This is a genomic window from Geodermatophilus sp. CPCC 205506 (assembly GCF_051383635.1).
Taxonomy (GTDB): domain Bacteria; phylum Actinomycetota; class Actinomycetes; order Mycobacteriales; family Geodermatophilaceae; genus Geodermatophilus.
The window spans coordinates 172,420-225,737 of sequence record NZ_JALPKP010000001.1; the positions used below are offsets into that span (position 1 = coordinate 172,420).

67 protein-coding genes, 1 tRNA gene and 1 pseudogene (2 of these 69 only partly in view) are annotated in these 53,318 nt (G+C 75.7%); 36 read left to right on the top strand and 33 right to left on the bottom strand.

The features are described 5' to 3' along the window. The 4 genes from MY520_RS00765 to MY520_RS00780 form a co-directional block, all read right to left on the bottom strand. Positions 1-22 carry the 5' portion of a hemolysin family protein gene (locus tag MY520_RS00765; protein WP_436689095.1) on the bottom strand. 1,058 nt of this gene lie to the left of the window's left edge, so the window shows 22 of its 1,080 coding nt (coding positions 1-22); it begins with the start codon at positions 20-22; its stop codon lies beyond the left edge, outside the window. After that, positions 19-1,326 (bottom strand): hemolysin family protein, encoded by a 1,308-nt coding sequence (locus tag MY520_RS00770; RefSeq protein WP_436689097.1) that lies wholly within the window; start codon positions 1,324-1,326, stop codon positions 19-21. The genes MY520_RS00765 and MY520_RS00770 overlap by 4 nt, the downstream gene beginning before the upstream one ends. A gap of 83 nt (positions 1,327-1,409) precedes the next feature. Then, positions 1,410-1,483, bottom strand: a tRNA-Pro gene (locus tag MY520_RS00775). Between the two features lie 31 nt (positions 1,484-1,514). Next, positions 1,515-2,426, bottom strand: coding sequence for a metallophosphoesterase (locus MY520_RS00780; protein ID WP_436689098.1), 912 nt, complete (start codon positions 2,424-2,426; stop codon positions 1,515-1,517). Between the two features lie 54 nt (positions 2,427-2,480). Between MY520_RS00780 and MY520_RS00785 the strand changes: the two genes are divergently transcribed. Further along, positions 2,481-2,933 carry a GatB/YqeY domain-containing protein gene (locus tag MY520_RS00785; RefSeq protein ID WP_436689100.1) on the top strand — a complete coding sequence of 151 codons (453 nt, stop codon included), beginning with the start codon at positions 2,481-2,483 and terminating at the stop codon, positions 2,931-2,933. A 12-nt stretch (positions 2,934-2,945) separates the two neighbouring features. Here the strand turns inward: MY520_RS00785 and MY520_RS00790 are convergent, their stop codons facing one another. Genes MY520_RS00790 through MY520_RS00800 form a run of 3 tightly spaced genes read right to left on the bottom strand, consistent with a single transcriptional unit; the run spans position 2,946 to position 7,578 of the window. Next, complete coding sequence (locus tag MY520_RS00790; RefSeq protein WP_436689102.1) at positions 2,946-5,282, bottom strand: penicillin-binding protein; 2,337 nt, start codon at positions 5,280-5,282, stop codon at positions 2,946-2,948. Positions 5,283-5,323: 41 nt separating this feature from the next. After that, positions 5,324-6,589 carry an ArsA family ATPase gene (locus MY520_RS00795; protein ID WP_436689104.1) on the bottom strand — a complete coding sequence of 422 codons (1,266 nt, stop codon included), beginning with the start codon at positions 6,587-6,589 and terminating at the stop codon, positions 5,324-5,326. Further along, entirely contained in the window at positions 6,586-7,578 is a 993-nt protein-coding gene (locus MY520_RS00800; RefSeq protein ID WP_436689106.1) for an ArsA-related P-loop ATPase, read from the bottom strand. Before MY520_RS00800 ends, MY520_RS00795 begins: the two co-directional genes overlap by 4 nt. A gap of 291 nt (positions 7,579-7,869) precedes the next feature. Between MY520_RS00800 and MY520_RS00805 the strand changes: the two genes are divergently transcribed. Genes MY520_RS00805 through MY520_RS00815 form a run of 3 tightly spaced genes read left to right on the top strand, consistent with a single transcriptional unit; the run spans position 7,870 to position 9,318 of the window. Then, positions 7,870-8,043: a hypothetical protein gene (locus MY520_RS00805; RefSeq protein ID WP_436689108.1), complete on the top strand. Its 174-nt coding sequence runs from the start codon at positions 7,870-7,872 to the stop codon at positions 8,041-8,043. A 7-nt stretch (positions 8,044-8,050) separates the two neighbouring features. Beyond that, positions 8,051-8,524, top strand: coding sequence for a RidA family protein (locus tag MY520_RS00810; RefSeq protein WP_436689110.1), 474 nt, complete (start codon positions 8,051-8,053; stop codon positions 8,522-8,524). Continuing rightward, positions 8,521-9,318 (top strand): NUDIX hydrolase, encoded by a 798-nt coding sequence (locus MY520_RS00815; RefSeq protein ID WP_436689112.1) that lies wholly within the window; start codon positions 8,521-8,523, stop codon positions 9,316-9,318. The genes MY520_RS00810 and MY520_RS00815 overlap by 4 nt, the downstream gene beginning before the upstream one ends. A gap of 159 nt (positions 9,319-9,477) precedes the next feature. Here the strand turns inward: MY520_RS00815 and MY520_RS00820 are convergent, their stop codons facing one another. Both MY520_RS00820 and MY520_RS00825 read right to left on the bottom strand, forming a co-directional pair. Next, a complete protein-coding gene (locus tag MY520_RS00820) occupies positions 9,478-10,152 on the bottom strand; it encodes a Crp/Fnr family transcriptional regulator (RefSeq protein WP_436689114.1) in 675 nt (224 codons plus the stop codon). A gap of 208 nt (positions 10,153-10,360) precedes the next feature. After that, positions 10,361-10,603 (bottom strand): hypothetical protein, encoded by a 243-nt coding sequence (locus MY520_RS00825; RefSeq protein ID WP_436689116.1) that lies wholly within the window; start codon positions 10,601-10,603, stop codon positions 10,361-10,363. Positions 10,604-10,776: 173 nt separating this feature from the next. Here MY520_RS00825 and nth point away from each other — a divergent pair, with 173 nt between their 5' ends. Genes nth through MY520_RS00850 form a run of 5 tightly spaced genes read left to right on the top strand, consistent with a single transcriptional unit; the run spans position 10,777 to position 14,523 of the window. Then, positions 10,777-11,562, top strand: coding sequence for an endonuclease III (gene nth / locus MY520_RS00830; RefSeq protein ID WP_436689117.1), 786 nt, complete (start codon positions 10,777-10,779; stop codon positions 11,560-11,562). Further along, positions 11,559-12,140, top strand: coding sequence for a TlpA family protein disulfide reductase (locus MY520_RS00835; RefSeq protein WP_436689119.1), 582 nt, complete (start codon positions 11,559-11,561; stop codon positions 12,138-12,140). The genes nth and MY520_RS00835 overlap by 4 nt, the downstream gene beginning before the upstream one ends. After that, complete coding sequence (locus MY520_RS00840; protein WP_436689121.1) at positions 12,137-12,895, top strand: NUDIX hydrolase; 759 nt, start codon at positions 12,137-12,139, stop codon at positions 12,893-12,895. The genes MY520_RS00835 and MY520_RS00840 overlap by 4 nt, the downstream gene beginning before the upstream one ends. Beyond that, positions 12,892-13,338, top strand: a complete 447-nt coding sequence (locus MY520_RS00845; protein ID WP_436689123.1) for a plastocyanin/azurin family copper-binding protein — start codon at positions 12,892-12,894, stop codon at positions 13,336-13,338. The genes MY520_RS00840 and MY520_RS00845 overlap by 4 nt, the downstream gene beginning before the upstream one ends. Positions 13,339-13,341: 3 nt before the next feature. Continuing rightward, positions 13,342-14,523, top strand: a complete 1,182-nt coding sequence (locus tag MY520_RS00850; protein ID WP_436689125.1) for a MarP family serine protease — start codon at positions 13,342-13,344, stop codon at positions 14,521-14,523. 132 nt (positions 14,524-14,655) lie between these two features. Here MY520_RS00850 and MY520_RS00855 read toward each other — a convergent pair whose 3' ends face one another. The 3 genes from MY520_RS00855 to acs form a co-directional block, all read right to left on the bottom strand. Beyond that, positions 14,656-15,585 (bottom strand): alpha/beta fold hydrolase, encoded by a 930-nt coding sequence (locus MY520_RS00855; RefSeq protein ID WP_436689127.1) that lies wholly within the window; start codon positions 15,583-15,585, stop codon positions 14,656-14,658. 28 nt (positions 15,586-15,613) lie between these two features. Next, the gene (locus MY520_RS00860) at positions 15,614-16,117 is read right to left on the bottom strand and encodes a phage holin family protein (protein WP_436689129.1); all 504 of its coding nucleotides are present in this window, start codon (positions 16,115-16,117) and stop codon (positions 15,614-15,616) included. A gap of 199 nt (positions 16,118-16,316) precedes the next feature. Then, the gene (acs, locus tag MY520_RS00865; RefSeq protein WP_436689131.1) at positions 16,317-18,266 is read right to left on the bottom strand and encodes an acetate--CoA ligase; all 1,950 of its coding nucleotides are present in this window, start codon (positions 18,264-18,266) and stop codon (positions 16,317-16,319) included. Positions 18,267-18,382: 116 nt separating this feature from the next. On the opposite strand from acs, the gene MY520_RS00870 reads away from it, so the two are divergent. Further along, positions 18,383-19,090 carry a (2Fe-2S)-binding protein gene (locus MY520_RS00870; protein WP_436689133.1) on the top strand — a complete coding sequence of 236 codons (708 nt, stop codon included), beginning with the start codon at positions 18,383-18,385 and terminating at the stop codon, positions 19,088-19,090. A 3-nt stretch (positions 19,091-19,093) separates the two neighbouring features. On the opposite strand, the gene MY520_RS00875 is transcribed toward MY520_RS00870, so the two are convergent. Both MY520_RS00875 and MY520_RS00880 read right to left on the bottom strand, forming a co-directional pair. Then, positions 19,094-20,113, bottom strand: a complete 1,020-nt coding sequence (locus MY520_RS00875; protein ID WP_436689135.1) for an S-adenosylmethionine:tRNA ribosyltransferase-isomerase — start codon at positions 20,111-20,113, stop codon at positions 19,094-19,096. After that, on the bottom strand, positions 20,110-20,802 hold the full coding sequence (locus MY520_RS00880; protein WP_436689136.1) for an SDR family NAD(P)-dependent oxidoreductase: 693 nt from the start codon (positions 20,800-20,802) through the stop codon (positions 20,110-20,112). Before MY520_RS00880 ends, MY520_RS00875 begins: the two co-directional genes overlap by 4 nt. 70 nt (positions 20,803-20,872) lie before the next feature. Here MY520_RS00880 and soxR point away from each other — a divergent pair, with 70 nt between their 5' ends. Next, a complete protein-coding gene (gene soxR / locus MY520_RS00885; RefSeq protein ID WP_436689138.1) occupies positions 20,873-21,343 on the top strand; it encodes a redox-sensitive transcriptional activator SoxR in 471 nt (156 codons plus the stop codon). A 94-nt stretch (positions 21,344-21,437) separates the two neighbouring features. Beyond that, complete coding sequence (gene ygiD / locus MY520_RS00890) at positions 21,438-22,289, top strand: 4,5-DOPA dioxygenase extradiol (protein WP_436689140.1); 852 nt, start codon at positions 21,438-21,440, stop codon at positions 22,287-22,289. A gap of 87 nt (positions 22,290-22,376) precedes the next feature. Here the strand turns inward: ygiD and MY520_RS00895 are convergent, their stop codons facing one another. From MY520_RS00895 to MY520_RS00905, 3 genes are read right to left on the bottom strand one after another with little or no spacing between them, the layout of a single operon-like run. Further along, positions 22,377-22,643 (bottom strand): helix-turn-helix transcriptional regulator, encoded by a 267-nt coding sequence (locus tag MY520_RS00895; RefSeq protein ID WP_436689142.1) that lies wholly within the window; start codon positions 22,641-22,643, stop codon positions 22,377-22,379. Next, on the bottom strand, positions 22,640-23,497 hold the full coding sequence (locus MY520_RS00900; protein ID WP_436689144.1) for an ABC transporter permease: 858 nt from the start codon (positions 23,495-23,497) through the stop codon (positions 22,640-22,642). The genes MY520_RS00895 and MY520_RS00900 overlap by 4 nt, the downstream gene beginning before the upstream one ends. Then, the gene (locus MY520_RS00905) at positions 23,494-24,417 is read right to left on the bottom strand and encodes an ABC transporter ATP-binding protein (protein ID WP_436689146.1); all 924 of its coding nucleotides are present in this window, start codon (positions 24,415-24,417) and stop codon (positions 23,494-23,496) included. The genes MY520_RS00900 and MY520_RS00905 overlap by 4 nt, the downstream gene beginning before the upstream one ends. A 93-nt stretch (positions 24,418-24,510) precedes the next feature. On the opposite strand from MY520_RS00905, the gene MY520_RS00910 reads away from it, so the two are divergent. Next, entirely contained in the window at positions 24,511-25,071 is a 561-nt protein-coding gene (locus MY520_RS00910) for a hypothetical protein (RefSeq protein ID WP_436689147.1), read from the top strand. On the opposite strand, the gene cobA is transcribed toward MY520_RS00910, so the two are convergent. After that, the gene (cobA, locus tag MY520_RS00915) at positions 25,061-26,314 is read right to left on the bottom strand and encodes a uroporphyrinogen-III C-methyltransferase (protein ID WP_436689149.1); all 1,254 of its coding nucleotides are present in this window, start codon (positions 26,312-26,314) and stop codon (positions 25,061-25,063) included. The genes MY520_RS00910 and cobA overlap by 11 nt on opposite strands. 194 nt (positions 26,315-26,508) lie before the next feature. Here cobA and MY520_RS00920 point away from each other — a divergent pair, with 194 nt between their 5' ends. The 5 genes from MY520_RS00920 to MY520_RS00940 all read left to right on the top strand — a co-directional run bounded on the left by MY520_RS00920 (position 26,509) and on the right by MY520_RS00940 (position 29,811). After that, complete coding sequence (locus tag MY520_RS00920) at positions 26,509-26,973, top strand: hypothetical protein (protein ID WP_436689151.1); 465 nt, start codon at positions 26,509-26,511, stop codon at positions 26,971-26,973. Then, positions 26,970-27,263, top strand: coding sequence for a transcriptional regulator (locus tag MY520_RS00925; protein ID WP_436689153.1), 294 nt, complete (start codon positions 26,970-26,972; stop codon positions 27,261-27,263). The genes MY520_RS00920 and MY520_RS00925 overlap by 4 nt, the downstream gene beginning before the upstream one ends. Positions 27,264-27,311: 48 nt before the next feature. Next, entirely contained in the window at positions 27,312-28,373 is a 1,062-nt protein-coding gene (locus MY520_RS00930) for an AbrB family transcriptional regulator (protein WP_436689155.1), read from the top strand. Positions 28,374-28,436: 63 nt separating this feature from the next. Then, positions 28,437-29,483 carry an LLM class flavin-dependent oxidoreductase gene (locus MY520_RS00935; RefSeq protein ID WP_436689157.1) on the top strand — a complete coding sequence of 349 codons (1,047 nt, stop codon included), beginning with the start codon at positions 28,437-28,439 and terminating at the stop codon, positions 29,481-29,483. Positions 29,484-29,547: 64 nt separating this feature from the next. Then, a complete protein-coding gene (locus MY520_RS00940; RefSeq protein WP_436689159.1) occupies positions 29,548-29,811 on the top strand; it encodes a hypothetical protein in 264 nt (87 codons plus the stop codon). A 4-nt stretch (positions 29,812-29,815) separates the two neighbouring features. Here the strand turns inward: MY520_RS00940 and MY520_RS00945 are convergent, their stop codons facing one another. Together MY520_RS00945 and MY520_RS00950 are read right to left on the bottom strand one after the other, a co-directional pair. Beyond that, a complete protein-coding gene (locus MY520_RS00945) occupies positions 29,816-30,547 on the bottom strand; it encodes a class I SAM-dependent methyltransferase (protein ID WP_436689161.1) in 732 nt (243 codons plus the stop codon). 79 nt (positions 30,548-30,626) lie between these two features. Next, positions 30,627-31,163 (bottom strand): type II toxin-antitoxin system PemK/MazF family toxin, encoded by a 537-nt coding sequence (locus MY520_RS00950; protein ID WP_436689163.1) that lies wholly within the window; start codon positions 31,161-31,163, stop codon positions 30,627-30,629. Positions 31,164-31,343: 180 nt separating this feature from the next. Between MY520_RS00950 and MY520_RS00955 the strand changes: the two genes are divergently transcribed. Next, positions 31,344-31,541, top strand: a complete 198-nt coding sequence (locus MY520_RS00955; RefSeq protein ID WP_436689165.1) for a hypothetical protein — start codon at positions 31,344-31,346, stop codon at positions 31,539-31,541. Positions 31,542-31,590: 49 nt separating this feature from the next. On the opposite strand, the gene MY520_RS00960 is transcribed toward MY520_RS00955, so the two are convergent. Further along, the gene (locus MY520_RS00960) at positions 31,591-32,016 is read right to left on the bottom strand and encodes a VOC family protein (protein WP_436689167.1); all 426 of its coding nucleotides are present in this window, start codon (positions 32,014-32,016) and stop codon (positions 31,591-31,593) included. Positions 32,017-32,047: 31 nt separating this feature from the next. Then, positions 32,048-32,638 carry an MSMEG_1061 family FMN-dependent PPOX-type flavoprotein gene (locus MY520_RS00965; RefSeq protein WP_436689169.1) on the bottom strand — a complete coding sequence of 197 codons (591 nt, stop codon included), beginning with the start codon at positions 32,636-32,638 and terminating at the stop codon, positions 32,048-32,050. A 34-nt stretch (positions 32,639-32,672) separates the two neighbouring features. Between MY520_RS00965 and MY520_RS00970 the strand changes: the two genes are divergently transcribed. After that, positions 32,673-33,059, top strand: a complete 387-nt coding sequence (locus MY520_RS00970) for an acyl-CoA thioesterase (RefSeq protein WP_436689171.1) — start codon at positions 32,673-32,675, stop codon at positions 33,057-33,059. Between the two features lie 7 nt (positions 33,060-33,066). On the opposite strand, the gene MY520_RS00975 is transcribed toward MY520_RS00970, so the two are convergent. The 3 genes from MY520_RS00975 to MY520_RS00985 form a co-directional block, all read right to left on the bottom strand. Further along, positions 33,067-33,732 (bottom strand): lysophospholipid acyltransferase family protein, encoded by a 666-nt coding sequence (locus MY520_RS00975; protein WP_436689173.1) that lies wholly within the window; start codon positions 33,730-33,732, stop codon positions 33,067-33,069. Positions 33,733-33,836: 104 nt separating this feature from the next. Continuing rightward, positions 33,837-34,574: an ANTAR domain-containing protein gene (locus MY520_RS00980; protein WP_436689175.1), complete on the bottom strand. Its 738-nt coding sequence runs from the start codon at positions 34,572-34,574 to the stop codon at positions 33,837-33,839. A 224-nt stretch (positions 34,575-34,798) separates the two neighbouring features. Beyond that, positions 34,799-36,250, bottom strand: a complete 1,452-nt coding sequence (locus MY520_RS00985; protein ID WP_436689177.1) for a PLP-dependent aminotransferase family protein — start codon at positions 36,248-36,250, stop codon at positions 34,799-34,801. 61 nt (positions 36,251-36,311) lie between these two features. Between MY520_RS00985 and MY520_RS00990 the strand changes: the two genes are divergently transcribed. Together MY520_RS00990 and def are read left to right on the top strand one after the other, a co-directional pair. Beyond that, positions 36,312-36,593, top strand: coding sequence for a hypothetical protein (locus MY520_RS00990; RefSeq protein ID WP_436689179.1), 282 nt, complete (start codon positions 36,312-36,314; stop codon positions 36,591-36,593). 78 nt (positions 36,594-36,671) lie between these two features. Further along, positions 36,672-37,229, top strand: coding sequence for a peptide deformylase (gene def / locus MY520_RS00995; RefSeq protein ID WP_436689180.1), 558 nt, complete (start codon positions 36,672-36,674; stop codon positions 37,227-37,229). Positions 37,230-37,243: 14 nt separating this feature from the next. Here def and MY520_RS01000 read toward each other — a convergent pair whose 3' ends face one another. Beyond that, the gene (locus tag MY520_RS01000; RefSeq protein ID WP_436689182.1) at positions 37,244-37,636 is read right to left on the bottom strand and encodes a hypothetical protein; all 393 of its coding nucleotides are present in this window, start codon (positions 37,634-37,636) and stop codon (positions 37,244-37,246) included. Positions 37,637-37,732: 96 nt separating this feature from the next. On the opposite strand from MY520_RS01000, the gene MY520_RS01005 reads away from it, so the two are divergent. After that, on the top strand, positions 37,733-38,377 hold the full coding sequence (locus MY520_RS01005; protein ID WP_436689184.1) for an HAD hydrolase-like protein: 645 nt from the start codon (positions 37,733-37,735) through the stop codon (positions 38,375-38,377). A 30-nt stretch (positions 38,378-38,407) separates the two neighbouring features. Next, positions 38,408-39,019, top strand: a complete 612-nt coding sequence (locus MY520_RS01010; RefSeq protein WP_436689186.1) for a flavodoxin family protein — start codon at positions 38,408-38,410, stop codon at positions 39,017-39,019. Between the two features lie 3 nt (positions 39,020-39,022). Here MY520_RS01010 and MY520_RS01015 read toward each other — a convergent pair whose 3' ends face one another. The 3 genes from MY520_RS01015 to MY520_RS01025 all read right to left on the bottom strand — a co-directional run bounded on the left by MY520_RS01015 (position 39,023) and on the right by MY520_RS01025 (position 42,343). Continuing rightward, complete coding sequence (locus MY520_RS01015) at positions 39,023-40,255, bottom strand: MFS transporter (protein ID WP_436689188.1); 1,233 nt, start codon at positions 40,253-40,255, stop codon at positions 39,023-39,025. Between the two features lie 53 nt (positions 40,256-40,308). Then, positions 40,309-41,478, bottom strand: coding sequence for a pre-mycofactocin synthase MftD (gene mftD, locus MY520_RS01020; RefSeq protein ID WP_436689190.1), 1,170 nt, complete (start codon positions 41,476-41,478; stop codon positions 40,309-40,311). Positions 41,479-41,668: 190 nt separating this feature from the next. Continuing rightward, the gene (locus MY520_RS01025) at positions 41,669-42,343 is read right to left on the bottom strand and encodes a DUF4383 domain-containing protein (RefSeq protein ID WP_436689192.1); all 675 of its coding nucleotides are present in this window, start codon (positions 42,341-42,343) and stop codon (positions 41,669-41,671) included. A gap of 101 nt (positions 42,344-42,444) precedes the next feature. Here MY520_RS01025 and MY520_RS01030 point away from each other — a divergent pair, with 101 nt between their 5' ends. Both MY520_RS01030 and MY520_RS01035 read left to right on the top strand, forming a co-directional pair. Further along, complete coding sequence (locus MY520_RS01030; RefSeq protein ID WP_436689194.1) at positions 42,445-42,774, top strand: tetratricopeptide repeat protein; 330 nt, start codon at positions 42,445-42,447, stop codon at positions 42,772-42,774. Positions 42,775-43,018: 244 nt separating this feature from the next. After that, a pseudogene (locus MY520_RS01035) lies at positions 43,019-43,330 on the top strand (substrate-binding domain-containing protein); the annotation flags it as partial. Between the two features lie 134 nt (positions 43,331-43,464). On the opposite strand, the gene MY520_RS01040 reads toward MY520_RS01035, so the two are convergent. Beyond that, positions 43,465-44,184 carry a hemerythrin domain-containing protein gene (locus tag MY520_RS01040; protein WP_436689196.1) on the bottom strand — a complete coding sequence of 240 codons (720 nt, stop codon included), beginning with the start codon at positions 44,182-44,184 and terminating at the stop codon, positions 43,465-43,467. Positions 44,185-44,244: 60 nt separating this feature from the next. Between MY520_RS01040 and MY520_RS01045 the strand changes: the two genes are divergently transcribed. Both MY520_RS01045 and MY520_RS01050 read left to right on the top strand, forming a co-directional pair. Next, complete coding sequence (locus MY520_RS01045; protein ID WP_436689198.1) at positions 44,245-44,874, top strand: TetR/AcrR family transcriptional regulator; 630 nt, start codon at positions 44,245-44,247, stop codon at positions 44,872-44,874. 51 nt (positions 44,875-44,925) lie between these two features. After that, positions 44,926-45,177 (top strand): hypothetical protein, encoded by a 252-nt coding sequence (locus tag MY520_RS01050; protein WP_436689200.1) that lies wholly within the window; start codon positions 44,926-44,928, stop codon positions 45,175-45,177. A 3-nt stretch (positions 45,178-45,180) separates the two neighbouring features. On the opposite strand, the gene MY520_RS01055 is transcribed toward MY520_RS01050, so the two are convergent. Beyond that, on the bottom strand, positions 45,181-45,906 hold the full coding sequence (locus MY520_RS01055; protein WP_436689202.1) for an adenosylcobinamide-GDP ribazoletransferase: 726 nt from the start codon (positions 45,904-45,906) through the stop codon (positions 45,181-45,183). A gap of 105 nt (positions 45,907-46,011) precedes the next feature. Continuing rightward, positions 46,012-46,563, bottom strand: a complete 552-nt coding sequence (locus tag MY520_RS01060; protein ID WP_436689204.1) for a histidine phosphatase family protein — start codon at positions 46,561-46,563, stop codon at positions 46,012-46,014. 63 nt (positions 46,564-46,626) lie between these two features. Between MY520_RS01060 and MY520_RS01065 the strand changes: the two genes are divergently transcribed. After that, on the top strand, positions 46,627-47,412 hold the full coding sequence (locus tag MY520_RS01065) for an oxidoreductase (RefSeq protein WP_436689206.1): 786 nt from the start codon (positions 46,627-46,629) through the stop codon (positions 47,410-47,412). A gap of 130 nt (positions 47,413-47,542) precedes the next feature. Here MY520_RS01065 and MY520_RS01070 read toward each other — a convergent pair whose 3' ends face one another. Next, on the bottom strand, positions 47,543-48,385 hold the full coding sequence (locus MY520_RS01070; protein WP_436689208.1) for an HAD family hydrolase: 843 nt from the start codon (positions 48,383-48,385) through the stop codon (positions 47,543-47,545). A 126-nt stretch (positions 48,386-48,511) separates the two neighbouring features. Between MY520_RS01070 and ssd the strand changes: the two genes are divergently transcribed. The 7 genes from ssd to MY520_RS01105 form a co-directional block, all read left to right on the top strand. Beyond that, positions 48,512-49,606: a septum site-determining protein Ssd gene (gene ssd / locus MY520_RS01075; protein WP_436689210.1), complete on the top strand. Its 1,095-nt coding sequence runs from the start codon at positions 48,512-48,514 to the stop codon at positions 49,604-49,606. Further along, positions 49,603-50,754 carry a TadA family conjugal transfer-associated ATPase gene (locus MY520_RS01080; protein WP_436689212.1) on the top strand — a complete coding sequence of 384 codons (1,152 nt, stop codon included), beginning with the start codon at positions 49,603-49,605 and terminating at the stop codon, positions 50,752-50,754. Before ssd ends, MY520_RS01080 begins: the two co-directional genes overlap by 4 nt. Beyond that, positions 50,751-51,539 (top strand): type II secretion system F family protein, encoded by a 789-nt coding sequence (locus MY520_RS01085; RefSeq protein WP_436689214.1) that lies wholly within the window; start codon positions 50,751-50,753, stop codon positions 51,537-51,539. Before MY520_RS01080 ends, MY520_RS01085 begins: the two co-directional genes overlap by 4 nt. Further along, positions 51,536-52,264 (top strand): type II secretion system F family protein, encoded by a 729-nt coding sequence (locus MY520_RS01090; RefSeq protein WP_436689216.1) that lies wholly within the window; start codon positions 51,536-51,538, stop codon positions 52,262-52,264. The genes MY520_RS01085 and MY520_RS01090 overlap by 4 nt, the downstream gene beginning before the upstream one ends. 125 nt (positions 52,265-52,389) lie before the next feature. After that, positions 52,390-52,662, top strand: coding sequence for a DUF4244 domain-containing protein (locus MY520_RS01095; RefSeq protein ID WP_436689218.1), 273 nt, complete (start codon positions 52,390-52,392; stop codon positions 52,660-52,662). A gap of 68 nt (positions 52,663-52,730) precedes the next feature. Then, the gene (locus MY520_RS01100) at positions 52,731-53,108 is read left to right on the top strand and encodes a TadE family type IV pilus minor pilin (protein WP_436689220.1); all 378 of its coding nucleotides are present in this window, start codon (positions 52,731-52,733) and stop codon (positions 53,106-53,108) included. Further along, a protein-coding gene (locus MY520_RS01105; RefSeq protein ID WP_436689222.1) for an Rv3654c family TadE-like protein crosses the window boundary here: on the top strand, positions 53,105-53,318 show its 5' portion. The gene runs 182 nt beyond the window's last position; the window shows 214 of its 396 coding nt (coding positions 1-214); it begins with the start codon at positions 53,105-53,107; the stop codon falls past the right edge of the window. Before MY520_RS01100 ends, MY520_RS01105 begins: the two co-directional genes overlap by 4 nt.

Below are 53,318 nucleotides of genomic sequence, written 5' to 3' on the forward strand. Positions count from 1 at the left end.
GCAGGCTGACGACGTCGCTCATGCCGCCACCTCCGCCGGGACCTGCTCGGCGCGCACCCGCGCCACCCGCCGTCCCTCCAGCGTCTCGACGATCAGCCGCGCCCCCTCCACGTCCACGCGGTCACCGACCTCCGGCAGCCGCTGCAGCCGCTCGGCGAGGAACCCGGCGAGCGTCTCGTAGCGGCCCTCCGGCACCGGCACCCCGGTGCGGTCGCGGACCTCGTCCGGGCGCAGCAGCCCGGACAGCAGCCAGGTCTCGTCGTCCGCCCGGCGGAGGGTGCGCAGCGGCCGGTCGGTCTCGTCGGAGATCTCCCCGACGAGCTCCTCGACGATGTCCTCCAGGGTCACCACGCCGTGCGTGGCGCCCCACTCGTCGACGACGAGGGCGATCTGCAGCCCCTGCTCCCGGAGCAGGTCCAGCAGCCGCTCCAGCTGCAGCGACGATGGGACGGCCAGCACCGGGGCGGCCAGCTCGGCGGCGGTGCGCGCGGTGCGCTCCTCCTCCGGGACGGCGACGGCGTGCTTGACGTGCACCACGCCGGTCACCTCGTCGAGATCGGAGCCGTGGACCGGGAAGCGGGACCGGCCCGACTCGACGGCGGCGGTGATGACGTCGGCGGCGGTGGCGTCCGACCGCAGTGCCCACAGGCGGGTGCGCGGGGTCATGACGTCGGTGGCGTACTTCTGCCGCAGTCCCAGCGACCGCTCCAGCAGGCGGGCCGCGACGGGGGAGAGGTCGCCCTCCTCGGCCGAGCGCCGGGCGACGGCGGCCAGCTCCTCGGCGCCGCGCGCGGAGTCGAGCTCCTCCTTCGGCTCGATGCCCAGCCGCCGGACGATGGCGTTGGCCACCCGCTGCAGCGCGGTGACCAGCACGCCGGTGACCCGGGTGAAGGCCCGCATGCCCGGTGCGACGGCGGCGGCGACGGCCAGCGGGTTGGCGATCGCCAGGTTCTTCGGGCCGAGCTCGCCGAGCAGCATCTGCAGCGTGGTGGCCAGGGCCAGGGCCAGGCCGTAGGAGACGCCGGCGACCGCACCGGCGGGCAGGCCGAGCGCCTCCAGGGGACCGTGCAGCAGGTGACCCAGCGCCGGCTCGGCCAGGTAGCCGACGACGAGAGTGGTGATCGTGATGCCCAGCTGGGCGGCGGACAGCTGGGTGGACAGCCCGCGCAGCGCCTTCACCACGCCGCCGGCCCGGCGGTCACCGGCCGCGGCCGCCTCCTCCACCTGGCCTCGGTCGACCGTGGTGAGGGAGAACTCGGCGGCGACGAAGAAGCCGGTGAACGCCGTGAGCACCACGGCGGCGAGGAGGAGCAACCACTCGGTCATCGGACCCTCGGTGCCCCCTCGACCGGGTCACCAACCCCGGGAACGACTCAGGGGCCGCCTCGCGGCGGCCCCTGAGCCCTCTGTCGGGGTGACAGGATTTGAACCTGCGACCTCGTCGTCCCGAACGACGCGCGCTACCAAGCTGCGCCACACCCCGAGGTACCCGACGAGTCTAGCCGACCGCCGTCTCAGCTCTGACGGGCGGTCAGGGTGAGGAGCGTCGCCTCCGGCGGGCAGGCGAACCGGGCCGGCGCGTAGGGGCTGGTGCCCAGCCCCGCGGAGACGTGCACCCAGGTGCCGGCGGGCCGGTCCGCGGCCGGCGGGGCCCAGCGGTGCAGCCAGCGGACGCGGGCCCGGTCGATCCCGCAGTTGGTCACCAGGGCGCCGTACCCGGGCACCCGCAGCTGCCCGCCGTGGGTGTGCCCGCACAGCAGCAGGTCGTAGCCGTCGGCGGCGAAGCGGTCGAGCACGCGGGGCTCGGGGGAGTGCGACAGCCCGATCCGCAGGTGCGCGCCCGCGTCGGCCGGCCCGCCCACGTCGTCGTACCGGTCCCGCTTCAGGTGCGGGTCGTCGACGCCGGTGAGGGAGATCCGGTGCCCGCGCACGACCAGCTCGCCCCGCCCGTTGGTGAGGTCCAGCCAGCCGCGCCGGGCCAGGCCGTCGCGCAGGTCCCGCCAGGGCAGCTCGTCGCCGTGCACCCGCTTGTGGTTGCGCTTGAAGTACTTCAGCGGGTTCTTCGGCCGCGGGGCGTAGTAGTCGTTGCTGGACAGCACGAACGCGCCCGGGAGGTCCAGCAGCGGGTCCAGCGCCCGCAGGGTGGGCGCCACGGCGTCCATCCCGGCCAGGTTGTCGCCGGTGTCGATGACGACGTCCGGCGCCAGGGCGGCGAGCCCCGCCACCCACTCCTGCTTCGACCGCTGCGGCGCGGTCATGTGCAGGTCGGACAGGTGCAGGACCCGCAGCGGCTCCGACCCGGGCGGCAGCACCGGGACGACGAACCGGCGCAGGGTCCAGCGGTTGCGCTCGTAGAGGGAGGCGTAGGCGACCCCGGCGGTCGCGGACGCGAGGAGGGCCGCGGGGACGGCGATGGTCGGGCGCACGACAGCCCAGGGTACGCAGCGGCCCTCCGGCGGCCGCCGTGCCAGGCTGGGCCCGTGTCCGACCTGAAGGAACAGCTGCGCGCCGACCTGACCACCGCGATGAAGGCCCGCGACGAGCTGCGCACCGCGACGCTGCGCATGGTGCTGACCGCCGTCAGCGCGGAGGAGGTGGCCGGCAAGGAGGCCCGCGAGCTCAGCGACGACGAGGTGCAGGCGGTGCTGCGCCGGGAGGCCAAGAAGCGCCGTGAGGCCGCGGACGCCTTCGCCGCCGCCGGGCGCGCTGAGCAGGCCGACCGCGAGCGCGCCGAGGGCGACGTCGTCGCCGCGTACCTGCCCGCCCAGCTCGAGGACGCCGACCTGGCCGCGCTGGTCGCCGACGTCGTCACCCGGACCGGCGCGTCGGGGATGCGGGACATGGGCAAGGTGATGGGTGCGGTGCAGGCCGAGGTGGCCGGCCGCGCCGACGGCGGCCGGGTGGCCGCCGAGGTGCGCCGCCAGCTGGGCTGACCGGATCGGGTGTCAGCCGCCGGCCGGGGTGCCGGGAGCGGGGACCCCGGGAGCAGGGACCCCGGGAGCGGGGGCGGCAGGCGGGGGAGTCGCACCGTCGGCCGGCGGTGCCGTCCCGGCGCCGGGGTCGGGCGCCGGCGCGACGACCTGCGAGCCGTTGCTCACCTGGATGGACACGACCTGCTCGGGGGTGGCCCGGGCACCGGCCCCGGGGTCGGTGCCGAGCACCGTCCCGGCCGGCTGGTCGCTGTCCACCGAGACGACGGTCGACTGGAGCCCGGCGGCCTGCAGGGCGGCGCGGCACTCGCTCTCCGAGGCGCAGGCCGGCACCGGCCGGGTGTTGCCGTTCTGGGTGACCGGGTCGGCCGCCGGGAAGGGCACCAGCGGCTGCCCGCGCAGGATCGGCTGCATCGCGTCGTGCCAGATCGTGGCGCCCTTGCCGCCACCGAAGCCGCCGACGTTCTGGTTCTCCTTGGGGTTGAGCACCATCACGCTGGCCGCGTACTGCGGCGTGTAGCCGACGAAGGCCACCGAGAAGTTGTTCTGCGACGTCCCGGTCTTGCCGGCGATCTGGTGACCGTCGACGTAGGCCCGCGCGCCGGTCTGGCCGGCGTGGCCGGGCTCGACGTCCTTGCGCAGCATCTGGTTGAGCGTGCTGGCCACGCCCGGCGGGATCGCCTCGGCGGTGCAGTTGTCGCCGCGGACGACGGGCTGCCCGTCGTCGCCGGTGAGGGGCTGGCCCTCGCGGTCGAGGACGGCGGTGACCGGCGTCGGGTCGCACTGCGTGCCGTTGCCGGCCAGGGTGGCGTAGGCCTCGGCCAGGTCCAGCGGGCTGGTGGGCTCGGAGCCGAAGGTGAACGACCCCCGGTTCTCCTCGATGATCTGGTCGGACGAGGTCGAGCGGAAGTCCATGCCCATCGCCTCGGCCATGCGGACCGGCTTCTCCACGCTGCCGAGGGCGTCCTCGAGGGCGAGGAAGTAGGTGTTGGAGGACATGTAGAGCGCCCGCTCCATGTCCAGCGTGGCCGGGTAGTTGCCGGCGTTCTCGACGTCGTAGGGCGCGCGGCCGTCCTTGTAGACGCGGGAGACGTAGGGGTCCCCGGTGGTGAGCGTGTAGTACTGCGAGTACCCCTCGGCCAGCGCGGCCGCGGCGACGAAGGTCTTGTACGTCGAGCCCGAGCCCTGGCTCTGGGCGGTGTTGAGGACGACGGACTCGCAGTCGGCGTCCGAGCACCCGTAGCGGCGGTTGACGCTCATCGCCAGCACGTGGCCGGTGCCCGGCTCGACGGCGGTGTACATGCCGGCCAGCGGGTCGCCCATCGGGAGGGTGTTGAGCACGGCCTGGTCGCCGGCGGCCTGCATGTCCGGCCGCAGCGTGGTCTGGATCGTCAGGCCACCGTTCTGCAGGGTCGAGTCGTCGATGCCGAGCGTCTGCACCAGGTACTGGTGCACGAAGGCGCAGAAGAAGCCGCCGATCGAGGCGTCGATGCAGCCGTTGGCCGGGGGCGCACCCGGGGCGACCGCCACCGGCGTCGCGGAGATGTCGGCCCGCTCCTGCTCGGTGACGTGCCCGAGGTCGACCATCCGCTGCAGCACCTGGTTGCGCCGGACCTGCGCGTTCTCCGGGCTGGCGATCGGGTCGTCGTTGGCCGGGCTCTGCACCAGGCCGGCGAGCATGGCCGCCTGCGGCAGGGTGAGGTCGACGGCGTTGACGCTGAAGTACCGCTGCGCCGCGGCCTGGATGCCGTAGGCGCCCTGCCCGAAGTAGGCGATGTTCAGGTAGCGGGTGAGGATCTCGTCCTTGGAGTAGGTCTCCTCCAGGGCCAGCGCGAGCCGGGCCTCCCGGAGCTTGCGGCCCAGGCTCTCCTCGGTCGCCGCCTGCCGCTCCTCGGGGGTGTCGGCGGTCTCGGCGAGGGTCTGCTTGACCAGCTGCTGGGTGAGCGTCGAGCCGCCCTCGCGCACCGACCCGGCGGCCACGTTGGTCACCAGCGCGCGCACGGTGCCCTGCACGTCGAGGCCGTTGTGCTCGTAGAACCGCGAGTCCTCGATGTCGACCAGCGCCTGTTTCATGATCTCGGAGATCTGGTCGGGCGCGACCGGCGTGCGGTTGTTCGTGTAGAAGTTCGTGATCAGCGACCCGTCGGCGGCCAGCACCCGCGTGTTGCCCGCCGGCGCCTCGTCGGTGAGCTCCACCGGCAGGGCGTCGAGCAGGGACGCGGAGTTGCGCGCGGCCATGCCGGTGCCGCCGACGAACGGCAGCATCATGGCGGCGAGCAGGGCTCCGGCGAGGACGATCGTCGCGGCGAGCTTCGCGAGGACCCGGGCGCGGGCAGGGGCGGCGGGAGACATCGCGAGCAAATGTACGTGCCGACGTGCCCCCGACGTCGCCGTCAGCTACGGCGCGCGGGCAGCACGCGGGTTCGCGGCACGCCCGTCGGCGTGTCGCCGTCCGGGCCGGTGAGCGCGTCGGCCATGAGCCGCAGCCCGTCGAGGTCGTGCACGTCGCCGGCGGCGGCCGGGACGGTGCGGACGGCGACCTCCGGGTGGGCGCTGGTGAAGCGGTCGGCCATCCGCTGCTCGCGGGCGGCGACCGCCATCCGGTCGGCGTGCACCCGCAGCGCCCCGGCGGCGAGCTCGGCGCCGGCCCCGCCGGCCTCGAGCACCTCCTCGGCGGCGCCGTCGGCGCGGGTGGAGGTGAGCACCGTGGTCGCCGGCGGGTGGGTGCGGTTGAGCACCAGCCCGCCCAGCGGCATCCCCTCGGCCGACAGCCGGTCGACGAAGTAGGAGGCCTCGCGCAGGGCGTCCGGCTCCGGCGTGGCGACGACGACGAACCAGGTGCCCGGCCGGCGCAGCAGCTCGTAGGTGGCGGTGGCGCGCTCCCGGAACCCGCCGAACATCGTGTCCAGAGCCGACACGAACGCGGAGATGTCGCGCAGCAGCTGGCCGCCCAGGATCTTGCTGATGATCCGGCTGAACACCAGGAAGCCCGCGCCGACCAGCCGCATGCCGGCCCGCCCGCCGGCGCGGGCCGGGGCGGTCAGCAGCCGGATCATCGTGCCGTCGAGGAACCGGCTCATCCGGTTGGGCGCGTCGAGGAAGTCCAGCGCGGACCGCGACGGCGGGGTGTCGACGACGATCAGGTCCCACCTCTCGCTGGCCCGCAGCTGGCCCAGCTTCTCCATCGCCATGTACTCCTGCGTGCCGGCGAAGGAGGACGAGAGCGCCTGGTAGAAGGGGTTGGCGAGGATCTGCTCGGCCCGCTCGGGCGTCGAGTGCGCACAGACGACGTCGTCGAACGTGCGCTTCATGTCCAGCATCATCGCGTGCAGCTCGCCGGCCGCCCCGGGGACGTCGACCTGCCGGGGCTCGTTGTCGAGCTCCACCAGACCCAGGGACTGCGCCAGCCTCCGGGCCGGGTCGATGGTCAGGACGACGACGTGCCGGCCGGCCTCGGCGGCGGCCAGGGCCAGCGCGGCCGACGTCGTGGTCTTGCCCACCCCGCCTGCGCCGCAGCACACCACGATGCGGGTGTCCGGGTCGGCGATCAGCGCCGCGAGGTCCAGTGGGCGGGCCTGGGGCGCGGGGTGCGGGGCCGGGCGGGCGTGGTGGCGGTGCGCCCGGCCGGCCGGCGTCGCCGTACCCTCCGCGGCGCTCATGCGGCCACCTCCTCGCGCAGGTGGTCCCCGATCCGGTCGGCGAGCTCGAAGAGCGCGCCGAGGTCGATCGGGCCGGGCAGCAGCGGCAGCTCGACCGTCGGCCGGCCGAGCTCCTCGACCTCGTCGCGCAGCTCGTCCTGGGCCGCCCAGCGCCGGGCGTGCTCGACCGCCTCGGCGGCCAGCGCCTCGGCCAGCGCCGTCCCGTCGTGCACGTGCGCCGCGGCGAGGGCGGGCAACAGCTCCGCGCCCGTCAGCCCGCCCTCGGCGGCGCGGACCAGGTCGTCCTCGGGCAGAAGCGGCTCGGTCGCCATGTTCACGATCACCGAGCCGACCGGCAGCCCGGCGGCGGTCAGCTCGGCGATCGCGTCGGCGGTCTCCTGCACCGGCATGTCCTCGAGCAGGGTCACCAGGTGCACCGCGGTCTGCGGGGACTTGAGCACGGCCATGACGCCGTCGCTCTGGGTCTTGATCGGGCCGGAGCGGGCCAGGCCGGCCATCTCCCCGGTCACGTTGAGGAAGCGGGTGATCCGGCCGGTCGGCGGGGCGTCGACGACGACGGCGTCGTAGACCCGCCGGCCGTCGCGTCGGCGGGTGACCGCCTCCTTGATCTTGCCGGTCAGCAGCACGTCGCGCAGGCCCGGGGCGATCGTCGTGGCGAAGTCGATGGCGCCCATCTTGCGCAGCGCCCGTCCGGCCCGCTTGAGGTTGTAGAACATCTCGAGGTACTCGAGGAGCGCCTCCTCGACGTCGATCGCCAGCGCCTTGACCTCGCCCCCGCCGCGGGTGACGGCGACCCGCCGCTCCTCGTAGGGCAGCGGTGGGGTGTCGAACAGCTGCGCGATGCCCTGCCGGCCCTCCGTCTCGACCAGCAGCACGTGCCGCCCGTCGGCGGCCAGGGCCAGTGCGAGTGCGGCGGCGACCGTGGTCTTGCCCGTCCCGCCCTTCCCGGTCACGACGTGGCAGCGCACGGGAAAGGGTTCGGAGGCCACGGAGCTCAGCCTAGAAGGACCCCGTCCTCCCCACCCCCTCGCAGGCTCGGGGGCGGGACCCGAGACGGGGCCGAGGGCCTGGGCGGGACCCCGTCCTCCCCACCCCCTCGCAGGCTCGGGGGCGGGACCCGGGACGGGGCCGAGGGCCTGGGCGGGACCCCGTCGGCCGCACCCCCTCGCAGGCTCGGGGGCGGGACCCGGGACGGGGCCGAGGGCCTGGACGGACCCCGTCCTCCCCACGCCTCGCAGGAGGGCCGGGGACGCGGCGGCGGGCTGCGCTAGCGTCGCGCCATGAGCGAACCGGCCCGCGTCAAGTGGGAGTACGCCACGATCCCGCTGCTGATCCACAACACCAAGGCGATCCTCGACTCCTGGGGCGTCGACGGGTGGGAGCTCGTGACCGTGCTCCCCGGCCCGGCCGGCTCCGACCAGCCGGTCGCGTACCTCAAGCGCCCCGCGGGCTGAGGCCGTCGTGACCGCCCCGCAGACCCAGGGCTGGCACGCCCGGCTGGCCGAGCTCGGCATCCGCCTGCCGGTCGTGGCCCCGCCGGTGGCCGCCTACGTGCCGGCGGTGCGCAGCGGGCAGCTGGTGTACACCTCCGGCCAGCTCCCGTTCGTCGACGGCGGCCTGCGCCGCACCGGCAAGGTCGGCGGCTCGGTGGACCCGGAGGAGGCCGCGTACGACGCCAAGGTCTGCGCCCTCAATGCCCTGGCCGCCATCGACGACCTGGTCGGCCTGGACTCGGTCGCCCGCATTGTCCGCGTGGTCGGCTACGTGGCCAGTGCCGAGGGCTTCACCGGCCAGCCGCGGGTGGTCAACGGGGCCAGCGAGCTGCTCGGCCGCATCTTCGGCGACGCCGGCCGGCACGCCCGCAGCGCGGTCGGCGTCGCGGAGCTGCCGCTCGGTGCCCCGGTCGAGGTCGAGCTCACCGTCGAGCTGCGGTGAGCGCGGCCGAGCCGAAGCAGGCGGCGACGGTGCTGCTGCTGCGGGACGGCACGCCCGGACTGGAGATCTACCTGCTGCGCCGCACGAAGGGGATGCCCTTCGCCGGCGGCATGACCGCCTACCCCGGCGGCGGTGTGGACCCGCGGGACGGCGACGTCGAGACCGCCTGGGCCGGCCCGCCACCCGCCCGGTGGGCCGAGGCGTTCGGCTGCGACGAGCGGATGGCCCGCGAGCTGGTCTGCGCCGCGGTCCGCGAGACGTTCGAGGAGGCCGGCGTCCTGCTGGCCGGGTCCGCGGACGGCAACGATGTGGTGCCGGACGTGTCCGGTGACGAGTGGGAGGCGCAGCGCCAGGCGCTGCTGACCCGCGAGCTGTCCCTCGCCGAGCTGCTGGCCGACCGCGGGCTGGCGCTGCGGTCGGACCTGCTGCGGCCCTTCGCGCACTGGGTCACGCCGCCGGTGGAGCCGCGGCGCTACGACACCAAGTTCTTCGTCGCCGCGCTGCCGGTCGGGCAGGAGGCCCGGCACGTCACCGGCGAGGCCGACGAGGCGAGCTGGCTGACGCCGGAGGCCGCGCTGACCGAGATGCGCGGCGGCACCCGGCCGATGTTGCCGCCGACCATCCACACGCTCGGCCAGCTGGCGCCCTTCGCCGACGTCGCCGCGGTGCTGGCCGGCTCCCCGCCGGAGCCGCTGCAGCCGATCAGCCCGACCTTCGAGGACCTGCCGGACGGCCGCTGGGCGGTGCTGCCCGACGGCACCCGGATCCGGCTCGTCGTGCCGCTTCCGTCCTGAGCCTGCGGGTCCCACCGCGCTGAGCCGTCGCACGCAACACCCCTCACGGCGCGGAGCCGCGGTGTGGGGCGGCTGCGGGGGGTGCACGGCGGCTCCGGTGACCCCCGGAACCGCGGGGGGCCCCGCACCGACCGGTGCGGGGCCCCCGTCGAGCGGCTCTCAGCGTGCGCGGCGGCGCAGACGCTCCTCGTCGAGGACGACGACCGACTTGCCCTGCAGCTGGATCCAGCCGCGGTGCACGAAGTCGGCCAGCGCCTTGTTGACCGTCTCGCGGGAGGCGCCGACCAGCTGGGCCAGCTCCTCCTGGGTGAGGTCGTGCTTCACGCGCAGGCCCTCGCCCTCGCGGCTGCCGAACCGGTCGGCCATCTGCAGCAGCGCCTTGGCCACCCGGCCGGGGACGTCGGTGAAGATCAGGTCCGCGACCGAGTCGTTGGTGCGGCGCAGCCGGCGGGCCAGCACGTGCAGCAGCCGCTCGCCGACCTCGGGGTGCGCCTCGATCCACGGGCGGAGCACCGACTGCGGCATCCGCGCCAGCTTGACGTCGGTGACCGCCGTCGCCGTCGCGGTGCGCGGGCCCGGGTCGAAGACCGACAGCTCACCGAACTGGTCGGAGGGGCCCATCACGGCCAGCACGTTCTCCCGGCCGTCCGGGGACCGGCGGGAGAGCTTGATCTTGCCGGACATGACGATGTAGAGGCTGTCGCCCGGCTCGCCCTCGTTGAAGACCACTCGGCCCCGCGGGAGCGTCACCGTCTCCAGCCGGCTGGCGACCGGGTCCACGGCGTCTGCCGACAGCCCCTGGAAGAGCCCGGACTGACCCAGCACCTCGTCCACTACGCGTCCTCTCGCACGACCGCAGAGAGCGCCGACTGCCGGCCGCTCCCGGTGCAGCGCACGCCTCGGCGGCGCTGTCCGGGGTGAGTCTAGGGGCCTGTGCGGATAGTCACCCGATCGGTGGGAGGTGCCCCGCCCCGAAGGGGGGAGGACGGCGTCGGTCCGCCGACCCCCACCGCGGCGTGCGAGGGGCGCGGAACGCCGCCGCTCAGACGATCGGCGGTTCGGCCTCCTGCAGCACGCGCGCGTGCCGCCGCCGGCGCCAGCGGGCCATCGCCCGGCGGATGCCGGAGGTGGCGAGGGTGTCGACCTCGCCGGGGCTGGCGGTCGAGAGGAACTCGGCCACCTCGCGCGGGCCGGTCGGGCGCCGCAGCGGCTCCTCGACCCGCTCCATCACCAGCAGGAAGGCGATGAGCAGCGGTGGGAACAGGATGACGATGAGGGCGACCACCGGTACCTCCTCCATCTCGACGTCCGGAGCGCGGTGTCGTCGTCTCGGGGGCGGGACCGGCCGGCCGGTTCCCGCACGCACTCCTGTGTACCCCGTCCCGCGGCGTCGATGCCCACCGGCGGCGGCAGCGATGATGGCACGGCCCGTCAGCGGGTCCGCCTACCCTCGACCGCGTGTCCTCGCCCGCCTACGCACGCCCGGTCCCCCCGCACGCGCGCCGTGCCGCCGCCCGTGGCGGCTCGCCGTTCGACCCGGAGGAGACCCCGCTGGCCCGCACCCGCAGGGCACGGCGGATGGCGCGCGAGCTGGCCGAGATCCACCCCGACGCGCACTGCGAGCTGGACTTCACCAACGCCTTCGAGCTGCTGGTCGCCACCGTCCTGTCGGCGCAGACCACCGACAAGATGGTCAACCGCGTCACCCCGGTGCTGTTCGCCAAGTACCCCGACGCCCCCGCCCTCGCCGGCGCCGACCGGGCCGACCTGGAGGAGATCCTCAAGCCCACCGGCTTCTTCCGTGCCAAGGCCAACTCGGCCCTCGGCCTGGCCCGCGCGCTGGTCGAGCGGTTCGACGGCGAGGTGCCGGGCCGCATGGCCGACCTGGTAACGCTGCCGGGGGTCGGGCGCAAGACGGCCAACGTCGTCCTCGGCAACGCCTTCGACGTCCCGGGGCTGACCGTCGACACCCACTTCGGCCGGCTGGTCCGGCGCTTCGGCTGGACCGCCGAGGAGGACCCGGTCAAGGTCGAGGCCGAGATCGCCGAGCTGATCCCCAAGCGGGAGTGGACGATGTTCAGCCACCGGGTGATCTTCCACGGCCGGCGGGTCTGCCACGCCAAGAAGGCGGCCTGCGGGGCGTGCGGCCTGGCCCGCTGGTGCCCCTCCTACGGCATCGGCCCCACCGACCCGGAGGTCGCGCTGACGCTGGTGAAGACGCCGGCCGCCTCCGACACCGAATGACCGCCCGCGGCCGCGTGGTGGGCGCCGCCCTCCTCGTCGCGGCGCTCGCCGGGTGCGGCGCCGGCGACGGCCCGGACGGTGCCGCGGGCCCCGTCGAGCCCGCCGTGGAGAACACCACCGCGCCGTGCGAGCCCCAGCCCGTCGAGCCGGCCGCCGGCGGCGAGGTTCTGGCCGACGTGACCGTGGACTGCCTCGGCGGCGGCCGGCTCGCCTTCGGCCGGGCCCAGGGCGTGCCCACCGTCGTCAACCTCTGGGCTAGCTGGTGCGGGCCCTGCCGGGAGGAGCTGCCCCTGGTGCAGCAGCTGGCCGACGCCGCCGGCGACCGGCTGCGCGTCGTCGGGCTGGTCAGCCAGGACCCCGCGAGCAACGGGCTCTCCTTCGCCGCCGATGCGGGCATCACGATGCCGACCGGCGTGGACGAGGAGGGCGAGCTGGCCATCGAGCAGGGCCTGCGCGGGCTGCCCTACACCTATCTCCTGCGCGCCGACGGCTCGATCGCCCACCTGCAGCTGCGCCCGGTCACCTCCTACGAGGAGCTGCGCGGCCTGGTCGCCGAGCACCTCGGGGTGGCGCTGTGACGGCGCCGGCGGACGACGACCTGCCGGAGTACCTGCACCGGCTGCTCGACGCCGGCGCGGACCTGCCGCTGCAGCACCGCATGCCCCGGCCGACGGCGACCGCCCGCCGCTCGGCGGTGCTCATCCTCTTCGGCAAGGGCCCGCGCGGGGCCGACGTGCTGCTCATCGAGAAGTCCGCGCACCTGCGCACGCACGCCGGCCAGCCGGCCTTCCCCGGCGGCGGCGTCGACCCCGGCGACGAGTACCCGGTGGGCACCGCGCTGCGGGAGGCCGAGGAGGAGGCCGGCATCGACCCCGACGGCGTGCGGGTGCTGGCCACCCTGCCCGAGCTGTTCCTCGGCCCGTCGGACAACCTCGTGGTTCCGGTGGTGGGGTGGTGGGACGACCCGCGGGACGTGACCGTCGGCGACCCCCGGGAGGTCGCCCGGGTCGCCCGGGTGCCGCTGGCCGACCTCGCCGACCCGGCCAACCGGTTCCGCACCCGGCACCCGTCGGGCTACGTCGGCCCGGCGTTCGGGGTGGCCGGCATGGTGGTCTGGGGGTTCACCGCGGCCCTGCTCGACGCGATCCTCGAGGCCGCGGGACTGGCCCGCCCCTGGGACACCGACGACGTGCGGTCACTGCCGGCGCTCGGCGTGCGGCGGCCCCGGCTGCCGGGCACCTTCGAGCCGGCCGAGGAGGAGGAGGCCGCCGCGCCGACGGTCGCCGACCCACCACCGGACGGCCCTCCGACGCGTACGGTTCCCCCGCGATGAGGGGGCAGGGAGTGCGGCGACGGGGCGGGGCGCTGGTCGCCGCGGTGGTGCTGGCCGGCGTTCTGGCCGGGTGCGGCGAGGAGGCGGCGCCCGCATCGGCCGCACCGGAGGGCACCGCACCGGGCACCGTCACCACGGCAGCCGACGGCGTCCAGGAGGTCACCCTGCGGACGCAGGACGACTACGTCTTCGTGCCCGCCACCTTCACCGTCGCCCCGGGCCGGGTGCGGCTGACCGTCGAGAACGCCGCCGAGCAGATGGTGCACAACCTGCGGTTCCGGCCCGAGGCGCTGCCCCAGCCGATCGCCGAGGAGATCCCGCTGCTGCAGCCGGGGGAGAGCCGCACCATCGAGTTCGACGTGGGCGCGCCCGGCGACTACCTCTTCGACTGCACCTTCCACCTCCAGCTGGGCCAGACCGGCACGATGACGGTGCAGGGCTGAGCCGTGTCGATCGTCGACCTCGTCCTCATCGTCCTGGCCCTGTCGTTCGCGTTCTCCGGCTTCCGCCAGGGGCTGATCGTCTCCGCAGCGTCGTTCTTCGGCTTCTTCGGCGGGGCCGTGCTCGGCGCCCAGCTGTCGGGCCCGGTCGCCGACCGCGTCGACGGTTCGCCGGTGACCCGGGTGTTCGCCGCGCTGGTCGTCGTCCTCGCCGGGGCGCTGCTGGGGCAGGTGCTGGCCGGGGCGGTCGGGCGGGCGGTGCGCCGCAAGATCACCTGGGAGCCGGTGAAGATCGTCGACGCCGTGGCCGGGGCGGTCCTCTCGGCGGCGGCGGTGCTGCTGGTCGCCTGGATGGTGGCCACCCCGCTCGCGACCGCGCCGTTCCCGCAGGTCGCCGGGCAGGTGCGGCAGTCGGCGCTGGTGCAGGCGGTCGACCGGAGCGTGCCCGAGAGCGTCCGGTCGGTCTACGACTCCCTCCGGGAGGCGATCGACCGGCGCGGCCTGCCCGACGTCCTCGACCCGCTCACCCCCACCGACGTCCCCGACGTCCCCTCGCCGGACCCCACCCTGGCGGCCGGTCCGGTGGTGACCTCGGTGCAGGGCTCGGTGGTCCAGATCAGCGGGGTGGCGCCGTCCTGCTCGCGGCAGATCGACGGCTCGGGCTTCGTCTACGCCCCGCAGCGGGTGATGACCAACGCGCACGTGCTGGCCGGCGTCACCGACGTCGTCGTCTCCGCCGAGGGCGAGGAGTACGAGGCCACGCCGGTGTACGTCGACGAGGCGACCGACATCGCGGTGCTCGCCGTCCCGGGGCTGCCGCAGGTCCCGCTGACCTTCGCGGCCGAGGACGCCGAGTCCGGCGACGACGCGATCATCATGGGCTACCCCGGCGGCGGGGACCTGTTCATCGGGGCGGCGCGGGTGCGTGACCGCGGCGACATCAGCGGCCCGGACTTCCGCGACACCACGACCGTCGTCCGCGACGTCTACGCCCTGTTCGGCGACGTGCGGTCGGGCAACTCGGGCGGACCGCTGTTCGACACCCAGGGCCAGGTCCTGGGCGTCGTCTTCGCCTCCGCGATCGACGACCCGCAGACCGGCTACGCGCTGACCCTCGACGAGGTCGAGGACGCCGCCCGGCTGGGTCAGACCGCCACCGCGGCGGCGTCCACCGGCGCCTGCGAGTGAGCCTCCGTCCAGGGCGCCGCCCCGAGCTTGCGATTAAGAGGACCCCCCTGCCCCCCACCGCTCGCGAGCTCGCGGCGGGCCCCTGCAGGGGGGCCACCGTCCGACCCACGAGTCCGGGCCGGATCGACAGGATCAGCCGGCGGCCCAGGCGACCAGGGTGCGGCTGACCTCGTCGGCGGTCTCCTCGTGCGGGAAGTGCCCCACCCCGGGCAGCTCCCGCCACTGGTAGGCGCCGGCCACGTAGCGGCCCGAGCCGCGGGCGGACGACGGCAGGACGCAGCGGTCCAGGTCGCCGTGCAGCTGCAGCGTCGGTGCGGTCACCGGGGCGGCCATCCGGCGGGCGTAGCGCCACCCGTCGGGGCGCAGCTGAGAGCGCCCGGCCCAGCGGAAGTACTCCATCGACCCGTAGGCGGCCTGCGGGATGCGGGCGGCCGAGCGGTAGCGCTCCACGGCCTGCGCGAAGTCGACGGTGGAGGTCCAGTCGGGGCCGGCCCAGCGGCGCATCAGCTCGGCCACCGGGTCGTCGTCGGCACGGGTCAGGCGCCGCTCGGGCAGCCGGGGCAGCTGGAAGCCGACCACGTGCCGGAGGGCCCGACGCTGGGTGCGGTCCCGCAGCGCCGCCCGCAGCTGCCGGGGGTGGGCCATCGACAGCACGGCCAGCCGGCGCACGCTGCGCGGGTGCAGGGCGGCCACCGACCAGGCCACCAGCCCACCCCAGTCGTGCCCGACGACGACGGCGTCCCGCTCGCCCAGGGCGCGCACCAGGGCGGCGACGTCGGAGGCCGCCGTCGGCAGGTCGTATCCGCGTGGCGGCTTGTCGCTGCCCCCGTAGCCGCGCAGGTCGGGGGCGACGGCGTGGAAGCCGGCCGCGGCCAGCGCGGGCAGCTGGGCCCGCCAGCTCCACCAGAACTCGGGGAAGCCGTGCAGCAGCAGCACCAGCGGACCGTCGCCCGCCTCGGCGACGTGCAGCCGGACGCCGTTGGCGGAGATGTCGCGGTGGGTCCAGGGACCGGGCAGCAGGACGCTGGTGGCGTCCGGCGGCTCGTCCTCGGGGGCGCTCACCGGCGCGGGCCCGGGCCGGTGGGCCCGGTCAGACGGTGTAGTTGTCGCTGCCGCGCAGCTGCACCCGGCCGTTGGCCACCGTCGGGACCTCGCGGCGGCGCTCGCCGGGGGCCTCGCGGCGCACGACCTCGGGCAGCTCGCGCAGCGTCTCGAGCGTCCGCTCCGGCTTCTCGATCTTCTTGAGCTGCGCGCGGCCGACCAGGGCGGCGATCGCGGCGAGCAGGACGTAGAACGCCCAGACGATCAGGTAGGAGATCCAGCGCTGGAGGCCCAGCCAGGTGAGGAACTCGGCGATGGTGATGAAGAGGAAGACCAGGGAGATGCCGAGCAGGACACCGGCGGCGCCGAACGCGCCGACGCCGATGCCGGCCTTCTTCGCCGACTTCCCGACCTCGGCCTTGGCCAACTCGATCTCGCTGCGGATCAGCGTGGACACGTCGGCCATGGCGCTCTGCACGAGCACGCCGATCGAGGGCTCCTCCGCGCCGGCGGGCCGGCCCTGGGCCGGGGTCGACGATGCGCTGTGGGCCACGAGGGCTCCCTCCTGAGCTGGGCTGTCGGACGTCCCCCGCGCGGACGCGGGTTGGGGTGATCGTGCCTCATGATCGCCGGGAGCGCGTCCTCGCGTCCCCCGAACGGAGACGCCGCGGAGCCCGACCGCCGCGCGAGGCAAAGGAAGCTCTACCCACGTCGGAGGGCGCTGGACGTGGGTAGAGCTTCCTTTGCCCGGTTCAGTCCTCGGAGGACGACGTCGGCAGCTTGTCCTTGATCAGGTTCATCACCGAGGAGTCGGTGAGCGTGGTGACGTCGCCCAGCTCGCGGTTCTCGGCCACGTCGCGCAGCAGCCGCCGCATGATCTTGCCCGAGCGGGTCTTCGGCAGCTCCTGCACCACCATGATCTGGCGGGGCTTGGCGATCGGGCCGATGTCCTTGGCCACGTGGGTGCGCAGCGTCTGGACGAGGTCGTCGCCGGAGTCCTCGGCCGTTCCGCGCAGGATGACGAAGGCGACGATGCCCTGGCCGGTGGTGGGGTCGCTGGCGCCGACGACCGCCGCCTCGGCCACCGCCGGGTGCGCGACCAGGGAGGACTCCACCTCGGTGGTCGAGATCCGGTGGCCGGAGACGTTCATGACGTCGTCCACCCGGCCGAGCAGCCAGATGTCGCCGTCGGCGTCCTTCTTGGCGCCGTCCCCGGCGAAGTAGACGTCCTTGCCGAACCTCGACCAGTAGGTGTCGACGTAGCGGTCGTCGTCGCCCCAGATGGTGCGCAGCATCGACGGCCAGGGCTCGGTGAGCACCAGCAGGCCGGTGGTGTCGTCGCCGAGCTCGTTGCCCTCGTCGTCGACGACCTTGGCCGAGATGCCGGGGAACGGCGTCTGCGCCGAGCCGGGCTTGAGATTCGTGACGCCGGGCAGCGGGGTGATCATGTGCGCGCCGGTCTCGGTCTGCCACCAGGTGTCCACGATCGGGCAGCGGCCGCCGCCGATGTGCTCGTGGTACCAGAGCCAGGCCTCGGGGTTGATCGGCTCGCCCACCGACCCGAGCAGCCGCAGGCTGGACAGGTCGAACCCGGCCGGGATGTCCTCGCCCCACTTCATGAAGGTGCGGATCACCGTCGGCGCGGTGTACAGGATCGTCACGCCGTACTTCTGGATCAGCTCGAACCAGCGACCGCGGTGCGGGGTCTCCGGCGTCCCCTCGTACATGACCGAGGTGGCCCGGTTGGCCAGCGGCCCGTAGACGATGTAGCTGTGGCCGGTGACCCACCCGACGTCGGCGGCGGTCCAGTAGACATCGGTGTCGGGCTTGAGGTCGAAGGTGGCCCAGTGGGTGTAGGCGACCTGCGCGAGGTAGCCGCCGCTGGTGTGCAGGATGCCCTTCGGCTTCGCCGTCGTCCCCGACGTGTACATGATGTAGAGCGGGTGCTCGGCGTCGAACGACTCGGGGGTGTGCTCGGCGGACTGGCGCTCGACCACGTCGTGCCACCACAGGTCGCGGCCCTCGGTCCACGCCACGTCCTGCTCGGTGCGCCGCACGACGAGCACGTGCCGCACGCCCTCCACCCGGCCGACGGCGTCGTCGACGGCGGGCTTGAGCGCGCTGGGGGCGCCGCGCCGGTAGCCGCCGTCGGAGGTGATCACCACCTGCGCGCCGGCGTCGGTGATCCGGCTGGCCAGCGCGTCGGCGGAGAAGCCGCCGAAGACCACCATGTGCACCGCGCCGATCCGGGCGCAGGCGAGCATCGCGATCACCGTCTCCGGGATCATCGGCATGTAGATGGCGACCCGGTCACCGGCCTGCACGCCGAGCTCGGTGAGGGCGTTGGCCGCCTTGCAGACCTCGTCCTTGAGTTGCGCGTAGGTGATGGTGCGGGTGTCGCCGGGCTCGCCCTCCCAGTGGTAGGCGACCTGCTCGCCGTGGCCGGCCTCCACGTGCCGGTCGACGCAGTTGTAGGCGACGTTGAGCTTGCCGCCGACGAACCACTTGGCGAACGGCGGGTTGGACCAGTCGAGGACCTCGTCCCACCTCCGGCTCCAGCTGAGCCGCTCGGCCTGCTGGGCCCAGAACGCCAGCCGGTCGCGCGACGCCTGCTCGTAGACGTCGGGACCCGCGTTGGCCTGCCCGGCCAGCTGCTCCGGCACCGGGAACCGCCGGCCCTCCACCTCGGTCGACTCGCTCATGCGGGTTCCTCCCGTTCTCGGCGTCGCGACGACGCGACGTGCTCCCCGCCACACCGTATGGGCCCGGGCCGGTCTTCGTCTGCCCCGGGCGCCCGCCCGCGGACGAGACTGGGCCGGTGACCGGACAGCCGCAGGCGCAGGTGGTCGCGCGGGTGCCCGGAGCGGCCGCGCTCGGCCTGCTGGCACCGGCGTCCGCGCAGGTCGTCCCCGCGGCGCTGCTCGCCGACCCGGACTGGACCGCGGCCCGCCTGGCCGAGCTCCGGGTGCGGCACCGGGGCGGGGACCGGTGGGTGCTGGCGACCGTCTGGTGGTACTCGGCCTCGACGGTGCTGCTCACCCCGCCGCTGGCCGGGCTGGTCACCGGCCGGCCGCTGTCGGCGCGGCTGGCCGACCTCGCGCTGTCGGCGCGGCCCGGGGGCCTGCTCGTGGCGGCCACCTCCGCCGCGGCGGGCGGGGACCTCGCCGCCGAGCTGCGGTCGACGCTGACGGCGGTGGTGGGGGCGGTCGCCGCGGCCGGGGGGATGCGGCCGCGGCCGCTGTGGGCGGTGGCCGCCGACGCGCTGGCCGAGCGGCTGCTGGCCCTGGGCCGGGCGCTGGGCGAGGTGGAGCGGGCGACGGCGCCGGCCGGCCCGCTCGCGGCGGCCGTCGGGGGCCCGCTGCCCGCGCCGCGGTACGTGGACGTCGGCGGCGTCCGCTTCGTCCGGCGGGTGTCGTGCTGCCAGCTGTACCGGCTGCCCGGCCAGCAGCTGTGCACCTCCTGCCCGCGCCGCCCCGCCGCCGAGCGGCTGGCGCTGCTCGAAGGGGCCGCCGCCCGCCTCTCCTGACCGTCAGGGCAGGAACAGCATCGTGTCGCCGAACTCGTGCCAGAGGTACCCGCCGGCCACCGCGGCGGCGTAGGCCTCCTCCACCAGCCGGCGGCCGGCGACCGCCTCCAGCAGCAGCAGGTGGCTGGCGTCGGGGGCGTGCAGCCCCGTCACCAGGCCGGTGACCGCGCGGGCCGGGCGCTCCGGGCCGAGCACCAGGTCGGTCCAGCCCGCGGCGGCCCGCGTGACGCCGTCCTCGCCGGTCGCGGTCTCCAGGGCCCGGGTGACGGTCGTCCCGACGGCGACGACCCGGCGGCCGGCCGCCCGGGTGCCGGTCACCAGGCGCGCGGTTCCCTCCGGGACGGCGAACCGCTCCGGCGCCGGCGGTTCGTGCAGCTCGGGGCTGGAGACGCCGGCGTGCAGCACGACCGGCACGACGGGCACCCCGCGGGCCATGAGCCGCACCAGCAGCCGCTCGGTGAACGGCCGCCCGGCGCTGGCGTTCTCTGCGCTGCCGGGCTCGGTGGCGTAGACGTTCTGCGCGTCCGACAGCGGGACGGCGGCGCCGAGGTAGCCGTAGCGGATCGGGCTGCCGTGCCGCTGCAGGTGCGCGGCGGCGGCCACCTCCGGCTCCGGCCGTGCACGCCACAGCCGCGAGGGCCGGGCCGGGTCGGGGAAGCCGGCGAGCATCCGGAGCCGGACCCCGCCGGGGAGGGCCAGCTCGGTGCCGGGCTCCACGCCGCGGTCGGGCCCGTCGTTGTCCGGACGGCGCAGCTCGACCACCCAGTCGCCGTCGTCCAGCGCGGTCGACACGTGCAGCGGGGCCAGGGTGCCGTCGGCGCGCCGGACGTCGAGCCGCGCCGGCAGCGTCGCCGAGGTGTTCACCACGACGAGGTCGCCGGGCGTCAGCAGGTCGGGGAGGTCGCGGAAGACGGCGTGCCCGATCCGGTCCGGCCGGACCACCATCAGCCGGACGCCGTCGCGGGCCACGCCGCGCCGCTCCGGCGGTGCGGTTGCCTCGCTGCCCATGGCGAGGGTGCTCACCGGGACACCTCCACCGCGAGGTCGGCGGCGCGGTAGCGGCCGCTGGGCAGGTCGCCGTCGACCAGCCGGAGCAGCGCGGGGACGACGGTCCGCGGGTCCGGCAGGCCGGTGGCGTCGGGATCGGCCGCCCGGTGCATGTCGGTGGCCATGTCGCCCGGGTCGACGGCGTAGACCCGCAGGTCCGGGAGCTCGACGGCGAGGACGGCGGTCAGCTGGTCGAGGGCGGCCTTGCTCGCGCCGTACCCGCCCCAGCCCGGGTGGGCCTCGACGGCGGCGTCGCTGCTGATGTCGAGCACCCGGCCCCCGGCCCGCTCGAGCGCGGGGAGCACCGCCTGCAGCAGCGCCAGCGGCGCGACGGTGTTGACCGCGAGGACCCGTGCCAGCGCCTCCGGCGGGAGGTCGGCCAGCCGGGGCAGCGGGGTGGGGCCGAGGTCGCTGGCGTTGTTGACCAGCAGGTCGAGGCGGTCGGGGACGGCGGCGGCGAGGGCCGCCCGGTGGGCCGGGTCGGCGACGTCCCCCGGGATCGCGGTGACGAGGTCCGGCCGGGGGAGGGCGGCGACGGTGGCGGCGAGCCGGTCGGGGTCGCGGCCGTCGACGACCAGCCGCCAGCCACGCCGGTCGAGGGCCTCGGTGAGGGCGGCGCCGAGGCCGCGGGACGCTCCGGTGACGAGCGCGGTCGGGGTGCTCATGACGCCACCGTGCAACCTCTAGTTGACTTGAGGTCAAGCGTTCGAGTTCACTTCAGGGCGAGGAGGCGCGATGACGGACCTGCTGACCATCGGCCAGGTGGCCGAGCGCTCGGGCGTCGCGGCGTCGGCGTTGCGGTACTACGAGGCGCAGGGCCTGGTGACGGCGTCCCGCACCGCCGGGGGAGCCCGCCGGTTCCCGCGCAGCGTGCTGCGCCGGCTGGCGTTCATCCGGGCGGCGCAGAACGTGGGGCTGTCCCTCCCGGAGATCCGGGACGCGCTGGCGGCGCTGCCCGAGGGCCGGACGCCGTCGGCCCGGGACTGGGCCCGGCTCTCGCAGGGCTGGCGGGACCGGCTCGACGAGCAGATCGCGGCCCTGGTCCAGCTGCGGGACGGGCTGTCGTCCTGCATCGGCTGCGGCTGCCTGTCGCTGACCCGCTGCCGGCTGTCGAACCCCGGGGACGTCGCCGGCTGGGAGGGGCCCGGGGCGCGCTGGCTGTCGCCGACGCTGCGGCGGGTCCCGCCGACGTCGAACGCGGGCTGACCCGCACCGCGCGCATGGTGACCCGCGCGGTCTCGCTTCCGGCAGGGGGGCGGGAGATGATCGGCGGGTCGCTGTCGACGAGGGGAGGGGCCGCATGCCGGTCATGCCCGCCGCGTTCATCGGTCACGGCAACCCGATGAACGCCCTCGAGGAGAACCGCTACACGCAGGCGTGGAGGGCGTTCGGCCGATCGGTGCCACGGCCGCGGGCGATCCTCGTGGTCTCGGCGCACTGGTACGTGCACGCGACCGCGGTGACGGCGATGCCCAGCCCGCGGACCATCCACGACTTCTTCGGGTTCCCCCGGGAGCTGTTCGACGTCCGCTACGACGCGCCGGGCCTGCCGGAGCTGTACGAGGAGATCGCCGACGTCGTCCGCCCCACGTGGGTCGGCGCCGACGTCGACAGCTGGGGCATCGACCACGGCACCTGGTCGGTGCTGCGGCACGCCTTCCCCGACGCCGACATCCCCGTCGTGCAGCTGTCGATCAACGCGCTCAAGGGGTTCGACTACCACCTGCAGCTGGGCGCGTCGCTGGCGCCGCTGCGGGAGGACGGCGTGCTGGTGATCGGCAGCGGCAACGTCGTCCACAACCTCGGCGGGGTCAGCCGGGCGCTGCCCGACGCCGGCTTCGACTGGGCGCGCCGGTTCGACGAGGAGGCGCGCGAGCTCATGCAGCTCGACCCCACCGAGGTGGCCAGGCTCGACGGGCACCGCGACTACGACCTCGCCGTCCCGACGCCGGACCACTTCCTGCCGCTGCTCTACCTCGCCGGGGTGGCCGGGGCGACCGGCACGACCGCGGACGTGCTGGTCGACGGGTACGCCTACGGCTCGCTGTCGATGACCGCCTACACCGTCGGCATGACCCCGCCGGCCTCCGACGGGGCGGGCTTCGCCGCGCCGCTGCCCGACGAGCCGCCGCCGGACGGCGCCAACATCTGACAGAGGACCCCCTGCCCCCCACCGCTCACGAGCTCGCGGCGGGGCCCTGCAGGGGGCCGGCAGTGCTCAGAGGAAGTCTGGTTCCCCTCAGCTCGCCTCGGACGACGACCGGGCGGCGTCGCTGATCCTCGGGAACGGGGTGGTCGAGAAGACCACCTCCACCGGCAGCCCGAAGAACTCGGCGATGCGCAGGGCCAGGTACAGGCTGGGGTTGTACTCGCCGCGCTCCAGGTAGCCCACGGTCTGGTAGTGCACGCCGAGGGCGTCGGCCAGTTCCCGGCGGGTCACGCCCTGCTCGGCCCGCAGCAGCGCGATCCGGTTGTAGACCGCGTCCCCGCCCCGGTCGGCGCTCACCGCACCCACTGCAGGGCCGCGTCACGGGCCGCGGCGACCTGGGAGCCGGACTGCCGGCGGGCCATCCGCCGGAGCACCACCGGCGTCAGGAGCAGTCCGGCGATGGCCCACGCGGCCAGCACGAGCACCACCTGGCCGGTGCGCCAGGAGCCGCCGAGCTCGCTCGCGGCCGCCGCGTCCGGCAGGAAGGCCGAGCGCATCCCCAGGCCGATCCAGTAGACCGGGAAGGCCTGCGCCACCACCTGCACCCAGCCCCACAGCGCCTGGATCGGGAAGAAGATGCCGGAGATCGCGGTGACCACGATGACCGGCAGCATCCCCCAGGTGCCGACCTTCTGGGTGCCCGGCACCACCGAGCCCAGGATCATCCCGAGCGGCAACGTGGCCAGCAGGCCGAGCGCGAGCACCCAGGCGACGGTGAGCCACCCGCCGAGCCCGCTGGGCATGACGTCCTCGAACAGCAGCGCGCTGGGAAGAAGGATGACCAGGAGCATCGGCAGCAGGCCGAGGGAGTGGTAGACCACCTGGCCGGTGACGTAGCCCTCCATGCCGTGCGGCAGCGCCTTGTGCCGCAGCAGGGTGCCGTCCTCGCGCTCCATGGCCAGCGCGAAGGCCGGGCCGATGACCACGCCGAACGCGGCGAGGGCGGCCAGGATGCTCGGGAGCGCGACCGAGGGGTAGAGCAGCGACGTCCCCTCGACCTCGGTGTCGCGGTTGAACCACAGGTAGAGCAGGGTGGCCAGCCCGGTGAGCAGGTAGAAGCCCTGGTCCTGGGGGCTGCGCAGGCTGAGCAGGAACTCCGTCCAGCCCCGCTGGACGCCGAGCCGGACGGCGTACGGGGTGCTGCCGGTCACCGGGCCACCTCCACGAGCTCGGTGCGGCCGCCGGACTCGTGCCGGGCGACCATGGCGATGTAGGTGTCCTCGAGGCCGGCGCGGTGCACCTCGAGGTCGGCGACCTCGTCGCCGTGCTGTTCGAACAGCTGCCGGACGAACGGCGTGGCGTCGTCGGTCGCGTGCACGAAGCGCTCGCCGCGGCAGGTCCACCGCACCTCGCTGGTGCCGGCCACCTGCCGGGTCAGCTGCTCGGCGCTGCCGTCGGCGACGATCCGCCCGCCGGCGAGGATGAGGATGCGGTCGGCCAGCCGCTCGGCCTCGGCGAGGTCGTGCGTGGTGAGCAGGATGCTCGTGCCCTCCAGGTCCGACAGCCGGTGCACGAGGTCGTGGAAGTCGCGGCGCGCCTGCGGGTCGAAGCCGGCGGTGGGCTCGTCGAGGAACAGCAGCTCGGGCCGGCCGATGATGCCGACGGCGACGTCCAGCCGGCGTCGCCGCCCGCCCGAGAGCGTGGCGATCTTCCGGTCGGCGTCGTCGCCGAGGCCCACGGTGTCCAGCAGCCAGTCGACGTCGTGGGGCCGGGGGTGCTCCGGCGTCGCGTAGGGCCGGTAGAAGCCGCCGAGCTGGGTGAGCAGCTTGCGCGGTGTCCACCGGGCGTGGTCGCGCCAGGACTGCAGGACGACGCCGACGCGGGCCCGCCACTCGTGGCCGGCGCGCGCCGGATCGGTGCCGAGCACCCGGACCTCCCCGGCCGACGGCAGCCGGAAGCCCTCGAGGACCTCGATCGTCGTCGTCTTGCCGGCGCCGTTGGGCCCGAGCAGGCAGACCACCTCGCCGCGGTGGACGGCGAGGTCCACGCCGGTCAGGACCTCGTGCGGGCCGTAGGCCATCCGCAGGCCCCGGACCTGCACGACCGGGTCGGTGTCCGGTTCGACGGACATCGCCACCTCCTCGTAGCGCTGGTGCGGTCGAGACAGTAGAACTGCTACATCTGCACGACAAGTGCTTCGGACGGGATCGGGACGATGCGCCAGGTGTTGCGGTCGCAGGCCGGGATCCTCAGGGCCCTGTGGCGGGGCGTGCGGCACCGGCGGGACGTCGGTCCGGGTGACGTGGCGATCTCCTACGCCGGGCGCACCGGCCCGGTCGTCCCCGTGCTCGCCGTCCTCGGGGTGCTCGAGGTCGTCGTCGTCCACGTCATCACCCCGTGGCCCGTGGTCCGCTGGCTGCTGTTCGGCGTGGGCGTGTGCGCGCTCGTGTGGTTCGCCGGGTTCGTGCTCGCGCTGGCCCAGAACCCCCACCTGCTCCAGCGCGACCAGCTGGTGCTGCGCTTCGCCCACTCCGACCGGATCGTCGTGCCGCTGGCGTCGTTGGTGTCCGCCGGACGGCGCCACCGGGGCGGCCACCGCCGCACCACGGTCCTCGAGGGCGACCGGCTGGCCGTCTCCTTCATGGGGGACACCGACGTCGAGCTGCGGTTCGACCCGCCGGTTCAGGTGGCCGGGCAGCCCCGGCCGGTGGCCACCGTGGCCTTCTCCGCCGACGACCCCGTTGCCGCGGTGCGGGAGCTGCGGTCGCGCGTGCTCAGCGCCTGAGGGCGGCCGCGAGGCCGACGACCTCGCCGGCGACCCAGACCGCCGGCGGCCGGATCTCCTCGTCGGCCAGGGCCTGCGCCAGCCCGGCCAGGGTGGTGCGCACGGTGCGCTGGGTCGCGGTCGACCCGTCGGCGATGACGGCGACCGGGGTGTCGGCGGGGCGCCCGTGCTGCACCAGCGCCGCGGCGATGGCCGGCGCGGTGTCCACGCCCATGAGCACGACCAGGGTGCCGCGCAGCCGCCCCAGCGCCGGCCAGTCGACCAGCGAGGCCGGGTGGCCGGGGGGCACGTGGCCGGAGACGACGACGAACTCGTGGGTCAGCCCGCGGTGGGTGACCGGGATGCCGGCCAGTGCGGGGACGCCGATCGCGCTGGTCACCCCGGGCACCACCTCGACCGGCACGCCGGCGGCGACGCAGGCCTCCACCTCCTCCATGCCCCGGCCGAAGACGAACGGGTCGCCGCCCTTGAGCCGCACCACCCGCTTCCCGGCCCGGGCGTGCTCGACCAGCAGCTCGTTGATCTCCTCCTGCGCCATGGAGCGGCCGCGGGGCAGCTTCGAGGCGTCGATGACCAGGACGTCGGACGGCAGCGAGGCCAGCAGGAACTGCGGCGCGAGGTGGTCGGCGACCACGACGTCGGCCTGCGCCACCGCCTGCTGCCCCCTGACGGTGACCAGGCCGGGGTCGCCCGGCCCGCCGCCGACGAGCACGACGCCGCCGCGGTGCCCGCCGGCCGGCGTGCGACCGGCCACGTCGCGGATGGTGCCGTCGGTGAGCCCGGCGACGACCGCGTCGCGGACACCCACCGAGCGCTGCGGGTCCCCGCCGCCGTGCACGCCGACGACGAGGTCGCCCAGACGGCCCACGGCCGGGGTCCAGGCGCTGGACGCCGAGCGGTCGTCGGCGCGGGCGCAGAACACCCGCGACCGCTCGGCCTCGGCGGTGACCGCGGCGTTGACCGCGGGGTCGTCGGTGGCGGCCACCGCGTACCAGGCGCCGTCCAGGTCACCGGTCCGGTACCGGCGGCGCACCCACGTCACCGACCCGGGCTCGACCAGGGCCTCCAGTGCGGGCGTCACGTCCGGGCTGACGACGGTCACCCGGGCGCGCGCCTCCAGCAGTCCGGCGACGCGCCGGTGGGCCACCTGCCCCCCGCCGACGACGACCACGAGCCGGTCGAACAGGCGCAGACCGACGGGGTAGACCACCCCGCTGGCGGGGTCGACGGGGGTCGCGTTCACGTCGGCTCCGCGCGACGGAGCCGGGTCGGGTCGGTGCTCAGCGGATCTCCTCGGGGAGGCGGGGCACGAGCCGCGACGTCGGTGGCGCGGGGGCGATCCGCTCCAGGATCGCAGCGGGCCCGCCGCCGCCGCGCGCGAGGTGCCGCGGCCGCGTCACTTGACGGATCGGAAAGTGGCGGGTCACACTTTCCGATGTGGAAAGCAACGAGGCGCTCGACACCGCCGCCGCCCGGGCAGACCTGGCCGCCCTCGCGGACCGCCGCGCCGCGCTCGCCGACCGGGTGGTGCAGCCCTGGTGGTACGACGTCGCCCTCGGGGTGCTGATGGCCGGGTTCATCAGCTCCTACGCCACGCGCAGCGCCGTCTGGATCACGGTCGCGCTCGTGCTCTTCATGGCCGGGTGCCTCGGCCTGGTGGCGGTCTACCAGCGGCGCACCGGGCTGTGGCTGAGCGGCCACCGCCCGGGACCGACGCGGAAGGCGATCCGGGCGTTAACGGTCCTCTACGCGGTCGTGTTCGCCGGTGGCGCCCTGGCCGAGTTCCTCCTCGGGATCCGCGGCGCGATGGTGGTGGCGGGGATCGTCCTCGGGGTGGGTGTCGCCCTGACCAGCCGGTGGTGGACCCGGATCTACGTCGCCGAGCTCCGGGGCCAGGCGTGACCGCGGTCGCCCCGCGCTTCGACGCGGTCATCCACCCGCCGCCGCGGCTGCAGATCTGCGGCCTGCTCGCCGCCGTCGACACGATGGACTTCGCCGCGGTGCGGGACGAGGTCGGCGTGAGCGACTCGGTCCTCTCCAAGCACGTCCGGCAGCTGGAGGAGGCGGGCTACGTGACGGTGCGCAAGGCGACCCGCGCCTCCCGGCTGCGCACCAGCCTCGCCCTCACCCGGGCCGGCCGGGCCGCGTTCGACGCGCACGTCGCGGAGCTGCGGCGGATCACCGGCGCCTGAACGACCCGCGTGCGCCTGCGCGGGACGACGCCCGGCAGAGTGGTGCGCGTGGGCGGGGAGGGGCGGATCGCCCGGCTGGTCGACGGGGTGCTCGTCGTCGCCGGCGCCCTCGTGGCCACGGTGGTCTTCGACGCCCTCGACCTGCCCTCGCCCTCGCTGTTCGGCGGCCTGCTCGCCGGCCTGGTGCGCGGCCTGGCCGGCCGCCGGCGGCTGGTCGTCCCGCGGCCGGGGATGATGGCGGCGCAGGCCCTCATCGGCGTCTCCGTCGGGGCTCTGGTCGACGTCGACACCCTCGCCGCGATCGGCCGGGACTGGCTGCCGGTGCTCCTGGTCGTCGTCGGCACGCTGGCGCTGACCGTGCTGGCCGGGCTGCTCATGCGGTTGCAGCCGGGGATCACGCCGGTCACCGGCGCGTTCGCGATGATCGCCGGGGGCGCGTCCGGGATCACCGCGATGTCCCGCGAGCTGGGCGCCGACGACCGGATGGTCGCCGTCCTCCAGTACCTGCGGGTGCTGATCATCGTCGTGCTCATGCCGGTGGTGGCGACGGCGCTGTTCGGTGCCGAGCCGGGATCCGGCGGGACGACGGTCGCCGAGGCCGGACCCGGGTGGCCGGCCGGACTGCTGTATGCCGCGGTCAGCGTGCTCGCCGGCATCCCCCTGGCCCGGCTGCTCCGGATCCCGGTGCCGGCGCTGCTGGGGCCGATGCTGATCGCGGCCGGGCTCGACCTGAGCGGGCTGTCCGGCGGCGCGCAGGTGCCGGTGGCGCTCGAGCTGGCCGCGTTCCTGGCGATCGGCCTGGCCGTCGGGCTGAACTTCACCCGGGACAGCCTGCGCACCATCGGGCGGGCGCTGCCCCTCGCGCTGGCGATCATCCTCGGGCTGATCGCCGCCTGCGCCGGGCTGGGCGCCGTGCTCACCGCCACGACCGGGGCCAGCGCCCTCGACGCCTACCTCGCCACCACGCCGGGCGGCCTCTACGCGGTGCTGGCCACGGCCCGCGACGGCGGCGCGGACGCCACCTTCGTCCTCGCCGTCCAGGTGCTGCGGCTGTTCGTGATGCTGCTGTCCGCGCCGCTGCTGGCGCGGTGGCTGCGCCGCTCGGCCTGACGGGAATCCACGGGTGACCGTGGGTCGTTGTGCGTTCAACTGGTCGGCGGCGAGGGAGTGGCAGTGCAGCTCGGGGTCTACACGTTCGGCGACGTCCTCTCGGACCCGCGCACCGGGACGACGATCAGCCCGGAGCGGCGGCTGGCGAACCTGCTGGAGGAGATCGCGCTCGCCGACCAGGTGGGCCTCGACGTCTTCGGCGTCGGCGAGCACCACCGGCCCGACTACGCGGTCAGCTCGCCGGCCACCGTGCTCGCCGCGGCCGCCGTCCGCACCTCCCGCATCCGGCTGTCCAGCGCCGTCACCGTGCTCTCCTCCGAGGACCCGGTGCGGGTGTTCCAGCAGTTCGCCACCGTCGACCTGCTCTCGCACGGCCGGGCCGAGATCATGGCCGGGCGGGGTTCGTTCATCGAGTCGTTCCCGCTGTTCGGGTACGACCTCGACGACTACGACGAGCTCTTCGCCGAGAAGCTGGACCTGCTGCTGCAGCTGCGCGACTCGACGAGGGTGACCTGGTCCGGCCGGCACCGCGCGGGACTGGTCGACCAGCCGGTCTTCCCCCGCCCGGTGCAGGACCCGCTGCCGGTGTGGGTCGCGGTCGGGGGCAACCCGCAGTCGGTGGTGCGCGCCGGAGCGCTCGGACTCCCGCTGGCCCTGGCCATCATCGGCGGCGAGCCGGCCCGGTTCGCGCCGCTCGCGCAGCTGCACCGCCGGGCGGCGGCGCAGTACGGGCACGGTCCGCTGCCGGTCTCGATCAACTCGCACGGCTTCGTCGCCGACACCTCGCAGGCCGCCGCCGACAGCTTCTACGACACCTACGCCGAGGTCATGACCCGGCTCGGCCGCGAGCGGGGCTGGGGCGCGATGACCCGCGCGGACTTCGACGCGCTCGCCGGCCTGCACGGCGCGGTGGTCGTGGGCAGCCCCCAGCAGGTGGCCGAGAAGATCCTGTTCCAGCACGAGGTCTTCGGTCACGACCGGTTCCTCGTGCAGTCCTCGCTGGGCGCGGCACCGCACCGGGAGGTGCTGCGCTCGATCGAGCTGCTGGGCACCGAGGTCGCCCCGATCGTGCGGGCCGAGCTGGCGTCGCGGTCGAAGGCGACGGTCTGACCGGCCGTCCGTGGGGTCCCCCTCCGTCCCGGGACGCGCCTACCCTGGCCCGGGGTGCAGGGAGGTGAGGGAGCTGTCCGAGGAGACGACCGGCACGGACGCCGGCACGCAAGACGCCGTCCTGCTGTTCGTGGGTGGCCCGCTGGACGGGCGGGTGGAGATCCGCGAGGCCCGGCACGGTGAGCCGCTGCCCACCATCACCCACGTGCACCTCCACGGCGGCCCCAAGGTGGTGCACCGCTACGACCTGACCACGCTGAGCGGCTCGGCCGGTGTGTACACGGTGCGGCCCTCCCCGTCGGTCCGGGACCGCTCGGTCGCCGACTGACCCGTCACCGGCGCCGCAGCACGACCCCGGCGTAGCCGAACTCGCCGGGGTGGGCGCGGCGCACCTCGATCTCGGTGCGCACGGCCGCCAGCGCGGCGGACGTCGCCTCGTCGGGGTCGGGCCAGGCGTCGATGGCCGCCTCCAGCGGCCGGTGGTACTCGTCCTCCCAGTCGGCGTCCGGGAGCAGGTGGGTGGCGAGGACGGCGTAGCCCGCGGCGTCGGCGGCGGCGACGGTCGCCGCCTCGTCGCGCATCGCGGGGTACCCGGCCCAGAACGCGGCGGCCTCCGGGGACGGCGCAGCCGTGGTCCACACCGCGTCGGTGAGCACCAGGACACCCCCGGCCGGGAGCAGCCGGCGCCACTCGCGCATCGCCGCGTCCACCCCCATCAGGTAGGCGGCGCCCTCGCACCACAGCAGGTCGAACGCGCCGTCGGGGTGGGGGAGCGCGGTCATCGACGCGCGCTCGACGGCGATCCGGTCGCCGAGCCCGGCCGCGTCGGCCGCCGTCCGCGCCCGGCGGAGGAACGGCTCGTGCAGGTCCAGGGCGATGACCCGGGCGCCGGACCCGGCGAGGACGAGGGACGCCCGCCCGGGGCCGCAGCCGATGTCGAGGACCCGCGGTTCCGGTGGCAGCGGGCGGGCGAGGTCGAGCAGCCTGCGGGTGGTCGCGTCGGAGCCGACCCCCTCCCGCGGCAGGTCGCGGTGCAGGGCCCAGAAGACCTCGGCGGCGTCCATCACGGGGGAGCATGGCCCGCCGGTGCCGGTCCGGTCGACCGCATCGGGGGTCGACGGAGTGGGCCGACGGAGCCCGTCGTCAGCGGCCGTGCTGCGACCGGACGGCGGCGACGACCTCGTCGAACCGCCCCCGCGCGAGCGCGGCGCCCTCGCGGCGGGCGGAGCCCGGCGGCAGCAGCAGGAGCCGGTCCAGCCGGGCCTCGCTGGGCCGGCTTCGGGCGTCCCACGCACCGGTGCCGACGTCCATCCACACGCGGCCGAACCGGGCCTCGTCGGCGGCATCCCGGTCGTGGTCCTGGCTGGAGAGCATCAGCCCGACCAGGTCGGCCCCGCGCCGCCCGATCACCAGCACCGGCCGGTCCTTGCCCCGGCCGTCGCCCTCGTCGAAGGGCACCCAGGCCCAGACGACCTCGCCGGGGTCGGGCCGGTCGTCGTCCTGCGGCCGGTAGGCCAGCTCGACGCCGGCCAGCCCGCCGGTGAGATCCCGCACGCCTCCGGGTGCGGGCGCTGCTGCCGGCGCCGCCCGGCGGACCGGTGACCGGCTCGCCCGTGCGGTCGGCTGCAGCGTCGCGCGCAGCAGTCCGGAGAGACGTCGGCCGAGCCCGGGACCTGCCATGGCGGCACGGTACGGAACGTCCGTTGGGCGGCCGCGCGGGGGCCGGTGGTGAACACCATGCGTCGCATGTGACACACAGGTACCAATCCGTCACGAAGAAGGTTCGAACTGCCGATGGGGGGGCAACGATGAGCGCACGGGGCGGTCAGGAGTGGCCCTCCCGGGAGAGGGGGGTCTCCCATGACCTCGGCCGAGCCGGTCCTGCCCGCGGCACCGTGGCCCCGTGAGGTGAAGGCCAGCGTGCTCGCGGCCTTCCAACTGGTGGAGGACGCCCGCTACCTCGGAACCGACCGGCGCAGCCGGCAGGACCGTCGGCGGGCGCTCGCGGAACGCACCGTCGCCTACCGCAAGCTCGCCCGGGACCTCCGTGCCAGCTGACGAAGGACCCCCTGCCCGACCGCTCGCGGAGCGCCCCTGCAGGGGGCGACTAGGCGACGCAGAACTCGTTGCCCTCCGGGTCGGTGAGCGTCGCCCAGGTGAACGGCCCCTGCGACTCCCGGTACTGCTCGGTCGCGCCCATGCCGACCAGCCGCGTCACCTCGGCGTCCCGGCGCTCGGGTCCCACGTGCAGGTCGAGGTGCACCCGGTTCTTCACCGTCTTCGCCTCCGGGACCAGCTGGAAGAGCACCCGCGGCCGGCCCGGGTCCGGCGAGGTGACCGCCGCCCCCGTCTTCCACACCAGCGCGCCCCGGTGGGTGGTGGTGTCGGCCTCGGTCGCCGCGCCCGACTCCACCATCCGGCGGATGAACGCCTCCTCCTGCGCCTCCACCTGCCAGCCGAGCGCCTCGGCCCACCAGTCGGCCAGCCCGTGCGGGTCGGCGCTGTCGATCACGATCTGGACGTCGGTCGCCATGGCCGCACCCTAGGACGGCCCACCGACGGTCTCAGAGCTCCTCGGCCAGGCCCGCCCGCATGACCGCGTCGTCGGGCAGCGGCGTGGTGAGCCGGCAGTGGTCGCCGAAGACCTCGCGCATCGGGGCGAACGCCGAGCGCTCGACCTGCCGCGCCGGGTCCCAGAGGCCCGAGCGCATCACCGACTTCGCGCACTGGAAGTAGGCCCGGGCCACCGTCACCACGAGGACCGATCGCGGGGCGCGGCCGAACTCGGTGAGGTCCACCCCGAGGTCCTCCGGCGCGGCCAGCTCGGCGGTGCCGTAGACGCGCAGCGTCTCCTCGATGCCCGGCACGAGGAACAGCAGCGCCACCCGGGGGTTGCCCGCCACGTTCCGCAGGCTGTCCACCCGGTTGTTGCCCGGCCGGTCGGGCAGCGCCAGCCGGTGCTGGTCGAGCACCTTCACGAAGCCCGGGTCACCTCCGCGCGGCGACACGTCCGGCCAGCCGTCGGGGGACGCCGTGGACAGCGTCGCGAACGGTGCGAGCTCCACGAACGCCCGGCAGTGGCGGTCGAGGTGGTCGATGACCTTGTCCTGCACCAGCTGCGAGGGGTCGCGGTACCTCTCCAGTACGCCGTCCATGCCGACGACGGTATCCCGGCTACCGTGCAGCACCGTGCCCGCACAGTGGAGCGCCCCGGTCCGGTACGTCGAGTGCGACCAGCAGGGCGTCGTCTTCAACGCCCACTACCTGACCTGGGCCGACGAGGCGTCCAACGGGTGGTGGGCCTCGATGGGCCTGTCCTGGGAGGAGCTGGTCGAGCGCCGCATCGACCCGCTGGTCAAGGCCAGCTCGCTGGAGTGGTCCGCCTCGGCCCGCTGGGGCGACACCGTGACGGTGGACGCCGAGACCGAGCAGGTGGGCCGCACGAGCGTGACGGCGCGGTTCACCGTGCGGGTGGGCGACCGGGTGTGCTGCGTCGTCCGGACCACCTACGTCGCCATCACCGACGGGCGCTCCACCCCCTGGCCGGACGACGTCCGGGCGCGGCTGGCCGCCTGAGGGCCGCTCAGGCGGCCTCGCTCGGCCGGCCCCAGCCGGACTTCTCCTGACCGGAGAGGTCGGCGATGGCCTCCATGATCTGGTCGGTCACCGCGCGCCGGGCCCGGCCGTTGCCCGCCATGCCCCGGTACTCGTCGAACGTCAGCGGCTTGCCGAAGGTGACCGACACCTTGTGCGGGCGGGGCCACCGCGAGCCGACCGGCTGGACCTTGTCGGTGCCGGCCACCGCGACCGGGACCACGGGGCAGTCGGCGGTCAGCGCCAGCCAGGCCACCCCGGTCTTGCCCCGGGCCAGCCGGCCGTCCCGGGACCGGGTGCCCTCGGGGTAGATGCCGAAGCCGCCGCCCTCCCGCAGCACGCCCAGCGCGGTGTCGAGCGCCTCCTGCGCGGCCCGGTGCGTCTGCCGCTCGACGGGCAGCGCCCCGAGCGCGGTGAACAGCGTCCGGGTGAGCCAGCCGGTCACGCCTGACCCGGTGAAGTACTCGGCCTTGGCCAGGTAGCCGACCCGGCGCGGGGCGGAGAGCGGGATGACCATGCTGTCGATGAACGACAGGTGGTTGCTGGCCAGGATGAACGGGCCGGTCGCCGGGACGTTCTGCCGCCCGGTGACGTGCGTGCGCAGCACGATCCGGAACAGCGGGCGCAGCAGGAACCGGACGACGAGGTAGAGCACGCCGCGCTTCCCCTCTCGGGTCGGGGGGCCGCCGGCGGGCGCCGGCGGCAGCGGCATTCTCCCGTGCGCCCGGGCCCCGGTGCTGTGACCCAGGGCATCCGGGCTCAGTGCATCCGCGGTGTGGGCGGGCACACGTCCCGGATCAGCCCGCGGATGTCGTCGGGCAGCGGCGCCCGGCCGCAGGCGGACTCGACGATCGTCACGGCGACGTCGCGCACCTTGCGGTGACAGTTGCTGGAGATGTGCGCCAGCGTCTCGAAGGCCACCTGGTCGCCGCAGCCGGTGAGCAGCATGAGGATGCCCTTCGCCTGCTCGATCGCCGCCCGGCTGCTCATCGCGGTGCGCAGCTGGGACACCTCGGTCTCCAGCGCCTGCACGAGGTCGCCGTCGTCCCGGCCCGGGGGCGCGGTCGGCGCGCCACGGTGGACGTCGGGGGGCACCTCGACGAACAGGCCCTCGAGGGCGTCGACGGTCCCGACGGCGTCGACCACCGGTTCACCGACGAGGACGGCGGTGCGCTCGATGCCACCGCGGCTGCACAGCCGCACGCGCAGGGCGAAGGGGAGCCCGCTGGTGCACGCGGTGGCGATCGACTCGAGCGTCCGGGCGCGGTCGGCGGTGTGCAGCGACCGCACCAGCAGTTCGGTGCAGGGGTGCGAGCCGCCCCGGCCGAGCCCGAGCAGCGCGGACATCTCGGGCGACCAGGTCCAGGTGCCGGTGCGCCGGTCGTACCGGTACCGCCCGGCCAGGCGGCGGCCGGCCGGTGCCGGCCGGGGAGCGGCGACCGACGGGTGGCTCGCGGGAGGAGCCGGCCGGGCGAGGGTGGGGGAAGGCGTCGTCATCTCGACTCCACGGGGTGCCTCCGGGCGGACCCGGCTCGGGCGCCGCAGGCCGGGTGCTCGACCTCTGCGGTACGCCGGCGGTGGCGGGACCACCGGCCGCTCCGTTCAGGGGACGGTACGTCGTCGGTCGCGGGGGCGCACGCCCAGCGACGACGCGATTGCACGCCGCGTCGCGTCGCCACCCGCTGTCCGCGCGCGGCACCCCGGTGCGTCGGACGCACCGCTCAGACGACGGTGGCCGGGCGGGCGGGGGCCAGGTGCCCCGAGCCGCGGCTGGGCAGCCCCGCGGCCACCCCGGCCAGCAGCCGCACCGCGGTCCGCAGCCGGTCCGGCGGCAGGGTGAACGGCAGCCGCAGGCGGTCGTCGAACGCGTGCCCCGTCCCGAACGCCCGCCCCTCCGCCAGCACCAGTCCGTGCGGCGCGGCGGCCGCGGTCAGGGCGGCCGAACTGGTCCCGGGCGGCAGCTCGCACCACACCGACAGCCCGCCGGCCGGCCGGCGGGCGGTCCACCCCGGGAGCGCGACGGCCAGCTCGGCGAGCAGCGCCTCGCGACGCTCCCGCAGCACCCGGCGCCGCTCCTCGAGGATCGCGTCCAGGCGTGCCATCAGCACGACGGCCGCCAGCTGGTCGACGACGCCCACCGACAGCTGCCGCCGGCCCAGCGAGGCACCCAGCTGGGCGGCCAGCGCCGCGTCGGTGCGCAGCCAGCCGATCCGCAGACCGCCCCACACGGCCTTGGACAGCCCGCCGACGGTCACCGTGGCCGCGTCGGGCAGCCCGGCGGCGAACGGCGGGAGGGGGCCGCCGTCCAGGTGCAGCTCCGCGGTCACCTCGTCGACGACGGCCAGGACGCCGTGCTGCCAGAGCGTTGCCGACAACCGGCGCCGCCCCGCCGCCGACAGCCGGGCGCCCGACGGGTTGGAGAAGTCGGGCATGAGGAAGGCCATCCGGGAGCTGCTCTGGCGGGTGACCAGCGCGGCGGAGGTGACCAGGGCGTCGGGGTCGTCCGGGTCGACCGGTGCCGGGACGCAGCGGCCCCCGGCGGCGTCGACCATGCCGAGTGCGCCGGGATAGGTCGGGTGCTCGACGAGGACGCGGTCGCCGGGCTGCAGCAGCGTCTGGAAGACGATCGAGGTGGCGTCGCCGGTGCCCGCGGTGACGACCACCTGGTCGGGGTCGGTGGGCAGGCCGCGGGCGGTGAACCGGTCGGCGATCGCCGCCCGCAGCTCCGGCAGGCCGCTGGGCGCGTAGCCGTGACCGGCGACCTGCCCGGGCAGGGCGGCCACGGCCTGCCGGTAGGCGTCGAGCAGGTCGGGCACCGCCTCCGGGGCCGCGTGCGCGAGGTCGAGCAGCTCCGGGTCGGTGACCGGCGCCCCCCAGGCACTGGTCGCGGCCGGCAGCTCGGTCACGGTGCCGGAGCCGTGCCGGGTGACGGCGAACCCCTCGGCGCGCAGCAGCCGGTAGGCCGAGGCGACGGTGACCCGGCTGGCCCCCAGCGCTGCGGCCAGTTCCCGCTCGGCGGGCAGCCGCGTGCCGCTGGGCAGGGTGCCGGTGGTGACCAGCTCGCGGATCCGCCGGGCCAGACCGGCATACCGCGGACCCGGCACCGCCTCGACCGGCCCGACCAGGGTGGCCAGTTCGCGTGCCCAGGTGGACTGGTCCGGTCGCGGTGGCATGCGGTCCACCATGCCGCAGTGGACTGCTTTCTGCCAGCCTTCGTGCTGCCACTCTTGCGGCATGACTCCAGGTGGTGCGCTCGTCCTGCTCGTCCTGCTCGCGGTGGCCGGCCTGTCGGTGGCCACCCTGGTGACCGCCGTCCGTGGAGGCCGCGGCCCGGCCGACCCCCCGGCCAGTCACCTCCGGACCGACCCGTCCGGCTTCCCCGTCCTGTCCGCGCCGCGCGGCGCGCTGCACCGGGTGCCGCGCCGGGCCCGCCCCGGGACCGCGCGCCCGTCGGCACGACTCGCCCGGGGAGTCCGGCTCGTCCGGGGAGTGCGGCGGACCTCGCCCGCGCGCTGACCGGCCGGCATCCGACCGCGCGGGCCGCGCCGTCCCCGAGCCGGACGGCGCGGCCCGTCGTCCCTAGGATCGGCGGTCATGCGCCTGCCCGGCCGGTACTCCGGCACTGCCCGGCCGATCGTGACCTACGGGAGCGACCCGGTGCTGCACCGGTCGTGCGCGCCGGTGACCGAGTTCGGCAAGGAGTTGCGGCACCTCGTCCTCGACATGTTCGCCTCGATGGAGGCCGCGGACGGGGTCGGCCTGGCGGCCAACCAGATCGGTGTCGACGCGCGCGTCTTCGTGATCGACTGTCCCGACGCGGCGGGGGAGGACGTCGTCGGCTACGTGGTGAACCCGCGGCTGACCGTGCTCGAGCCGCACGAGGGGGAGCCGGCGGAGGAGGTCACCGAGGAGGGCTGCCTGTCGGTGCCGGGGCCCTACGCCGAGTTGCCGCGGGCCTTCCGGGCACGCGTGGACGGCGTCGACGCGGCGGGCTCCCCGGTGTCCATCGAGGCGACGGGGATGGCTGCGCGTTGTCTGCAGCACGAGGTCGACCACCTCGACGGCACCGTCTACGTCGACAAGCTCCCCGAGGAGCAGCGCGAGCGGCTGCTGGCCGAGGCGGCCGGCCCCGGCGGGGACCTGCCGGCCTGACCGGTCGGGGGAACTCAGATCGAGGTGGGCCAGAACGCCCAGGCGGTGAGCCACACGATGCCGATGGTGACGACCACGGCGACCGGCACGTGTGCGGCGATGTTGCCGGAGCTGCCGAGTGCGCCCTGCACGAAGGTCAGCACGAAGACGGCCGCGGCCAGGCCGGCGGGCCACCAGAGCCCTGACTGCCGCCCGTACAGGACGGCGGCGACCAGCAGGAGCCCGGTGGCCACGTGCAGGACGATCGCCCCGCCGCCGTGCCCGCCGAGGGCGTCCGCGCCCTCCAGGAGCCGGCCGGCGGAGAAGAACTGCCAGAGCACGACGAGCACGGAGAGCACGGCCGCGGCCTGCGCGAGCCGGATGGTCGACGTCTGGCTGGCGACGGCTGCGTCGCGGGTCCGGGTCATCGGGGCCTCCGGGGCTCGGGCGGTTCGGCGGCTGGTGCTTGAAGATTGCAGCACCTGCGTATGGGTGGCGCCAGCCCCCGGAGCTGGGGGTTCTCTGTGAATCGCCTCGTCCTCTTCGATCTCGACGGCACGCTGGTCGACTCCACGCCCGGCATCTGGGCCTCCGTGCGGCACGCGGCCGCGGAGCTCGGGCTGCCCCCGCCCACGCCCGGCCAGCTCCGCGGGATGGTCGGGCCGCCGCTGCAGGACGGCTTCGCGCTGGTGCTCGGCGTGCCGCCGGGCGACGTCCCGCGGGCGGTCGCCGCGTACCGCGCGCACTACACCGCCGGCGCCCTGCTCGACGTCACCGTCCACGACGGCGTCGACGAGTTGCTGGCGGTCCTGGGGGCCGGCGGCGCGACGCTGGCGGTGGCCACGAGCAAGCCCGAGCCGTTCGCCGTCCGGGTGCTGGAGCACACCGGCCTGCTGGCCGCGTTCGCGAGCGTCCACGGGGCGACGCTGGACGGGGCGGTGCGCCACAAGGACCAGGTGGTCGGTGCCGCGCTGGCCGCCCACCCGCACGGCCGGGCGCCGGTGCTCGTCGGCGACCGCGCGCACGACGTGCTCGGCGCCGCCGCGCACGGGCTGCCGTGCATCGGGGCCGGCTGGGGTCCGGCGGAGGACGGCGAGCTGGCGGCGGCCGGCGCGGCGGTCGTCGTCGCGACCCCGGCAGAGGTGCCCGCCGCCCTCGTGCATGTGTGAACCCGCAGGCGGGGCGGGCATGGGCCGGTCGTGACCGACGACCCGCCCCTCCGTGCCGTCGCCCTGGTGTGCAGCCTCAAGCCGTCCCCGGCGCCGTCCAGCAGTGACCTCATGGCCCGCCAGGTACTGGAGGCGCTCGGCGGGCACGGCGTCACCGGCGAGGTCGTCCGCGTCGTCGACCACGACGTGCAGCCGGGTGTCGAGCTGGACATGGGCGACGGCGACGCGTGGCCGGCGATCCGCGCGCAGATCATGGCGGCCGACATCCTCGTGGTGGCCACGCCGACGTGGATGGGGCACATGAGCAGCGTCGCCCAGCGCGTCCTCGAACGGCTCGACGCCGAGCTGTCGGAGACCGACGACTCCGGCCGGCCGCTGGTCGCGGGCAAGGTCGCCGCGGCCGCCGTCGTGGGCAACGAGGACGGCGCGCACAAGATCATCGCCGACCTGTTCCAGGCGCTGGACGACGTCGGCTTCACCATCCCGTCGCAGGCCGGGACCTACTGGAACGACCAGGCCATGGGCGGCACCGACTACATCGACCTGGAGGAGACGCCGGAGGCCGTGGCGTCCACGACCGCCACGCTGGCGGCCAACACCGCGCACCTGGCCCGGCTGCTCAAAGCCAACCCCTACGGCTGAGGGTCAGGCGGCGACCGGCTCGGCCTGCTCCACGGCGGTCTCCTGCCGCACCACGCGCCGCCGCCGCAGCAGCCCGGCCACCGCGATCAGCGTCAGGACGATCAGCACCGCGCCGTAGACCTCGGCGGTCTGCCGCAGTCCCACGTGCCCGACGGCGATGCCCGCGACGACCGCCGGGACGCTGAACGCCAGGTACCCCGCGACGTAGACGCTGGAGAGCAGCCCCGCCCGGTCGCTGGGCGCGACACCGGCGGTGATCGTGCCGAGCGCGCCGAGGAACCCCACCCCGAAGCCGAAGCCGGAGACCGCCGAGGCGACGAAGAACAGGGTCAGGGAACCGGTGGCCAGCGCGGTGATCGTGATGCCGACCCCGACCGCGAACAGCAGCGCCCCGGTGAGCATCGACCGGTGCGGCAGCACCTGCCACATGCTGATCGAGCCGATCGCGCCGCTGCCCTGCATCGCCAGGATCAGCAGGCTGCCGACGAGGTGGCCCTCGACGCCGAACACGCCGACCGCCAGCGACGGGCCGAGGGAGAGGTAGAGCCCGCCCAGGGCCCACGTGGCGACCAGGCAGGGGAGAGCGACGAGGAAGGGAGCCCGGTGCGCGCGCGGTACTCCCACCTGCGGGCGCAGGGACGCCAGCGACCCCGGGATCCGCGGTGAGGTCTCCGGGAGGACCGCGACGGCGGCGGTGGCGACGAGGAAGGCCAGCACGAGCGGGGCGAACACCCAGCGGGTCGGTTCGCCGGTGTACTCGACGAGGACGCCGGCGCCGACCGCCCCGATGGACAGGCCGATCGTCGGCGAGGCGCTGTTGAGCATCGCGGCCAGCGGCCGGTCGCGGCGCTGCAGGTCGAGCAGCATCGCGCCCAGCGTGCCGGTCAGCGTGCCGACGGACAGCCCCTGCACCACGCGGGCGACCAGCAGCCACCCCACGCCGTCGGCCGCCAGGAACAGCACGCCGGAGACGACCTGGAGGAGCAGGCCGACGACGAGCACCGGGCGCCGCCCCACGTGGTCGGACAGCCGGCCGACCACCAGCAGGGCCGCCAGCAGCGCGATCGCGTAGATGCCGAAGACCGTCGTCAGCACCCCGGCCGAGAAGCCGAACCGCTCCTGGTAGACGCGGTACAGCGGCGAGGGCACCCCCGACGCGGCGAGGACCAGGACCAGCAGCGTGGCCGCCGACCAGAAGGCTGCGGTCGGGCGCAGGCGGCGGGAGGGCACGACCACGAGCAAGCCCTCCCGCCGCGGGGTCATTCCCGCCGCCCGGCGGGTCGCCCGGGTCAGCTGCGCGTGAAGCCCGCCGGCAGGACGACGTCCTCGCGGCTGAGGTCGTGCACCGAGGACTTGCCCAGGCCGAGCAGCGCCTCGTCGATGCCCTGCCGGAGGATCGACAGCACGTTCTGCACGCCGCGCTCCCCGTTGGCGGCCATGCCCCACAGGTAGGCGCGGCCGATCATCACGGCCTTGGCACCCAGCGCCATCGCCTTGACGACGTCGCCGCCGCGCCGCACCCCGCCGTCCATGAGCACCTCGACCTGGTCACCGACGGCCTCGGCGATCGCCGGCAGCGAGCGGATCGCGCCGGGGGTGCTGTCGAGGTTGTTGCCGCCGTGGGTGGAGACCGAGATCGCGCTCACGCCGGCGTCGACCGCCCGGCGGGCGTCGTCCACCCGGGTGATGCCCTTGAGCATGAACGGCCCGCCCCACTGCTCCCGCAGCCAGGCGACGTCCTCCCAGCGCGGGAGGGCGGTGCCCATCCACTCGCCGTAGGCGCCGAAGAAGTTGGGCGGCTCCTGCCCCTCGAGGGCGAGGTTCGGGACGCTCAGCTCGGGGATCGCACCGGTGCGCAGGTAGGTGGCCAGCCAGCGCGGCTTGCGCAGCACCTCGGGCGCGAACTTCAGCGCGTTCTTGACGTCGATCTTCTCCGGGATCGGCGGGCTGCCCCAGTCGCGGCGGGACGCGAACGACCAGTCCAGCGTCATGATCAGTCCCTTGGCACCCGCGGCGCGGGCCCGCTCGGCGCGGGCGAGGATCGTCTCCCGCGAGCCGACCCAGTACATCTGGAACAGCATCTTCTCGTGCGCGGCGCCGACCTCCTCCACCGGCTTGCTGGCGAAGGAGGACAGGCCCATCGCGACGTCCTCGGCGGCCGCGGCCCGCGCGACGGCGACCTCGCCGTCGGGGTGCACGGCCTGGACGCCGGTGGGCGAGACGAGCACCGGCATGGAGACCTCCTGGCCCATGACCGTGGTCGCCGTCTCGCGCTTGGCGGCCAGGTCGGCCACGTGCGGGCGCCAGGTGATCTCGTCGAAGGCGGCGACGTTGTCGTTCGCCGTCAGGCCCTTCTCCGTTCCGGCGACCAGCGCCAGGTAGACCGACCGCGGCAACCGCTTCTTCGCGCGGTGCTGGGCCTCCTCGACGGTCTCGAACCAGTCCTTCGTGCTCGCCATGACGTCCTCCGCGACTCGCTGCTCACCGGCGGCGGGACCGGTCTGCGCCGGTGACGCCCGCCACGTCCCGCGACATGGTGCCAGGAGGTGGCACTGAGTGTCACGCGCGGCTTCTCGTCCGCGGAAGGGACGACGGGGCGCCGGCGGCGGGCCCCGGGACCCGCCGCGCCCCCCGCCGCGCCCCTCGCCGTCAGCCGGGTGCGTCGAAGGACATCCAGATCCGGCGCCGCTCGGCCCGGCCGGAGACGAGCGCCATCGCCTCGACGCGGCGGCGCTGGTCGCCGGTGGCGGTGTGCTGGACGACGGCCACCTCGGCGTCCCGCATCGCCCGCTCGGCGGCGTGCTCGGCCTCGGTCGAGGGGCGCTCGTCGGCGACGTCGACGGGCTCCTGCGCGCGGGCGTAGGGGCTCTCGGGCGGCAGGTTGCCGCTGACCCGGCCGTAGGCCCCGAGCAGCAGCAGCACGAGCCCCGCGACGACGGAGAAGACCACGTTGGGGAACTCGAAGGCCAGGAGGTTGTAGCTCGTCCGCATCACCGCCAGGTTGGCCAGCGCCGAGACGAGGAACAGCGACCCGACGACGATCATCACCGTCGAGGCGATCCGCGGCCCGTGCGCGGCGGCGGCGAACAGCACCAGCGCGGTGACGACGGAGACCGCCGACAGCAGGCCGTTGGACGACAGCCCGAGGATCGGCTCCCCCTCGGTGGAGAAGAAGGGCAGCCCGCCGGCGAAGCCGAGCAGGCCGAAGGTGGCGATGACCAGCCCGACGACGACGGCACCGATCCGGTGCACGACCAGGACGCGCGCACCTGGGTCGGGCGTCGCGCTCGTCGTCCGCTGCCGGGAGTGGGGACGCAGGACCATCGGGACGCTCCTCGCGGGAGGGGTGCTGGTGCCTGCTCTTCGGCCTGGGTGCGGCGTCCGGATGCGGGAAGGTCACCGGGCCCGCCGTCGTTGACCGGGGCATGACCCGCCCGTTCGATATGGACCTGCACTCCGAGTTCCTCCGCGCCGACCTGTTCCTCTCCATGGGGCAGCCGATCGAGGCGGCCAAGGTGCTGGTGCCCGTCGTCGAGGCGGAGCCGGCGAACCAGGCGGCGCTCGAGCTCCTGGCCCGCGCCTACTTCGGTTCCGCGCAGCTCGGCCGCGCCGAGGAGGCGCTGGGCCGGCTGGTCGAGCTCGCCCCGGCCAACGGGTGGGCGCGTCGGGCGCTCGCGCGGACGCTGGAGCGGCAGAGCCGGGCCGACGAGGCGGTGCCGCACCACCGGATGGCCGACGCCCTCGGCGCCGACTGAGCCTCCCCGGCACCTCTCGGCGTCACGAGCGCGTCCGCTCGTGACGCCGGAGGACGACGGCGACCGCCGCGCCCGCGGCCGCGGTGGCCCAGCCCAGCGGCGTGCCGGCGAGGAGCAGACCGCTCTCCTCCGTCGTAAGGGCGGGCTGGGGCACCGGGGCCTGGGCGTGGTCGCGTTCGGGCTGACCCGGCGGGCCGAGCGCCGGCTGGTGGACCTGCCCGCGCAGGAGGCGGCCACCTACGCGGTGACCCGGGACCGGCTGGCCGGCTACCGGGCGGCGGCCGAGGCGGCCGGGGTCGACCGGTCCGGCGTCCCGGTCGCCGAGGGCACCGGCAGCACCGTCGAGGATGGAGAGGCGGGCGTGGCCGCCGTCCTGGCGCACATGCCCCGGCCGACGGCCCTGCTCTGCCTCAGCGACCGGCCGGCGGAGGGCGCGCTGCGGACGGCGTCCCGGCTGGGCCTGCGGGTGCCGTCCGACCTCACCGTCGTGGGCGTCGACGACGCCGAGCCCGCCGTCCGGCTGGGCCTGACCACGGTGGCGCAGCCGCACCGGCGCAAGGGCGAGGTGGCCGCCGGTGCGCTGCCGGACCTGCTCCGCGGGCAGCGGCCGAGACGGTCACGGTGCTGCCGACCGGGCTCGTGGTGCGCGGCTCGTCCGGGCCGCCGCCGCGGGCGTGATCCGCGGGCCGCTCAGGCGGTGGTGCGGCCGGGCGCGGCGCCGAAGACGCGTGCGTCCCGGCGCTCCAGCCGGCGGGCCATGAGCCGGCCGGCGCGGATCAGCAGCGGCGTGGCCCCGGGCAGCCGGCGGACCTGCTCGTCGGTGAGGCCCGAGACCACCCAGCCGAGCACGGCGGGGATCTCGTGCGGCCGGTACTCCTTGGCGAACACCTCGCGGTCGAGCCGGTCCCAGTCCTCCTGCGTGAGGTGGGCCTGCACCAGCGCCATCCCGTCGCGCTCCTCGTGCGCGAGGTGTGCACAGAGCGCGTCGCGCAGCTCGGCGGTCCGGTCGGTCAGCGCCCGGCGGGCGTCCTCCCCGGCTTGCCCGCGGGCGAGCGCAGTGAGGTGGGTGCGGCACGCGGCGAGCAACGGGTCGACGACGGCGTGCTCCTCCTCGAGGGCGTCGAGCACGGCCCGGTCCGCACCGCGCTCGGCCAGCAGCGGCCACAGGCCGGCGTCCTCACCGGTGTGGTGCTTGTGCAGCACGCTGGCGAACAGCCCGAAGCGGCGGGCCACGAGCCGCCAGCGTCGCCGGTCGGCCACGGGGACGTCGGCGGTGACCCTCGTGAAGGCGTCCAGGTCGCGCCGGAAGGCGCGGTGCATCAGGTACATCGCGGCCAGGTCGATCGGCCCGTCGGGGGCGGCGGCCTGGCCGGGGAGCAGCAGCTGGTCGACGGAGGCGGTGGCGGTCACGGGTGCTCTCCTTTGAGCTGAGTGACAATAAAACGAATAAAGCGATGCTATGGTGAACCTGTGACGGAGGGCAAGAGGGTCTACCGCTCAGCGCTGCGGGCCCAGCAGGCCGAGCAGACGCGGATCGCGGTGCTCGACGCGGCGGGCCGCTGTTTCCTCGAGTGCGGGTACGTCGGGACGACCATGCGGGACGTCGCGGCGGCCGCCGGCGTCTCCGTGCCGACCGTGTTCGCGCAGGGCGGCAAGGCGGCGCTGCTCCTCGCCTGCGTCGACCGCTCCGTCGCCGGGGACGACGAGGACGCTCCCTTGCTGGCCCGCGAGCGGTTCCAGCGGTTCTTCGGCGCCCCCGAGCTCGAGGAGAAGCTCGCGGCGCTGCGGGAGATCGCGCTGCGCTACGTGCCGCTGACCGCCCCCATGCTGGCGGTCTTCGCCGCCGCCGCGGCCGCCGATCCGGAGATCGCCGCCGCGTGGACCGAGTACGGGCGCCGCCGCTACCAGGACAACCGGGCGCTGGTCGAGGCCCTCGCCGCCTGGCTGCGGCCCGACCTGGACGTCGACCGCGCCACCGACATCTGGTGGGCGGTGTTCACCCACGAGCTGTCCGACGCGCTCATCGGCGTCCGCGGCTGGAGCCTCGAGGAGTACGTCGACTGGCTCGTCGGGTCGGTGCGGCGGCTGCTGCTGCGCTGACCTGCCGTCGAACGCGTGCATCGACCAGCCGGGCCCGGGTAACCCCTCGGCATGAGCATCCTCGGACGACTGATGGGCACGGCAGAGAACACTGCACGCAGCGCCGCGCGTGGCGGCGGCGCCGCCGGGCGGAAGACGGGGCGCACCGCCGGACGCGCGACGACGGGCCGGTCGGCCGCCGGGCGGGCCTCGACCAGCCGCGGCTTCGGCCGCACGACGGCCCGGTCGACCGGTCGCGGACGACCCACCACCGCCGCCTCCGGGATCAGCGGGATGCTGAGCGGGCTGCTCCGCCGCCGCTGACGATCAGGGGACGACGGCCGCGGCCACCAGTAGGGTGACCGTGGCCGTCGTCTCGCCCATCGCGCCCATGACGTCGCCGGTGACCCCGCCGAGGCGGGTCCGCGCCCGGCGCAGGAGGAGTTCGGCTGCGGCCAGGCCCGCTGCGGCGCCGCCGAGGAGCTGACCGGCGAGCACCGGGTCGCCGGCGGCCGCGACCCCGATGAGGACGACGCAGACCACGAGGCAGCCGCCGAACCACCGCCCGGACACGGTGCCGGCGACCGCGCGGCCCAGCGCGGAACCCTCCGCCGGCGCGACCCCCCGCAGGCCGGTGCGCGCCATCGCGATCCGGGCGGTGAGCACCGACGTCCAGAGCCCGAGCCACCCGTGGTCGTCGGCCAGCAGCACGGCCGCGCACGAGACCTGCAGCAGCACGGCCAGGACCAGGGTCACGACGCCGAACGGACCGACGTCCCCCTGGTGCATGACCTGCAGTGCCCGCTCCCGCCCGCACAGCGGGCCCAGCCCGTCTGCGGTGTCGGCGAGGCCGTCCAGGTGCAGTCCGCGGGTGAGTGCCGCCAGGGTCGCCACCCCCAGCACCGCGCCCACCAGCGGGCCGACCAGGTGTGCGCCCGCCACGGCCACCCCGGTGGCGACGCCGCCGAGCAGCAGGCCCACGAGGGGAGCCCACGGCAGCACGCCCCGGGTCCCCGCCGCCGCGCGAGCCGGGACCGGCAGGACCGTCAGCATCGCGGCGGCCTCGAGCGGACCCGTCCACCTCACCGGCGGGCGGCCGTTCCGTCGCGGGCTCCGGCGGCTCCCCGGTCGGCCCGGGCCCGTGTCATCCGGTGGGCCTCACAGCTGGACCTCGAGCCGGGTCACGCTGCCGTTGTGCGGCGTGACCGCCGGCAGTGCGTCGGGGCCCAGCCCGGTGGCGACCGCCTGCACGGCCCGGATCGTGTCGCCGTGGGTGACCAGCGCGACGACGTCCGCCGGCGGCTCGGCGCACAGGTGTTCCAGGTACGCCGCGACCCGGCCGTGCAGCTCCGCGAGGCTCTCCCCGCCGTCGGCCGCCCAGTGCGGGTCGTCCCAGTCGACGACGTCCCACAGGTCGCGGGACGGGCGGCCCTCGAGCACCCCGTAGGCCTGCTCGCGCAGCGCGGCGGTCGTGGTGAAGGGCAGACCGGTCGCGCGGGCACAGTGCTCGGCGGTCTGCACGGCGCGCCGCAGGTCGCTGGAGACGAGGACGCCCGGCCGCAGGTCCCGCAGCTCCCGGGCCGCCGCCGAGGCCTGCGCGTGCCCGAGGTCGGTCAGGGGCACGTGGGCCGTCTGCCCCTGCATCAGGCCCGCGGCGTTCCACTCGCTCTGCCCGTGGCGGACGAGGAGAAGGGTCAGCGGCCGGGCCATGGTGGGAGCGAGGGTAGCCAGCCTGCCGCGGGTCACCGCCGGCTCCCTCGTACCGTCGTGGTCGTGACCATCCCCGTCCGCCCCGGCGCCGCCCGGCCCGCCCGTCCGGGCGCCCCCGACCCGCTGATGCCGCTGCTGGACCTGCCCGGCGTCCGGGACGCGGCCCTGGCCGCCCGCAGCGGCATCGACCGGCTGCTCGGCCACCGGGTGCTGCGGCGCGAGTCCGCGGGCGTGAGTGCGGAGTCCGCGCTGCGAGGCGCGCGCGCCTCGGCCGCGCTGGAGGGGGTCGACGTGCCCCTGTCCGGCCTGCGCGCCGGGCAGGTGGACGACCCGGTCGTGCAGGGCGCGCTGCGCAGTTCGGTGGCGCTGGGGTCGATGGTCGACACCTGGTCACGGGCACCGGGGCAGGTGCTGGCCCGGCTGCACGTACTGGCCGCGGCGGACCTCACCGACCGGGCCGCCCTCGGCCGGCCGGCCCAGCACGCCGGCCCGCGGTTGAGCGGGCTGTTCTCCCTCGTCACCGGGACGACCGAGGTGCCTGCAGTGGTCCTCGCCGCGCTCGTCCACGGCGAGCTGGCGGCGCTGGCGCCGTTCGGCGTCGCCGACGGGATCGTGGCGCGGGCGGCGGCCCGGCTGACCGGCATCGCCCGCGGGCTGGACCCCAAGGCGGTGTCGGTGCCCGAGGTGGGCTTCGTCGAGCTGGGGCGGGAGGCGTACGCGGCGGCGCTGGCCGGGTACGCCTCCGGACGGCCGGAGGGCGTGGCGAGATGGCTGGTGCACTGCTGCCGTGCCACCGAGCACGGCGCCGTGGAGGGCCTGGCGATCTGCGAGAGCCTGCTCCGCGGCTGACCTCGTCCGCGGGTCCGCGGTGGGACCGGCCGGTGGTGACCGTGAGCCGCGGTGGCCGGGCGAAGCGGCGCCCGCGTCAGGCATCGCGGCGGCCGTCGGCTGGTCAGGCGCCGCGGCGCCGGTCGGCTCGTCAGGCGCCGCGGCGCCGACGCCGGCCGGGGAGTGGGGTGGAGGGACCGGCAGCGCCCTCGCGGAGGGCGCGCCGCCGGGCGTACCAGGCCAGCCCGACCACCGCGGCACCGACGCCCATCGCCGCGCCGGTCACCACCGGCGCCGAGGACACGGCGAACCGCGAACGCATGGACACCGGCCGGGTGAACTCCAGAACCGGCCAGCCGCGCTCGACGGCGGCCTTGCGCAGCCCTCGGTCGGGGTTCACCGCCGTCGGGTGGCCGACCTCCGACAGCATCGGCAGGTCGGTGATCGAGTCGCTGTACGCGTAGCAGTCGGCCACGTCGTAGCCGTTCTCGGCGGCCACCTCGCGGACCGCGACCGCCTTGTTCTCCCCGTACGCGTAGAAGTCGATCTCCCCGGTGTAGCGTCCCTCGACGGTCACCATGCGCGTGGCGACCACCCGATCGGCCCCCAGCAGCTCGCCGATCGGTTCCACCATCTCCGCACCGCTGCTGGAGACGATCACGATCTCCCGGCCCGCCGCCCGGTGCTCCTCGATCAGGTCGGCGGCCTCGGCGTAGATCAGCGGGTCGACGATGTCGTGCAGCGTCTCGCGGACGATCTCGTGCACCGTGGTGACGTCCCAGCCGGTGCACATCTGCGTGATCTGCGCGCGCATCCGCTCCATCTGCTGGGCGTCGGCGCCGGACAGGGAGAAGACGAACTGGGCGTAGGCGCCCTTGAGCACGGCGCGGCGGTTGATCAGCCCGCCCTGGAAGAACGGCCGGCCGAAGGCCAGGGTGCTGGACTTGGCGATGACCGTCTTGTCCAGGTCGAAGAACGCCGCTGCGCGGGTCACGGTTCACGACTGTAAGTGGACAGGGCGACGGTGACGGGGATCGCTTCCTGTCCACACCCGTTCGGGTTGTCCACAGATCCCGTGCGCCCCTCCCGCCACCGGGGGCGATGACTGTGCGCTGGGGCCGTGGCAGCTCTCCGTCCCCTCCCGCACCGCCCGCTCGTCGTCGCCGCCGACGAGGAGCTCCTCGACGACCTCCTGCGGCTGCTGGCCGCCGCCGGTGCCGAGCCCGAGGTGCCCTCCGGTGGGCCCGCACTGCGCCGGGCCCACCGCGACGCGCCGCTGGTCCTGCTCGGTACCGACGTCCTCGCGGCCGCCGCCGTCCGGGCGCTGCCCCGGCGCCCGGGCGTCGTCGTGGTCGCTCCCGGCGAGCCGCCGCCCGGTGCATGGGCGGCGGCGGTGGAGCTGGGCGCCGAGCGGGTGGCGGTCCTGCCCGACGACGAGGGGTGGCTGGTGGCGCGGGTCGCCGCGGCGCTGCGCTCCCCGGTCGACCGGGGGGCGCTGGTCGTCGTCGGGGGCAGCTGTGGCGGCGCGGGGGCCAGCACCGTGGCCGCGGCGGTTGCGCTGGCCGCGGCCGCCGACGACGGAGCGCTGCTCGTCGACGCCGATGGCTGGGGCGGTGGACTGGACCTGCTCCTCGGCGCGGAGCACACCGAGGGGCCGCGCTGGCCGGAGCTCGCCGGGCTGCGCGGTCGCGTCGCCGGCGACGCCCTCATGGCCGCCCTGCCCGAGGTCTGCGGCGTCTCCGTCCTGGCGGCCTCCCGCTCGGTACCGGACGACGTCCCCGCGGAGGCGCTGCAGTCGGTGGTCGAGGCCGGCCGAGCCGGCGGGTGGCCGGTCGTCGTGGACCTGCCCCGCGCGGCCCGTCCCGAGCTCGCCGATCCGGTGCTGGCCGAGGCCGACCTCGCGGTGCTCGTCGTCCCGGGACGGCTGCGGGCCGCGTCGGTGGCCCGCCTCCTGGGCGGTCCCGGCCTGGACGGTCGCCCCGCGGCGTGGGCGGGGGCGCAGCTCGTCGTCCGTCGCGTCACCGGAGGGCTGTCGGTCGACGAGGTCGCCGACGTGGCGGGGCTGCCGGTGCTCGCGGAGCTCGGTCACGACCGGAGCGCGGTTCCCCGCGGCGAGCGTGGCGAGCCGCCCGGCGTCGGTGCGCGCTCCCCGCTGGGAGCGGTGGCCCGCCGGGTGCTGGCGCAGGTCTCCCGGACGGCCGGGGTCGCGGCGTGAGCGGACCGCCCCTGGTCGACCGGGTCCGTGCCCGCCTCGCGCTCGAGCCGGGAGTGCCGACCCGAGCCTCGGTCGCCGCACTGGTGCGCGAGGAGTCCGGCGGTCTGCTCGGTGACGACGACGTGCTGCGGGCGGTGCGGGACACCGTCGACGAGCTGGCCGGCGCCGGACCGCTCGAAGTACTGCTGCGTGCGCCCGGGGTCAGCGACGTGCTGGTCAACGGGCCCGAGGAGGTGTGGGTCGACCGCGGCGGAGGCCTCGAGCGCAGCGATGTCCGGTTCGCCGACGAGGACGCCGTGCGCCGGCTCGCCGTCCGGCTGGCAGCCGCGGCCGGGCGGCGGCTCGACGACGCAGCTCCGTGGGTCGACGTCGGGCTGCCCGACGGCACCCGGCTGCACGCGGTGCTGCCGCCGGTGTCGGGGAGCGGGACCTGCCTGTCCCTGCGGGTGCTGCGCCGGGCCTCGCTGTCCCTGGGCGACCTGGCCGAGCGTGGCACCCTCCCCGGCAGCAGCGCGACCCTGCTGCACGCCCTCATCGCCGGCCGGCACGCCTTCCTCGTCACCGGAGGCACCGGGTCGGGCAAGACGACGCTGCTGTCCGCGCTGCTCGGCGTCGTCCCTGCGGGCGAGCGGTTGGTGCTGTGCGAGGACGCGCCGGAACTGGCCCCCGCGCACCCGCACGTCGTCCGGCTCTCGACGCGGCCGCCGAACGTGGAGTCGGTGGGCGAGGTGACCCTGCGCGACCTGGTGCGGCAGGCCCTGCGCATGCGCCCGGACCGGCTGGTGGTGGGCGAGGTGCGCGGTGCCGAGGTCACCGATCTGCTCGCCGCGCTGAACACCGGCCACGACGGCGGCTGCGGCACCCTGCACGCCAACCGGCCGGCCGAGGTGCCGGCCCGGCTGGAGGCGCTCGGTGTCGCCGCCGGTCTCGACCGCCTGGCCGTGCACAGCCAGGCGGCCGCGGCGCTGGCCGTCGTCGTGCACCTGCGCCGGACGCCGTCCGGACGGCGGGTCGAGGAGATCGGTGTGGTCCGCCGATCCGGGGAGCTGGTCGTCGTCGAGGCCGGCTGGCGCGCAGACGGTGGCGCGTGTCCCGGCGCGGACCGGCTGGCCGCGCTGCTGGACCATGTGTCCGGAGCGTCGGGGTGACCGCCGCACTGCTCCTGCTCGGTGCCGCCCTGGTGACGTGGCCGGGGAACCGGGCGCTGCTCCGTGCGCGGCGCGTGGCGAGCGTGCGCCCCCCGTGGCGCACGCCGTGGTCGGTGCCTGCCGCGTCGGTGCCCCTGCTGTGCGGGGTCGCGGCGGCGGCCGGAGGCGCCCTCCTCAGCACCCCGCTGGTCGCCGGGCTCGCCGGGGTGGTCGCGTCCCTGGCGGCGCGGGCCGGAGAACGACGCCGCGCCGGCAACCGGGAGGAAGCGCGCGTGCTGGCGCTGGCCGAGGCGCTCGGTGCCCTCGCTGCCGAGCTGCGCAGCGGCCGGTCGCTGGAGGGTGCGACGGCGGCGGCCGTGACCGCCTGCGCGGACGCCGACAGCGGGAGGGCCCTGGCCCGCGCCGTCCGCGCACCCACGGCCCCGGCGCCGGCGGACGCCGGGCTCCTGGGCGATGCCCTGGAGCGTGTCTCGGCGGCGACCCTGCTCAGCCAGCGCTCCGGCTGTTCCCTGGCGGCCGTCGTCGGAGCGGTGGAGGACGACCTGCGGGCCCGCCGCCGGTACCGGCTGGACCTCCGGGCGGCCACGGCGGGGTCCCGGGCGAGCACGGTGCTGCTGGCCGGACTCCCCCTGCTCGCGCTGGCGATGGGCGGTGGGGTCGGCGCGGACCCGTGGCGCGTGCTCACGACGACGGGGACCGGTCAGGTGCTGCTCGTGGCCGGGGTGGGGTTGGAGGTCGCGGGCCTGGCCTGGTCGGACCGTCTCGTCAGCCGGGCCGTGCGGTGAGCGGGCACGCCGCCGCACTGCTCCTGGCGGCGGCGGTGCTGGTCTGGCCGCCTCGGCGGACGCTGGTCCTCCGCCGCGTGCGGCGCCTCTCCGTGCCGCAGGTGGCGGAGGCGGGTCCTCCCGCGGGAGGCGCCGATGTCGGCCCCCGCCGCCGCTGGGCGCTCGCCGGCACGGCGGGGGTCGCGACCGGGCTCCTGGTGGGTGGGCTCCTGGGAGCGGTGACCGCGGCCGTGGTCGCCGCGGGCATCGAGCGCCTGCTGCGCCGAGGCGGGGACGAACGGTCGGCCGGCGTCGGGTCATCCGCGGACCTGCCGGTGGCCTGTGACCTGCTCGCCGTCTGCCTGAGGGCGGGGATGCCCGTGGGCGGAGCCGTCGCCGCCGTGGCCTCGGTGCTCCCCGGCGCTCCGGGACCCGCCCTGGCGACGGTCGCCGCCCTCTACCGGATGGGAGCGCCACCGTCGCGCGCGTGGTCCGACGTCCCTGCCGACCTCGATGGGCTGGGCCGGGTGCTGGTGCGGGCGGGGGAGTCCGGGTCCGCGGTGGTGCCCGCGGTGCAGGCGCTCGCCGCCGACCTCCGCGCGGAGGCGCGCAGCCGCGCCGACGCCGCCGTGCGCCGGGCCGGTGTGTGGGTGCTGGCCCCGCTCGGGGCCTGCTTCCTGCCGGCCTTCCTCTGCCTCGGTGTGGTGCCCCTCGTCCTCGGCATCGCGGCCGACGTCTTCGGCTGAGCCGGTCCGCGGTCCACAGGCGGTCGCGGGATCCACAGATGCCGCCGGCTCATGGAGGTGCGGAGCGCCCACCGCGAGGGTCGGAGGCGACGGCCCGGACGGCGGGCCGAGAACGAGGAGGCACCGTGACCAGCAACGCCGCGCCCCAGCCCGACTCCCTGGCACTGCCCGACAGCTCCGCGGCCACCGAGGGGGCGACTCCGCACGCCGGCTGGTTGCGGGCCCGCTGGGCCCGTGTCCGCGCCACCGGTGAGGCCGGGATGAGCACTGCCGAGTACGCGGTGGGCACCGTCGCTGCCTGCGCGTTCGCCGCCGTGCTCTACCGGGTGGTCACCGGGGGTTCGGTCGTGGACGGGCTCAGCGAGCTGGTCGCATCCGCGCTGGCCACCCTCTCCTGACCGTGACGCCGATCGGCCGGGCCCGCCGAGCGCGACCGGGGCGGGCCCGGGGTGGCCCCGAGGCGGGCATGGTCACGGCGGAGACGGCGGTCGTGCTCCCCGTGCTCCTGCTCGTCCTCGCCGGCGCGGTCGCCGCGGTCACCGTCGTCGGCGCCCAGCTCCGGTGCGTGGACGCGGCTCGGGAGGGCGCCCGCGCCGCCGCCCGGGGCGAGGAGGCGGCGGTCGTGATCGCCGTCGCCGGCCGGGCCGCACCCGACGGCGCGGCGGTCACCACCGCGGCGGCCGGGTCGACGGTCGTCGTCACCGTGGCCGCCGACGTCGCGCCGCTCGGGCCCGTGCCGCTCCGGGTGCGGGTGTCGGCCTCCGCGACGGCCCAACGGGAGCCGGGCACGGAGGTGGATGCTGCGGCCGGCCGGGCAGCGGTCCCGAACGGGGACGACGGATGACCGACGCGACCGGGACCGACCCGGAGCGCGGTTCGGCGACCGTCTGGGTCGTCGCCCTGTCCGGGGTCCTCGCGGCCATCGGGGTCGCCGCCGTCCTGGTCGGAGGGGCCGTCGTCGCGCGGCACCGGGCCACGTCCGCCGCCGACCTGGCAGCACTGGCAGCGGCCGAGCGGGCCGTCCGGGGGGATTCCGCGGCGTGCAGCGTGGCGG

What these genes read in the sequence shown, in the direction of transcription:
- mftD (WP_436689190.1), bottom strand. Translation starts at nt 41,478, where the DNA reads ATGGCGAGCACGAAGGACTGGTTCGAGACCGTCGAGGAGGCCCAGCAC.
- MY520_RS01050 (WP_436689200.1), top strand. Translation starts at nt 44,926, where the DNA reads ATGAGCATCCTCGGACGACTGATGGGCACGGCAGAGAACACTGCACGC.
- def (WP_436689180.1), top strand. Translation starts at nt 36,672, where the DNA reads ATGCGCCTGCCCGGCCGGTACTCCGGCACTGCCCGGCCGATCGTGACC.
- MY520_RS00985 (WP_436689177.1), bottom strand. Translation starts at nt 36,250, where the DNA reads ATGCCACCGCGACCGGACCAGTCCACCTGGGCACGCGAACTGGCCACC.
- soxR (WP_436689138.1), top strand. Translation starts at nt 20,873, where the DNA reads ATGACGGACCTGCTGACCATCGGCCAGGTGGCCGAGCGCTCGGGCGTC.
- MY520_RS00790 (WP_436689102.1), bottom strand. Translation starts at nt 5,282, where the DNA reads ATGTCTCCCGCCGCCCCTGCCCGCGCCCGGGTCCTCGCGAAGCTCGCC.
- MY520_RS00965 (WP_436689169.1), bottom strand. Translation starts at nt 32,638, where the DNA reads ATGGACGGCGTACTGGAGAGGTACCGCGACCCCTCGCAGCTGGTGCAG.
- MY520_RS01000 (WP_436689182.1), bottom strand. Translation starts at nt 37,636, where the DNA reads ATGACCCGGACCCGCGACGCAGCCGTCGCCAGCCAGACGTCGACCATC.
- MY520_RS00980 (WP_436689175.1), bottom strand. Translation starts at nt 34,574, where the DNA reads ATGACGACGCCTTCCCCCACCCTCGCCCGGCCGGCTCCTCCCGCGAGC.
- MY520_RS00805 (WP_436689108.1), top strand. Translation starts at nt 7,870, where the DNA reads ATGAGCGAACCGGCCCGCGTCAAGTGGGAGTACGCCACGATCCCGCTG.
- MY520_RS01100 (WP_436689220.1), top strand. Translation starts at nt 52,731, where the DNA reads ATGGTCACGGCGGAGACGGCGGTCGTGCTCCCCGTGCTCCTGCTCGTC.
- MY520_RS00770 (WP_436689097.1), bottom strand. Translation starts at nt 1,326, where the DNA reads ATGACCGAGTGGTTGCTCCTCCTCGCCGCCGTGGTGCTCACGGCGTTC.
- MY520_RS00990 (WP_436689179.1), top strand. Translation starts at nt 36,312, where the DNA reads ATGACTCCAGGTGGTGCGCTCGTCCTGCTCGTCCTGCTCGCGGTGGCC.
- MY520_RS00950 (WP_436689163.1), bottom strand. Translation starts at nt 31,163, where the DNA reads ATGGCAGGTCCCGGGCTCGGCCGACGTCTCTCCGGACTGCTGCGCGCG.
- MY520_RS00945 (WP_436689161.1), bottom strand. Translation starts at nt 30,547, where the DNA reads ATGGACGCCGCCGAGGTCTTCTGGGCCCTGCACCGCGACCTGCCGCGG.
- MY520_RS00845 (WP_436689123.1), top strand. Translation starts at nt 12,892, where the DNA reads ATGAGGGGGCAGGGAGTGCGGCGACGGGGCGGGGCGCTGGTCGCCGCG.
- MY520_RS00905 (WP_436689146.1), bottom strand. Translation starts at nt 24,417, where the DNA reads ATGTCCGTCGAACCGGACACCGACCCGGTCGTGCAGGTCCGGGGCCTG.
- MY520_RS00880 (WP_436689136.1), bottom strand. Translation starts at nt 20,802, where the DNA reads ATGAGCACCCCGACCGCGCTCGTCACCGGAGCGTCCCGCGGCCTCGGC.
- MY520_RS01060 (WP_436689204.1), bottom strand. Translation starts at nt 46,563, where the DNA reads ATGGCCCGGCCGCTGACCCTTCTCCTCGTCCGCCACGGGCAGAGCGAG.
- MY520_RS01055 (WP_436689202.1), bottom strand. Translation starts at nt 45,906, where the DNA reads ATGCTGACGGTCCTGCCGGTCCCGGCTCGCGCGGCGGCGGGGACCCGG.
- MY520_RS00960 (WP_436689167.1), bottom strand. Translation starts at nt 32,016, where the DNA reads ATGGCGACCGACGTCCAGATCGTGATCGACAGCGCCGACCCGCACGGG.
- MY520_RS00795 (WP_436689104.1), bottom strand. Translation starts at nt 6,589, where the DNA reads ATGAGCGCCGCGGAGGGTACGGCGACGCCGGCCGGCCGGGCGCACCGC.
- acs (WP_436689131.1), bottom strand. Translation starts at nt 18,266, where the DNA reads ATGAGCGAGTCGACCGAGGTGGAGGGCCGGCGGTTCCCGGTGCCGGAG.
- MY520_RS01025 (WP_436689192.1), bottom strand. Translation starts at nt 42,343, where the DNA reads ATGGTCCTGCGTCCCCACTCCCGGCAGCGGACGACGAGCGCGACGCCC.
- MY520_RS01030 (WP_436689194.1), top strand. Translation starts at nt 42,445, where the DNA reads ATGACCCGCCCGTTCGATATGGACCTGCACTCCGAGTTCCTCCGCGCC.
- MY520_RS00955 (WP_436689165.1), top strand. Translation starts at nt 31,344, where the DNA reads ATGACCTCGGCCGAGCCGGTCCTGCCCGCGGCACCGTGGCCCCGTGAG.
- MY520_RS00835 (WP_436689119.1), top strand. Translation starts at nt 11,559, where the DNA reads ATGACCGCCCGCGGCCGCGTGGTGGGCGCCGCCCTCCTCGTCGCGGCG.
- ygiD (WP_436689140.1), top strand. Translation starts at nt 21,438, where the DNA reads ATGCCGGTCATGCCCGCCGCGTTCATCGGTCACGGCAACCCGATGAAC.